Genomic DNA, 57,671 nt, shown 5'->3' with positions numbered 1-57,671 from the left:
ACATGGTCGAGCCCGACTTGGTTAAAGGCATTTTCTAGTGCGATGCAGCCTTGAATTTCATGCGCTTTAATTAATGCAGTCAAAACATCTCTAATAACTAGCGGTGGCTTGCCTTTCGCAATGTTTTCACGAGAAAGCCAATCCGCAGTGGCTAAAATACCACCAAGGTTATCCGACGGGTGGCCCCATTCGGCAGCCAGCCAAGTGTCATTAAAGTCGAGCCAACGGCACATTGTGCCAAGATTAAATGCGCCTTGCACTGGGTCTAATTGAAATTGGGTGCCTGGGATTTTTGTGCCATTTGGCACAATCGTACCCGGAACGATAGGCCCTAATAATTTTTTACATGCAGGGTATTCAAGGGATTCCATACCGCAACCAAGGGTATCGAGCAGGCAATGATAAGCCGTATCATAGGCGAGGTCAGAAATAATTGGGTAATCCATTACATAATCAACAATATCGCTGATCACTTTATCAAATTCAATTTGTTGCGAACGCACGGTTTGTGTTGTCATTAGGTTACCTTTTAACGCTGTTCTATAGGAGTAAATAATTGATTTTCAGGACCAATATAGTTGGCTGAAGGACGAATAATTTTATTATCTTGTCGTTGCTCAATAATATGTGCTGACCAGCCAGCGGTACGTGCCATAACAAATAATGGGGTAAACATGGCGGTGGGAATGCCCATAAGGTGATAGGCCACAGCAGAAAACCAATCTAAATTTGGAAACATGTTTTTTTCACGTTTCATTACGGATTCAATTCGATCCGCAACGGTATAAAGATGTCGATTTAGGCTCTGTTCTGATAACTGTAAAGCGACAGACTTGATAATAGGGTGGCGGGGGTCTGCGAGGGTATAAACGGGGTGGCCAAACCCAATGATAACCTCACTATTTTTAACGCGCGCTGTAATATCTTGTTCTGCTTCCTCCATTGAGGCATAACGTTGCTGAATTTCTAATGAAACTTCATTTGCCCCCCCGTGTTTTGGGCCACGCAAAGCGGCAATTGCACCTGTCATCGCAGAGTAAAAATCCGTGCCTGTTCCCGCAATAACCCTTGCTGCGAATGTCGATGCGTTAAATTCATGTTCTGCGTATAAAATTGCCGCAATATGCATAAATTTTTCCCATTGAGCAGGGGGCTTTTTACCGTGCAATAGATGCAAGAAATGCGCGCCAATTGAATCATCATCAGTTTGGGTTTCAATACGTCTTCCATGGTGGCTAAAGTGATACCAATACAACAACATCGAACCCAGTGACGCTAATAAGCGATCAGCAATATCCCTAGCACCGGAAAAAGGGTGAGATTCTTTTTCGGGTAACACGCAGCCCATCATTGATACGCCTGTGCGCATGACGTCCATTGGGTGCGCGTTCGCGGGTATGGATTCTAACGTTTGTTTAACACTTGCCGGTAACCCCCGAAGAGATTGCAGCTTTTCTTTATATGCAACGAGTTCGGTTGCTGTCGGCAGCCTTTCATGGATGAGCAAATGCGCGATTTCTTCAAATTCACATTGTGTGGCTAAGTCGTGAATGTCAAACCCGCGATAATGCAGGTCATTACCATTACGCCCAACGGTACAAAGTGCGGTATTTCCGGCAGTAATACCTGAAAGTGCAACGGATTTTTTAGGTTTAAATTGAGGTGTTTCAGTACGACTAAGTTGTTCATTCATCATTTATTCCTTGTAGGGGACAGAGGCGATGCAACTTTTAGTAATGATAAGTGCTTAAAAATTAGGATTTATTCTTGGAAAATAATGCATCCAGTTTTTGTTCATAATTGTAATAATGAATACTTTGATACAGCTCTTCTCGAGTCTGCATAAGTGGAATGACACTTTTTTGAGTGCCCTCTTTGCGTAATGTTGTATAAACCTGTTCAGCGGCTTTATTCATGGCTCGAAACGCAGACAGTGGATATAGCGCAATGGCAATGTCAACACTGCGTAGTTCATCAAGAGTAAATAAAGGGGTTTGACCAAATTCAGTTAAATTGGCCAGTACGGGAGCGGAGGTATTACTTGTAAACTGTTGATACATAGAAAGCTCAGTAATTGCCTCTGGAAAAAGCATGTCCGCACCGGCTTCTAAGTAGGCTTGTGCACGTTCCAGTGCGGCATCAATGCCTTCGACCGCTAATGCATCGGTTCGAGCCATAATGACAAAGCTGTCATCGGTTCGTGCATCAACAGCCGCCTTGATGCGGTCGACCATCTCTTGTGTCGAAACAATTTCTTTATTAGGGCGATGGCCACAACGTTTTGCACCCACTTGGTCTTCAATATGCAACCCTGCCGCACCGGCTTTACAAAAGGATTTCACCGTGCGGGCGACATTAAAAGCAGAAGGACCAAAGCCAATATCGGCATCGACCATAAGTGGTAAGTCACATACATCAGTAATGCGTCGAATATCAATTAAAACATCATCTAACGTTGAAATACCTAAGTCCGGCATGCCCAGTGACCCCGCAGCGACGCCACCTCCAGATAAGTAAATAGCTTTATAGCCAGCTTGTTTTGCAAGGAGCGCGTGGTTGGCATTGATAGTTCCAACGAGCTGCAATGGAGATTCTTGCTTGATAGCCTCACGAAATTTTTGTCCTGCACTAAATGACGACATAATAGCCTCATATGATGTTAATTAATTGTAATGAAATTGAGATAACTATAGTCATATAGCAATTGACGTGCCAATCTGGCTCTAAATTACATGGGTATGCAAATGTGTTTAAAATCAAACTGATATTGCTTTTTTTGATTTGTGACGGGAAAAACAATTTTAAAATAATCGGTTGGTGTGTTTCGTTGAAACAAGATATTGTCAATTGAAACATAAATGAAACATGGTAAGAAGGTATGGCGATGATGGAAAAACCGATTATTTGGACTGTTTCAGTGTCTCGGTTATTTACACTATTTCGAGATATCAGCCCTGAATTTAGTGAACAAGCGGAAATCACCCCACTAAACCTTGGTTTTGAGCAGGCGGTAGAGGCCGTGCATCAACGATTACAGGGTGGACATTGTGATGCCATCATTAGTGCAGGTTCAAATGGTGCTTATTTAAAAAGCCATGTTTCAGTTCCTGTTATTATCGTGAAAATTAGCGGGTTCGATGTCATGCAAGCATTGGCCAAAGCCCGAGAGATTAGCGATAAAGTCGGGATCATTAATTATAAAAAAACACTTTCCTCATTAGATGAATTTCAGCAACGTTTTGGTTTGCAAATTGAACAGCGTAGTTATGTCACCGCAGAAGATGCAAGATCTCAGCTTAAAGCATTAAAAGCAATGGGAATTTCCGTTGTTGTAGGGGCTGGGCTCATCATGGATTTAGCTGATGAAATGGGGATGACAGGGGTTTTTGTCTATTCCACACAAACCATACGACAAGCATTCTCAGACGCTATCGAATTAAGCCGAATGTCGAGGCGTGAAAACCATTCGCAAGACAAATATCTCCTTCCTAATCCCGCAAAAGTCCGTTATACCATTAATGACCTGATTGGTTCGTCATTACCGATGGAACGTGTTAGGCAAACTATTATGTTGTACGCACGTTCTGATGCAACAGTATTGATTCAAGGTGCGAGTGGAACTGGGAAAGAGATGGTGGCACAAGCGATTCATCACGAATATACCTTATTTAATCAACATAAGCGCAGTAAACAGCAAATGCCTTTTGTGGCCGTGAATTGCGGGGCGATCCCTGAAACATTATTAGAAGCCGAATTATTTGGCTATGAAGAAGGTGCCTTTACTGGCTCTCGCCGGGGTGGCCGAGCAGGGCTATTTGAACTGGCGAATGGGGGAACACTGTTCTTAGATGAAATTGGTGAAATGCCGATTGCATTACAAACAAAATTATTACGAGTGCTCGAAGAGCGTTCTGTCGTGCGTGTTGGGGGGTATAAACCGTTAAAAGTCAATGTACGAGTCATTTGTGCGACTCATTGCGATTTAGACCGTTGGGTAAGAGAAGGGCATTTTCGTGCCGATCTATTTTATCGGCTCGGGGTATTGAGAATGCGAGTTCCAGCACTCAATGAACGTGGCGATGATATTTTTGTATTAGCGGAGCGGTTACTTAAGTTAGCCTTTGCAGGCTTAATGCTGCCGTTGCCTTCTTTTCGTGTACAGCAGTTAATTGCGTGTAAACGCTTTTTTGTTGAGTATTCATGGCCCGGTAATGTGCGAGAACTCAGAAACTTAATGGAGCGAGTTGCACTTTATTGTAGCGCATACCCCGAAAAGGCCATTAGTGAGGAAATGTTGGCGAGTCTATCTCCTGAGCGCAAATGGGATGCAACAAGCCATGAGGTTGTTATCGATAAAAGTAAGGAACCGCTTACTGACGTGATGAATAGGTTTGGTGGTGATCGTAAAGCCGTAGCTCAGTACTTAGGTATTAGCAGAACAACCCTGTGGCGGCGTCTTTCTTTATTAGAGAAAGCAAATCAGGTAAATCACGATACTAAATAATAATTAATTTGTATTCATTCAGGAGGGGGTTGATTAAAAGGTAATGGATTAGTGAGAGTGCCATAAAGGAGATAATTAGGTTGTTTTTATTCATAGAATCATTGAATACTACTTGTTGAATTAAATTCATTCAGTCGTGTTCAGTGACAAATAAATTATTTTGTTATTAAGTGCTTTTAGGATTTTTTCCATATGACTTAAGTTGTATCAAATCGTAACAAAAAACAGTGATGTTAATATTTACCTATTATTTTGATTTTTAAGTATTACTTTTGTTTTTCTTGTTGTTCTTTCACTAAATTCACCATCGTAAAAAACGTGATTTTTCTCACATAAATTATTTTGCTAGTCACCATTAGATTTTCTCATTTTAACTTCATGATTGAACGTTCTATATTGCGCTCAAATTAGTCCTATCTTTGTTTTTTTACTACTGCACTAATCGCCGAAATGTGTTCTTTCTTGGGAGCACAATGCTGTCGTATTCAACGATGTAGTTGCAGCGCATATTATTTATTTTGTTAGTTGGAGAGTGGGGCGTGAATCAGTCCACTACTATCATGCGCAAACGCGACAATGCATTCGTTCCTGTTGCAGGGTTAACGATTTTTGCTATTGCATCGGGTTATTTAATGAGCTTAATCCCATTATCGATGGGAAGTTTTGGTATTGATACGCAATATGCGGGTTGGTTAGCGAGTGCGTATTATATTGGTTTATTAATTGGCTCAATGTTAATTGAACCAATTATTGCCAAAATAGGCCATCGTCTTGCCTTTATTGGCTTTTTATTGATGCTTGCCGCGACAGTTATTGTACTGCCGTGGACCCCGACCATTGAAGCTTGGTTGCCAAACCGCTTAGTTGCAGGGGTTGCAGTGGCGGGGATTTTTGTGGTTGTCGAATCTTGGTTATTGATTGGCGATAATCCGAAAGAGCGTGCTAAACGTTTAAGTTTTTATATGACGTCATTGTATGGCGGAACCACTCTTGGCCAGCTTGCTATTGGTGTTATTGGAACCCATGGTGCTTATCCGTTTATGGTGGTATTAGGGTTATTATTATTAGCGGTAATGCCACCGTTATTAGTACGTCAAGGCCAGCCAGAAAGTGGTTCGCATCAAAAACTGTCATTGAAAAAAATTGCTCGTTTAAGTAAACCTGCAATTATCGGTTGTATGGTTTCTGGTATTACCATGGGGACTATCTATGGGTTAATGCCGTTATCATTGAAAAAAGACCAATTCACCACCGACCAAGTCGGTGTGTTGATGGCTTCAATTATTCTTGGTGGGATGTTAATACAGCCAGTTGTTAGCAAATTATCTGTCTTAATGAGTAAAACCTTATTACTTGCGATGGTTTCATTATTAGGTGTTTTTGCTATGGGTGTTATTTATATTTCGAGTGACTACTTAGTTATGATTGTCGCTTTAGCGCTACTCGGTATGTCAACTTTTGCCCTATATCCTGTGGCGATAACGTTGGCGTGTGATAACTTAGATTCCTCCTATATCGTCGCAGCAACACAAGTGATGCTGTTTAGTTACAGTATAGGTTCAGCAATGGGGCCTATCGCAGCAGGGACGTTTTTAGGCCAACATAATGGTTTAGTGAATTTCTTCTTTATTGTGCTGTTAGTGACTGCGATTTATATGTTAATTGCGAGCTTACGTCGTAAAGCCAGTGTGTTAGCAAATTAATTTTATCGACAAATAAAACTGCTAAATAAAAGGCTCTGTGAATTACTTACAGGGCCTTTTTGTCGTTCTAATTATTTCTTTTTATTGACGGTTGAAGGTGACAGTTGTGCTTCAATGGGTGAATGCTTTGTATTACGTACAATGCGTTGCTCCCAAAGCTCCCCTAATTTGAAATCCCATGATAGCGGTGATATTTCTGTTCTACCTGCATTTGGGGCAAATGTAAGTTCGCTGAAATACAAGGTATTTTCATCAGACATCAAAAAATCCGCACGGCAATAATCAAAAGGTGTGACGAGTATTTCCGCTAACCGTAACATTTCTTTGAATAGTGGTGGCTCAGATACGGGTTCCAACATGTTCGGATAACCAAAAGTCACGGGTTGTAACTGCCAGTTGATATCATAAATATTAATAAATTCATTGCCAAATTCGTCTGAGTAATCAATCTCTGCATAGGCAGGCTTACCAGAGAAGCAATGGATCCTGCATGTTTCTGGTACTAACTTCCGGTTTTTATTAGCGAATAAATCAATATATTCTTCACACATAATTTGTGCGGGAATAGTTTTATAATGACGTTCTCGAGTAATATAGTAAAGGTTTTTAGTTAAATGAAAATCTAATTTATTTTTAGCTTTTAGCCAGTCAAAGTGTGCTTTATCGCGACAAATAATGCTACTACCACTGTCGTGATTGCATTTTAAAACGAAACGCTCTGGCAGTTTGTTTAGATCAATTTCATCGACACTTTTATAAGTGGCGATGATAGGTACTAAATATTCATTTCCTATTGTTCGTGAGATATATTCCCTTACCGCGAGTTTATCTGCAAATTGTGAATATAATGGATTTTTATCTCGCAACATTCTGAAATTTACTTTCTCATTAAAACTTTTTGGGGCTTTAAAATCAGGGCGGTAATTGAGTTTTTTAGTAAATTTATTAGTGAGATATGTTTTGTCACTCACTATGAGTGTACGTAATTTTTTTATAAAATACTCTGCTTTTTTCATGCGAGCACCAACCATTCTAAAATTGTAGTGTGTAATTAAAATCTAATTTTTATTTGATTATATTTTTTATAACTTAAATAAAGCATCAATGAATGTAACGGTCAATTTAATAATTTCTTAATAAATAAATATTAAACAAAAGATAAATAATGTTCATTATTGTTAATAATAGCCGGATATCCGTACACTTTTATATCAATAATTCAATCGATCGTTTTAATTATTCGTCATTAATAATAAGGGTATTGTTTATTTAAAGTGTAACAAAAGTAAAGAAGATAGACCTTAAGGATTTATTTAGATAATGTCCCTCCTAAAATAAGGGAATAGAGGGGACATTTGAGAGAATTGTTATTTATAACTTACTAAGATAACTATTTTAATGGCGGCTGCCCCATCTTTTTTAGGAATCGTATTTGAGCCGCAACGAGTTGTTTGTAATCAATACAACGATATGGCATATCATATTGCTGCGCCAATTGGGCTAAGATGTGAGCTAAAGCAGGGTAATGGCGGTGATGCCAATGAGGAAAAATATGATGTGTAAGGTGGTAGTTTAGTCCCCCAGTTAAACGCCATAAATAATGGGGGGTCGGTAGCCAGTCACAAGCCGTGACAAAATTATGATGGTACCAACCATGCTTGATCTGTTTATCTTCAGGAGCAGTGAAAAACTGCGTCTCTGCCCAATGTGTACCGAGTAATAAATAAATGACAAAAATGGATGCAATCATTTGGCTCAATAAGTAAGTGATAAGTATTGTTGTTAAGCTGATCCCATGGCTGTGAGCCACTAGCAGTGGGGTGCCAATCATTAATATTAAGTGACATACTTTGCTACCTAAAAATAGCGTCCAACCCAGTTTACCCTGTAAAACTTTCTGTGTTTTTAAGCGTGTTTTCCCAGTTCTGTCCGACCAATCAAAAACCAGTGCAATCCATGTGAGTGATAATGATGCAACGAAAGGCCAATAAATATGTTGATATTTCATGAAAGGTCGCCAGCGTTGAAATGGCGTTTGGCGGAATATACCATTTTCTTCAGTATCTAAATCATAATGCTCAATGTTGGCATAGTGATGGTGATAATGAACATGGCGTGTACGCCAAAACTCTGGCTCTAAACCTAAAGGTAATGTCACTAAACGGCCAAATAACCGATTTTTCCAGCTTGATTTAAATAAGGTATTATGACAGGCATCGTGCTGGCCAATCACATTCAATAGCATGATGAGTAAAACAAATACAAAATAGGATAATATGTAAATTGAGGTAGATGTTGTTATGAGTGTTGGCAGGTAACTCAGAAGAGCAAAAATAAACAAGATAGCAATTGCAGTAAGATCATATCGGCTGGCAAATACGTGATCTTGCTTAGTTTGCAGATATTCTTGACTAGCTTGTTTTAATGCAGCATGAAATTGTTGTTCGTTAGCATTTGCGAACGTGAGTTCGAAGTCAGTGTGATGCATGCTACTCTCATTTGAGGTTATCTTCTTTTAATTAAAGAGTATATCTTCACTAAGTAAAGCGTCGCAAAATAAATATGAAGGGGGAGAAATATTTCGACTTATTCTGAATCAATTTTTATCAAGAATAATAATTTTTGGTATTTTGGATGAATATTTTTGAGAAATATCGATATAAATTGAGGATTTGTGCAAAGTAAACAATTAAATACGAGTTAACCATTAATTAAACTGATATATATTCTATAAAGTATTTGGTCAAAACACGTACTTATTAATTTTCTGAAATATAAAAACTAGCTACATCCTTGTAGAGTGATCCTTTAATATTAAGGTATCAGGGAAAAATGTGTCTGTCTGTAATAAATTATGTGAAAAGAATACTCAATCTAATTTAAGTTGTTAATAATAAAATATAGTTATCATTTTAGATGGGTTTGTTTTAATTATCCATTATATTTGTTTTACCTAAGCTAAATTAGGAGCTTGCCTATATGAATAATGCGTCAACATGATGAAATAGCCACAGATAAATTATTTTTCGAATAAGGAATGTTATATGAAAAAAATACTGTTAATAATTTTATCAACACTGATTATTCCTGTGTCCGCTCAAGCAGGTTATCAATATTATGGTTGTGATAAAAAAATCTATCAACTAGAGAAACAGCTAAAATACGCCAAAATGCATGGTAACCGAAATAGAGTTGCGGGGTTAGAGCGTGCTATTTCAAATGTACAAAATAACTGTTACGACCATTATTCGGGGGCAACTGGGCCAACAAAATTAAATCATCGTTATAGCTTTACTGAAGCAGATCGTTTAGAGCAGCAGATAGAAGCATTACAAGATGAAATAGAACGCTTAAAAGCGGCTAAAAATTAACTCAATACGTAATATTAAAATCAAATATTATTTATAAGCTAAAAACCGTGTTGGATGAATTTAGCGCTATAGCTGCTTGTCGTAATTATTGTCATATTCACTTTAATTTTTGTCTAGCTATAGCACATTGAATTAATCAGTGAAATAATAAGTTAACGTCGTTTTTTAATATTGTATACTTTTTATTATGGTTATTCGTCCTCATCAACACTGGTTTTTTCGGTTATTCGACTGGCATGGCTCTGTACTGTCAAAAATAACATTTCGGCTTTCTCTAAATATAATGATATCAATCGTAGCAGTACTAAGTTTCCAATGGTATGAGCGATTAGGTATACACTTAACAATAGCCCCCTTTAGCTTACTAGGGATTGCCATCGCAATATTCCTAGGTTTTCGCAATAATGCATGTTACAGCCGCTTGATTGAGGCTCGCACACTCTGGGCTTCGTTATTAATTAACCAAAGAAATATTCTAAGAAATATTAAAGGGTTATTACCTAATGATCAGGCAGCCCAAAAGGAATTTGCTAATTTGCTGATTGCTTTTGGTTGGAGCCTTAAACATGAATTAAGGAAAACCAGCCCAATCATTGATATGTATAGGTTATTACCCCGTACTATTTTTGATGAGGTTATCCGAAGTCCGTTTCCCACTAGCCGAATATTATTGCAGATTGGCCTAAAGGTGGGGGAATTACGCGATAAAAAAGTCATCAGTGATGTACTCTTTCAAGCTATTAATAAAGATATTAATGCGCTATCGGAAGTTCTTGGCGGCTGCGAACGTATTGCGAACACGCCGATCCCGTTTGCTTATACACTAATTTTGCAGCGAACTGTTTACTTATTTTGTTCGTTACTTCCATTTGCATTGGTTGTTGACCTACATTATATGACGCCATTTGTTTCTGTTTTTATTTCTTACACTTTTTTAGCGTGGGATGCACTAGCCGAGGAACTTGAAGATCCTTTTGGGACTGCTGCAAATGATTTACCGCTGAATGCCATTTGTAATAGTATTGAACGCAATGCATTGGATATGTTAGATATTCAACCACTTCCCCCTCAGTACCAGCCAGATAAATATTTTAACTTGTTGTAGTGCTAATCTATTCATTCTTGAAGACAGTAAAGCGTGATATTCACGTTTTACTGTTTCTCCTTATTTCTCTTTCCTCTTTTTTCTTTTCTATCGAATATTATTTTGTCTTTTTGGGTCATACAAATCAGGAATTCTGTACAGATAATCTTATCAATACTATACTCCCCCTATGTATACTAAAGGGGCTTAAATATGCCACATTCCCCAAAAGAAAAAAAAGCAGTTCTTACGCGGGTCAGAAAGTTGAAAGGGCAATTGCTTGCCTTAGAGTCAGCCTTGGAAGATGAGGTTGAATGCGCCGCCATTTTACAACAAATTGCTGCTATTCGTGGGGCAGTTAATGGTTTGATGGCCGGGGTATTAGAGAGTCATTTGCGGGAAGGGCTTCAAGAGTCAGCAACAACACAGTTGCAAAAAGACTCAGTAGACGATGCCATCTCATTAATTCGTACCTATTTGCGGTAAATAAAGAAGGAATAACGATGAAATCACGTGCAGCAGTTGCATTTGGCCCCGGTGAGCCATTAAAAATTGTCGAAATTGATGTCATGCCACCAAAGGCTGGGGAAGTGTTAGTCAAAATTAGCCATACGGGTGTTTGCCATACTGATGCATTTACATTGTCAGGTGATGACCCTGAAGGGTTATTTCCTGTGGTATTAGGGCATGAAGGCGCGGGCGTTGTTGTTGAAGTCGGTGAAGGTGTAACTAGCGTTAGCGTCGGTGACCATGTCATCCCACTTTATACGGCAGAATGTGGAAAATGTGTTTTTTGTGAGTCAGGCAAAACAAACTTATGTGTCTCTGTTAGGGAAACACAAGGTAAAGGTGTGATGCCTGATGGGACCACACGTTTTTCTTACAATGGCCAGCCTGTTTACCATTATATGGGCTGTTCAACATTCAGTGAATATACTGTTGTTGCCGAAGTCTCTTTGGCTAAAATTAACCCTCAAGCCAACCATGAAGAAGTGTGTTTATTAGGTTGTGGCGTGACCACGGGTATTGGTGCTGTACATAATACGGCTAAAGTACAAGAAGGTGACTCAGTTGCAGTTTTTGGCCTCGGTGGGATTGGTCTTGCGGTTATTCAAGGGGCAAGGCAAGCAAAGGCTGGCCGTATTATTGCCATTGATACTAACCCGTCTAAGTTTGAACTAGCGCGCCAATTTGGTGCGACAGAATGTTTGAATCCTAATGATTTTGATAAGCCGATTCAGCAAGTGTTGATTGAGAAAACCCAGTGGGGAGTTGATCATACCTTTGAATGTATTGGTAATGTTAATGTTATGCGTGCAGCACTTGAAAGTGCACACCGAGGATGGGGCCAATCAATTATCATTGGTGTCGCAGGGGCAGGGCAAGAAATTTCAACTCGTCCATTCCAATTAGTAACAGGGCGGTCATGGCGTGGTACGGCTTTTGGTGGTGTGAAAGGCCGTAGCCAGTTGCCAAAAATGGTTGAAGATGCCATGAAGGGTGATATTGAGCTGTCTCCATTTGTGACGCACACATTGCCATTAGAGCGTATTAATGACGCATTTGATTTAATGCATGAAGGCAAATCAATCCGCACCGTTATTCACTATGATTAAGGAGTCTTTGATGGAGAGAATTGAACGCCATGCGTGTTTTGGGGGCTGGCAGGATGTTTATCAACATCAATCCACCGTGCTCGGCTGTGAAATGAAGTTTGCAGCTTTTCTACCACCACAAGCGAGAACAACCGTCTGCCCAGTGATTTATTGGTTATCAGGGTTAACCTGTAATGAACAAAATTTTATTACTAAGGCGGGAGCCCAACAATTTGCGGCAGAACATGGCGTGGTTATAATCGCACCAGATACTAGCCCTCGCGGTGCTGAGGTTGCTGATGACGAGGCTTATGATTTAGGGCAAGGCGCAGGTTTTTATGTGAATGCTCTGCAAGCTCCGTGGAGTCATCATTACAGAATGTATGATTATATTGTGTCTGAACTACCTGATTTAATCGAAACACATTTGCCTGTATCTGATAAACGTTCTATTTTTGGCCATTCTATGGGTGGACACGGGGCTTTAATGATTGGCTTACGAAATGCAGGCCGATATTCTAGTTTATCTGCATTTTCTCCTATTGTTGCTCCAACCCAAGTTCCTTGGGGGCGCAAAGCCTTTATGGCTTATCTGGGGGAAGAAACAGCTAGCTGGTCTCAATATGACACTGTTGAATTAATCGGAAAAGCGGAGGCTATTCCACCTATTTTAGTGGATGCAGGCACTGCGGATCCTTTCTATCAAGAACAATTAAAACCCGAGTTATTTGTAGATATTTGTGACAAAAAGCAATTTGAATATCGTTTGAATTTACGTGATGGATATGACCACAGTTACTATTTTATTAGTAGCTTTATTGGTGAACATATTGCATTTCATGCACGCTATTTAAACGATAATAGCTGAGTATGGTAGTGTTAGGTATATTGTAGTGTTAGATATATTGTAGGGTGAGGCCAATAGTTGGTTTCACCTTGCTATTCCTTAACGTTTTAATCATGCCTAAATCGCTACTCTAACCCTCCATGGGAGAGCTTGCTGATTGCTTTAATCGCACTGATTGCGACATCTTTATTTGGGTCATTACATAATTCAAGTAGTCGATTAATCGTATTATGTTGTTTCAGTCGTATTTTACAATCACCTAAAGCGGATATGGCAGCTATTTTTACATCATCATTTTTTCTTTTCGTTAAATCAAGTAATGTATTTATGACTTTGTTATCCATCTTTTATCCTAATCAGGGTATTAAGAAATAAAGTTAATTAAAATTCATTTGTTTCAAAATATTAATTTCAATGTAGAGATGCTACTAAATGAAAGAATTTGTTAATATCAAAAAACACAACTAATATGGATATAGTATGATTAGGTTTTTGTATGAATAGGTAGCAAAAATCATACCTATTCATATATAGGGATTAGAAAGATTAAATAAGATTAATTAAAAAACCTGTGCTTTAACGGATTGATAAAAAAATATTATTTGTATACTAAAAATGGTGGGAGAGTTTACTCAGTGCCTTTATTGCAGACACCGCAACATCCTTATTGGGATCTCTACAGAGTTCAATTAAACGGTTGATCGCATTTTGTTGTTCAACGGTCGCTTTATAATCACCTAATGCGGAAATAGCTGCAATTTTAACATCATCATTTCCACGATGTGTTAATTCAATTAATGTTTCAATAATGTTATTTTCCATGTAAACCCTTTGAAATACCTATGCGATACCAAGGTATTCTAAGTGAATTTACTTGAGATTTATTTTTGAAATTTAATGCTTTATTAATACATTATATAGATTTTACGCATTTTCAGGCTATTAACTATCTTATTAACTAGGGCGCATTAAGAGAGTAAGGATTATTGATATAAAAAATTTAAAATATTAAAAGACATTAGTTATCTATTAAAATAGATATGACTAAATAATTCTTTATTAAGGTAAAAATAATAAAGCACTTTACCTTTAAAATGAGTTAAATAAAGTGCTTATTAAGCCTGAGTTAGTGACGTAAATAAACGTGAGGCGTGTTATTTTCAGGGTGTTGAGTAACACCTAAGTCAGCTTTATACCAACGAGTTAAGTTTTCAGTCGTTAAAACATCGGTAGGGGAACCTTGAGCGACAAGCTTTCCATTATGAATTAATAACACTTTATCTGCATATAATGCGGTTAGATTAAGGTCATGTAATACACAGCAAACACCTAACGGTCGTTGACGTGTAAGTTGATGTAGTAACCGTAAGCTATGCTGTTGATGATATAGATCAAGCGCAGAAGTGGGTTCATCGAGAAACAAGCATGCGGGTTGAGCTGTCGGTTGCCATAATTGTGCTAATACTCGAGCTAATTGAACGCGTTGCTGCTCACCCCCTGAAAGTTGGCGGTAATCCCGCTGCCGCAATGATTGGCAACTGGTTTGTGCTAACGCTTCATTGATGGCGGTTTGTTTATATTCTGAACCATAGGGGGTTCTGCCCATTGCAACCACATCTTCAACAGTAAAAGCAAATTGCAAATGGCTATGCTGTTTCATCACAGCACGTTTTCGGGCTAACGCATTATGGTCCCAGTCAGTCATTGCTCGGCCTTCAATAAAGCATGTGCCATGAGTCGGGGTATTATAGCCTGTTAGTAATTTTAATAGACTGGATTTCCCTGCGCCATTTGGCCCAATGATCACCACAAATTCCCCTTGATCAATCGATAAACTCACATTATCTATAAGCGTCTTTTCACTGATTTTATATGATAAATTTTGTGCTTCTAACAAGAGCGATTTTGTTTGCATTTTTAGATCCTCCCCGAAGGCTGCCGTAAAATTAGCCATAAGAAGTAGGGGCCACCAATTAACCCTGTCAGTAAACCAACAGGAATTTCAGCAGGTGCAACCGCAGTCCTTGCTACAGTATCGGCAATAAGTAATAAGCCCGCACCTACGATAGCGGAACCAGGAATTAACCAACGATGGTCTGGCCCGAGAGTCATGCGAATGAGATGGGGAACAACGAGACCGACAAAACCAATAACACCGCTCATGGCAACCGCACAACCAACTAACATGGCGCTGAGGAATAATAAAATAAACTTGGTACGCTCAACATTGAGCCCAAGGTAATGGGCGTCTTCGTCCCCTAATTGTAGGATATTAAGCTTACTTCCTTGTGTTAAACAGATAATACAAATAGGAAGAATAACTGAAGCGGCGATGGCCAATGATGCCCAGTCAACATTACCGAGCGTGCCCATCATCCATAAGCTAAATGTTCTGAGTTGTTGGTCATTACTGATATAACTAAGAACACCGATGAATGACATACACAGCGCATTGATAGCGATACCCGCGAGAAGTAGTTTTGCGAGGTTACCATTTGATGAACGATTTAAGCTAAAAATAATAAAAGATACGGCTAGGCTACCAATAAAAGCAGCAGCGACATGGCCATAACCTTGCATCACGGTGGGTAATGAAACAGAGAAAACAATAAATGCGGCAACGGATAAAGCCGCGCCACTACTGATACCGAGTAAGCTAGGATCAGCGAGGGGGTTACGGAATAACCCTTGCATAATGGCGCCAGATACTGCTAAGGCAAGGCCAACTAAGATGGCAATTAACACGCGAGGAAGGCGGATATTCAGCCATATCTGCCAATCCGAGTCTGTGGCAGATGCCTGCCACAGTGCTTTTAATGAGAAGTTCATTGCGCCGGCATTCGACGCGATGAGAACTAAACCGCCAAGTGCTAACAATAATACGATAATCACCAAAAATGGGTTTTTAAAGCGACTCATTGGGATTTTTCTAATGCCTCACGTAGTTGTTGCATGACTTTAGGCGTACCTAAACTGAAAGTGAGCATACCGACGTCATCGACAACCAGAAGCGCTTTATTTTTCCCTGCGGGGGTCATTGACATTCCTTGTAATTTCCACACTTTTTCTATTCCACCTAATGATTTAATACCTTCTTTGGTAAAAATGATTAAGTCAGGTTGGCTTGATAGCAAGCCTTCTTGGGATAGAGGACGATAGCTGTCGAAGCTGCTCATGGCATTTTTTGCCCCAACCGCGTTAATGACACTGTCTGCCGCAGTGTGCCGTCCTGCCGCTAAAGGCATAACACCACCGTGACTCATGATAAATAAGACTTTTTTGTCAATAGGAGCCGTATTTACTTGGCTGAGCTGTTGGTTAAATTGATTAACTAATTGCTTTCCTTGCTCTGTTTTACCGACCACATTAGCGATGGTGGTAATTTTTTCTGGAATGGCTTCTAAACTCGGTTTCCCTGTCACCTTAATAATTTTTACGCCGCTTTTTTCGATTTGCGAAAGAGCCATTGAGGGTTTAGCTAACTCACTCGCAAGTACTAAAGTCGGGCGCATTGACAACACGCCTTCTGCGTTAAGCATACGCATATAGCCCACATCTGGGAGCTTGGTGGCTTGCTCTGGATGAAGGCTGGTGCTGTCACGGGCGACGAGCTGTTCCTGTGCTCCAAGTTCATACACAATTTCAGTCACATCACCCCCTAAGGTGACGATGCGTTCTGTTGCATAAGAACAAAAAGAGATAAACAGCGTTGATAAGATTAGAAGCCATTGTTTCATAATAAGTTACCTAATTTTAAATGCGTGGTAATGCGGTGACTTGTTGGCGCCATTGCTCTTGCTCTGGAGTCCCTTCCGTACGCTGCCCATACATTTGTGCGATTTGATTTCCTTGGTTATCGAAGACTTCAAGGCTAGTCACATGGCCATCTTGTGTTGGCTTGCGTGTGACCCAGCATTCGGCAATACCATTTTCAATCATGTGCAAGGTGAAATCAGGATTGAAAATATTTAGCCACTTTAAGTCTGAACCTTCACTTTGATATGGCATGATTTTTTTGATTTCACCAGTAAAAATTTGCACACATCCGCGGTTGCCCACAAAAATCATAATTTCGTTTTGATCTTTGAACGCAGTGTTAATCAGCTGATTGAAGGAATCATTAGGCACTTTCCAAGCCAAATCATCGCTAACCGCAGCGAAAACTTGCTGGCGGCTGAGGTTGTTTTTCTTGAGTAGAACAAAAAATTGGTGAACGTCTGTCATGTTGCGCCATTCTTGTTCTAATTGTTGTTTTAGCTCTTCACTAACGGGCTGATTGGTAAATGCAGTTGCTGTTTCATGGATGAGCTCCGGGTTATCTTGGGTAGCATATTTTTCAATCAATGCCTGCCATGCCGCCATATCCGTTTCATCGGTGGTGTAAACTTTATGTAGTGCGTCACCTTGTTTATCAAAAAATTGGATACTATGACGCTCACCGTGTTTGCTGTCTTCCGTCAAAGCAAAGATAGCGTCCCAATGGCTGAAAAACATCCGTAAATCAAGGGCGCGAGGGTTTAAAATTAACCCACCGTGTGGGCTAAAGGTTGCATTGTCATAACGACCAACTTGCTCATGAACCACATATTCGTTACGGGTAATCGCTTTCACTTTCCCAACAGTGGCTAATTCTGTCAACAAAGTGGGGGCATCGACATTTAAACGAACAGCTTTGTCGTGACCAACACGACTATGCAGTAGCTGAGCTTCAGATACATTTAAATAGGCGGCGAGATCGCGAGCGTATTTGGCTTTGTTATCTGTTTTTGCTTGTTGGTAACGCTCGTAAAGTGCTGAATTCACGTTTATCTCCTTAATATTGTGTGAATTACCATTGGAAGCTGACAAGCAGCTTGGCATTACGTCCATCTTGAGGAATACCTTGTGATGAGTAGTATTCTTTATCAAATGCATTGCCTAACACGACACTGGTTCCTAACCCTTTGAGTTGTCCTTCACCTTGATAACTCACATAGAAGTCATGTACGGCATAGCCGGCTTGTTGTTCTGCTTTAGAGGCTTTATTGAATTCTGTATGGCGCGTAAACTCCCCTAGCCAGCCCACTGAAAAACCGCTGTCTGCAATAGGTACGGCCAGATTACTGGTGACAGAATCAGGTTTAATTGATGTTATTGATTTTCCATTAGATTCATCTTTTCCTTCAGTATGGTTATAAGCCAAACTCCAATTGAAATAGTCTGTTTTATAATCCATTGAGGCATCCCATCCCCAAATTTTGGCACGTTTAGTATTGATTGATGTGGTGTAGTTATTTTGCAAAATATATCTATCAACATTCACATATGTGTTGATGTAATCTTTCGCTTTGGTATCAAAATAACTGGCTTTAAATTGTAGGTTGTCACGATCCATCAATAGGTCATCGAAACGCAGACCAAAACCATATTCTGCGGTACGGGTTGATTCAGGTTTCAGATTAGGGTTTGGTTTCCATCTATTAACGATTGGCCCCATTTGGAAGTGGACCTCGTCGTTATACATTTCCATCATAGAAGGGGCTCGGAAGGCTTCTGAATATGACGCAAATAGCATTGACCACTCTGTTGGTGTGATGCTAACGGCACCTTTAGATGACCATTTACCTTTTTTCACATCTTCATTGCCATCAGATGTCGCTTTATAGTGGTCATAGCGCGTACCGACAATAAAGGAAACAGGCAAATCTTTTAGGCTAATTTCATCTTGTAAAAAGCCGGATGCAAAGGTGATGTCCGCATCGGGGAATTGGGTGGTGTTTGCATAAGGAGTTTGTTTTTGCTTATAAGCTTCACTGCCGTAAGTCAGGTTATGTGATGCTAATGGCAAGTCATAAAAGTTAGAGCGGTTATCAGCTTTTATGCCATAAGTTTTTTGTGTACGACCTTCATAGGGGGTTCCTTGGCCTTTTGCCGTGATATTAATATCGGAGTAATAAGGCGTGACTTTAAAATTTAGCCATTCCTGTGAGCCCGGTTTAATTTGATAAGTTATCTGTGCATCACGTTGGCGAGTGGTACGGTTAACTTTTAGATTGTCACTCCCTACATTAATTTCTTGCGGGTTTTTCGGCTCATTGGCATCATTATTATAATAACGCACTTGGCCAGAAAGCTTTTGTGTATCATCGATTTGCCATGTTCCTTTTGCCAGCAGGTTACCAATGGTTTCCTTGTTTTTCATGTCATCGCCATTACTCATGCGGACATTACCGGTTTCTTTCGTGACAAAGCTGAATAGCCCATCAAGGTTATCACTACGGCCAAACGCAGTGCCGCCGAAACCGAAGCTATGATCGCCAGTAGCGGCTTCGGTAAAGACACGGAAACCGTGGTCTTGGCCTTCACGTAATAAGTCTTTGGCATCAACGGTTTCCCAAGCAATCACACCGCCCATGGCACCACTGCCGTAGAGTAGGGCAGAAGGGCCACGGATAATTTCAACTTGCTTAATCAGAGCAGGGTCGATAAAGGTGCCATTGACATGTCCTGTATCTGTGCCTTGGCGAATACCATCCACTAAGGTCAAAATGCCGCGTCGATCAAACCCGCGCATATAAATATCTTGCCCATTTGCACGGCTAGTACCGGTGACACCAATCCCAGGAACTTTACGTAAAATGTCATTGACGGTGCTGGCCGTTTGCGTTTCAGGTGAATTATTTTTGATCACCGTGACCATCATCGGGGTTTCGAAGCTGTCACGTTCGCTACCTGTCGCATAGACAGTCATCACATCATGATGATTTTTTTTTGGTGTTGGTTCTGTTGTTTGTGCTTGAGCACTTGCTATCACGCCTAAGATGGCACTGGTTAGGACTGACATTCGCAAAACAGGGGACATAATTGTGATACTCCATATAGTTTTTATCTGTATTAAGCAGAGTGAATTCGTATTAATTGATAGCGATGTATTGGTCTGGAGGACCTGAATTCGGTATGACACAGGAAAAATTGCATGTAAGCGGTGTCTGAACATAGCAAGAGGAGTAAACAACTAATGAAGGTATAAAGCTGAGGTAATAGTCAGTAACTGGTTGGTGTTCAGCAGGACTATTTGGGATGTGGCACATTAACGCTACCGCTGCGCGATAGTCAGGTATCGAGTGGCTATCCTTGCTGATTCGATATTTAGCGGCACAAATGTGAAATACAGACGTCAGTTTAAACTCCATAAGAAACCTTTTCCTATGTTTAGATTAAGCTGGCTGCCTGGATAATTAACCTAGGTGGCTTGCGAATTAAGTTTTGGTACGACTTACTTTGGGTATGGCTTACTTAGTTAAGATCAACTTACCTGTACGTGTTTGTCTCAATTGATAAAGCTCGCCATTATGTTGAATTGAGACCTTACCGGCAGGGCCCAATAATTGTTGGCTTTCTATCACGTCAGTTTTAACGGGTTGTTTCGCCGTTTCGACGGTATTTTCTGCAACTGGGGCTGTCATATTATTTACCATACTAAGTTTGTTGATAATCGAAATGATATTGAGAATGATTATCTTTAGAATGATTGTCAATATCAAGTAATTTTCACAATCAAACAACAAAAGAGCCACAAAAAACTAAGTTCGTACGAAAAAACAGCATTAATCTAGTGGTTCCCCACTTACAAGGCTATAATTGAGTTTCTCTATTCATTGCATGGGTGAATAAAATGAAAATATTACTGTTAGGAGCGACAGGGCTTGTGGGAAGTCATGTTTTATCATTGGCACTTGCAGACTCTCGTGTGACTCAGGTGATAGCGCCAACACGACATGCATTAGCAGAACATGAGAAATTACAAGCACCTATTGTTGATTTTAACCATTTACCTGACGAGGCTGCGTTATGGGAAGTCGATGCTGTGATTTGCGCGCTCGGCTCAACCCTCAAAGCCGCTGGTTCAAAGGCGGCATTTCGTCAAGTGGACTACACCTATCCTTTAACCTGTGCAAAGCTAGCCAAAAAATGGGGCTGCCCGACATTTGTATTGACTTCTGCTTTGGGGTCAAACGCTAAGTCACCTTTTTTTTATAGCCGAGTAAAAGGGCAGCTTGAACAAGATTTAAGATCACTGGGTTTTGATTCTTTAACTTTAGTTCGCCCGAATGTGATTCGTGGTGACCGCCAAAAAGTGCGTTTGGGTGAAGTTGCTGTGATTCGTATTATTTCCTGTCTATCATCTATATTGCCCGCGAGCTGCCAAGTTAGCCCCGCAACAAATATTGCGAAGGCATTATTTGAGGCTGCAATAAATCCCACGAAAGGGGTTCGTGTTATTTCATCTAAACAGCTTATATAACACTGGCTAGTTCATTTTTGTTGGTTATGTTGTTTTTTTGTTTCACACACAAAAGCTTCAATTTTATGATGCCTGAAATGCTAACCGATTTAGGAATTACAAAAGTTAATATAGGGTTGGTAAACATACTGATTGATGACAAACATATTATGTTTGTCATCAACCTAAAGCCCACAAATGTGGGCTTTTACTCTTCGAAGGTTACCCCTGAATCTGTGCTAATGAACCGTATAAATCATAAAGTGTTTCATATTCATCTTGCTGATAAAATCGAATTTTATCCCAACAAAATTGCTTAGCGACTTCCACGGTAAAGCGTGTTGCATCGATTAACTCACTTTCATAACTTGCACCTGTTTCACTACCGGGGACAATCGATTTAGCCGTAATGGCAAGGCCAACAACAGGTGCCTGTGTTGCAATATGCGGTTGCATTATAGAATTAAAGTGATAAACACCGTTATCATAAGGAGAAATGTCTTGTGTGGTGATAGGAAACGTCTTTGCCACATCTCCTGTTGCATACTCCAGTAAGCGAACTAAATCAGGTGCGACACGTAAAATATAGCCTTGCATAGCCGTAGGAGAAATCGCAATCCCTCGTTGCTTAATGATGCTGTTTCCCTTTGATGTATCGATGGATAAAATAGCATCCATCTGTTTATCGACTTCATATTGGTTCATGGTATTAGATGAAACTGGCATCCCCATAAAATCGACAGGGTCATGAGGAGTAATCGAAACATGCGTGGCGATATGAGAGCTAATTATTACGTCCCCTTTGAGGCTCTGTCCCTTTGCCGCCATATCCAACAACTTCATCGCGCTGGCAAAAGCGACAATTGACCCATCAGCATCAGAAACTATTCCAATACGATTCGGTTGTGCCTGTTGTGCACCTAAACGACCGATAATGCCTAAAGTCGGGTAAGTGCCTCCACGGTGTTTGCCCTCAGAGCCTGGGATTAATACTTTTATAAAATGGCATAACTGACTTGTATCCTCTGGGGATTCATAAGGAATAGAAGTAACAGTGATGATGGCATCATTTGAGCCAACAGAATGAAGTAGCGCTGCCATTTTTTCGCCATCAACATCAGGGGTGTCTAATAAGTCATAAACTTGGCTTAGATAATTCAAAGACATTATTGCACTCCTTTAATAATATTTAATTTGAATGGCTTGTTGGTAGCAATTTCTTCAATCTTATTAGGTCCTCGTAACCATAGGGCATTTTGCTCACCTAAAATGGTGCCATGGTCGTTTTCAATAAATAATGCAGTTCCTTCATATAGTGCGATCAATTCTTCCATGGGGTTAATCGTTAAAAACTCATTTAATCTCTCTTCACGACTTTCCCCATTATGGCCAATTGGTTTACCAGAAATAAAATGCGGGTTAATTTGAAATGGGCAAATATTCAGCGCACTAAATGTAGGGGGTTGGACAATTGGCATATCATTGGTGGTGCGAATACTCGGTGTTGCAACATTACTGCCTGCACTCCATCCCATATAGGGAATGCTTTCATATTTAACTCGTTGTGAAATCAGCTCCACTATGTTGGCATCATATAGGCGTTTTAATAAGGCAAAGGTATTTCCGCCGCCAATAGCAATCGCTTGTGCTTGTTTAACTGCCGCAACAGGGTCGCTAAAGTGATGAATTGATGTTAATTCATAACCTAAAGCATTAAATACCGGTTTTACAATTGCTTCAAAATCATCAAAACTGAATGTAACTGCGGCATAAGGAATAAATAGAATATTTTGTTTTTTATGTTGTAATAAACGATGGATTTGTTCGCCCGCATGTTGTAAATAATTCATATTCCCCATACGTGAACTACTCATTAATAACGCATTAGTCATTGCTATATTCCTTTTTGATTTTTTTTATTGAATTAATTAATAAATCGATTTCTTTTTCACTATTAAAATAATGAAGTGATAAGCGGGCCATTTTTTCTATTTGATAGAACTTTAAAATAGCGGTTGCCATAAAGTGACCTGATTCAATAATGATATTTTTAGCTTCTAATTTTTGCATTAATACATCAGAGGGGATTCCGTTAATATTAAATGGAATTATTCCTATTCGCTGGTGGCTATTATTAGGGCCATAAATTTCGACACCAGAAAGTTGAGATAATTGCTGCATCGCATATTGAGTGAGTGTTTGGTTGCGATTCTCAATTTGTTCAATACCGATATTTACAGCATAGTCTAAAGCCGAATCTAAACTAATAATGGCCGGAACATTTGGGCAGCCCGCTTCAAAGCGTTTTGCTGTTTGAGGCAGAATAACGTCTCCTGTTTGTGGGTCAATTGAGCTATTCCACCAACCGACCAGTGTGGGGGTTAATGATGGTACCAATGATTCACGAACAAACAGAATGCCACTGCCTTCTATCGCTCTTAACCCTTTTCGGCCACATGATGACATAAAGTCACATTGCCATTTTTGAACATTAACGTTATACATTCCAATGGCTTGTGAAGCACTAATATGGCTAAGTACACCATGCTTTCTGGCTATCTCACAAATAGCCTGCACAGGTTGAATTACCCCAGTTATGTTAGATAGCGCAACGAAACTGATGAGCTTTGTCTTGGAGGTTATCGCTTGCTCGATAGATTCAGGTGAAAGGACACCATAGCTATCCGCACTCACCTTAATAATTTTTATTCCTTTTTCATGCGCTAACAGTTGCCAAATTGCAATATTGCTGAGCATCTCAGTATCCGGAATTATCACTTCATCGCCAGCTTGCCAAGAAATACCTCTAGCAATCAAGCTGATAGATTCTGTGCCATTTTTGGTAAATGCAATTTCACTGGGCTTTGCACCGATAAATGCGGCCAATTTTTGTCGACAAATTTCAACTTGCTCATAGGTTTGCTTGCGGAAGCTCGGTAAATAAGTCCCTTGCTCTGCGGTTTTATCAAGATAGCGCTTTACTGCGTCTATTACCGGTTTTGGCGGTGGCGCAGCGGCTCCCGTATCAAAATAAGCGTAATGTTGTAAAACTAGAGTGTCTTTTTGCACTTGCGACCAGATATTCGTCATTATTATTCCCTATAAAGTTATTTAGCCCAGAAGGAAAGCAGTTTCGCTTTGAGGGTTGGCAGGAATGCTTTAGCCGTGGAGTAAAGAGCATCGCCAGCAATAAGCCCACCAGCGAAAGTTGAAATTTTATCGGAACTGATATTGAAGAAACGCTCAATGATAATTCGAACCGCGAGTGCAGTAAGAACCGTCCAACCTGCAATAGGGTAGTTAATCATCAAGCCAGTTGAGAAGAGTACGCCAATCTGGTTTTTAGCACCGCCAATTAACTGAATGATGGCACCCGGTATGGCCCACAATAACAACATCATTGCCACATTTGAGGAGCTTCCTGCTTGGATCGTAGCGGCATAAAGCCTTGATGCAGGAACGATTTTGTCTTGTTCGAAATAAAAATCGTAGGTAAGTGCAACCACCACCAAGGCGCAGCAAAAACCGATAATAGCGGCGAAATATTGTTGTTTTCTCCCATAATGTTCTGCAGATTGGTTTTTACCATAACCGCGGATCATAAACCCCGTTTTTAGGTCAAAACCCATATCGGCAAAAGCAGGGCCTGTCGCGGCACAAAACCCAACTAAAACGGCCAATGCTTCGGGGGGAAACCCTAGTAAAATACCAATCATCAATGAGATAGGAGCTGCTGCAGTTGCAGGAAACCAGCCAGAATGCATCGCAGCCATACCCACAATCATCTCTTGGATTAAAGCGGCTAAGGTCGCAAAAATGAGGAATCCAATAAGTTGTGGCAATGTCATGGTGACAAATATTTGACTAATAAATGTGAGTGCTAATGCGGTTAAAAAGTAGAACATTGCCCCTTTGATTAAGGTTGACTTGATACGTTTGCTACTTTGGCGTAATTCATCACTATCTTCGCTTTGTTGCTGACTATCTTTCTTGTTGCGAAATACAATGGCTCCGATTTGGATTAATGCGACGATACCTGCACCAATCATCACACCATGTGGGACATAGTTTTCATATAAATTATAAGTAATTAGCCCTGACTCAGAAAAACCGCGAATGAGAAGTCCAACAGCAAACATGAATAACGCGAAAATACTGCCAATCAACGCGATCCCTGCGGATGCCATTGGGATACCAAAACCTGCACCGATGGCTCCAGCAGCAAAGCCTGTCAGCAATGCGCCAAGCCGCTTTCCACCTTTATTTCCTGCCCACAAAGTTTCTGCGGTGGCAACACCGGCAGGCCAAGATGCACTGGCAGGATAGGCGCGGGTATTAAACAAGCCATATAAAATCGTGCCATCAATGATAATCGCAACGAAAGCTCCAGCCATCATCGGATAAATTAATTCAGGCATACCCAATACCCAAGGCACACCAATGGCTACTATTAAACCATTTGCTGCAGCAAAGGTTGCTGCAGAGATGCTAGTTTGAATTAAATTTTGCGCATCGATAAATTTAAATGATGCGAATATAGAAAGTGGGACACGAGATAATAAAATGGCGAGAACAGCACCGATAATTGATGTGTTTGCGGAGATACCTAGTGTGACAATAATCTGAATACCAATAATAGCACCAACAAAAGATAATATAATTATTGCGATGAGTAGTGCTGGAGAAAAAATAGATACACGTACCTCAGTATCATTTTTATCATGAGATATATTCATAGAGTTACCTATTTTATTTTAATAATTAACAACTGCTTTTTATCTTATTATTTCACCATGGATTTAAAATATGGTAGATAATTTACTGGCTGTGGATTTTAATAATGGATAATACTCGGTTAAATTTTTACTTTGGCTTGATGCTGCAATGCATAACGAGCCTAATACCCCTTTTTCAAAAGAAAATATAGGAACGGATAACCCTTGTGTTCCTGCTAAATAAGCTTCTTTTGAATATGCATATCCTTCTTCAGCATAGAGACTTAATTGCTTTTTTAATAAGGTGTTATTTTGCAAATTATGTTTAGAAAGATATTCATCAATATATGAAATATCCATTGAGCTTAAAATGATTTGTGTAAATGGGGCTTCATGCAAGCTCAACGCTTCTCCTTCTTTAGATGTAAAGCGGATAAGATGGTCACTTTCTAAAATGAAATTACAAATAGCGATATCATTGTAACGGCGATAAATAAATATGGTTTCATGTGTTTTATCAGCGAGAGGGCGTAAGTAGTCACTCGCTAATTGTGAAAACTGGCGTGTGTTATTGGCTAAATGACCGATTTCAATACACCGCAAGCCTAATAAATATTCTTTATTTTTATTTTTTTGTAAGAAACCTTGCTCTTCTAGAATATTAAAACCCCGCTGTACGACGGAAGGGCTCTTATCAAGATGACGAGCTAACTCACGTATTCCCCATATGGGCTTGTTGATTGAAAAGTAATCTAACAAGGTTAATACGAAACCAGCAGATTGTAGTCGGTTATTCATAGCTTCCCCTGTTTATAATTAATTGAATTAGCACTATTGTTATATTTTTGTTCCTTATACGGGAACAGTGTGCCGTTTGGTAATACAAACATATTTAGATGAAACAATATGCAAAGTAAATGGTTTGTTGCATCTGTGTTAAGTAGGTCACTAAAACAGTTCTTATCATTTATCTTTTTTTTCTTGCTTTCTCCATAACTATTTGAAATTAATCTATTTTTTTTATTCTTTAGCTGTTCCTACTAGCGAAACAATCAAAAAGACGCAAATGGATAAATGAGTTATTGGTGAAAACAGGAGAATTTGTTTACCTTGAATGATCTTTTCCTGATGCGATTTATTTATGTGAGAAATAGATTATTTTATATTTTTGTGTAAACGTTTACACTAAGTCGAGATTGATCACAGAATCTTATATAAACTCGTTGTTATACTCGGTAGCAATGACAAGTTGGAAGACAGAATGCAATTTAAGCAGTATTGGGGGAAGAGAGATGCAACAGGTTGAAATTCTCGTTACAGGCGGGCTCGGGTATATCGGTAGTCATACTTGTGTTCAATTGATAAAGGCTGGGCTATCACCAGTTATTATTGATAATTTGTGTAATGCAAAGCTAGAAGTGCTTAATCGTATTGAAAGATTAACCGGTGTGCGCCCAGTATTTTATCAGTGTGATGTTCGAAATGAGCAACAGCTAGCCCACATTTTTTCTTCTCATCAATTTCATTCAGTTATTCATTTTGCAGGGCTAAAAGCGGTTGGTGAATCAGTAGAAAACCCCCTTAAATACTATGATGTTAATTTCAATGGGACATTGGTATTAATGCGCTGTATGCAGGAAGCGAACGTGAAAAGTTTGATTTTTAGTTCGTCAGCAACGGTATATGGCGAGCCCAGTAGTTTACCTATCACCGAAGAGTTCCCAACGGGTAATACGCAAAGCCCTTATGGCACCAGCAAGTATATGGTTGAGCGTTGTTTATCTGATTTATTTCACTCAGACCCGTCATGGTCATTAACATTATTACGTTATTTCAACCCTGTAGGTGCTCATCCATCGGGTTTGATGGGAGAAGACCCACAAGGGATCCCAAATAATTTAACACCTTATATTACCCAAGTTGCAGTAGGGAAAAGAGAAAAATTGGTGATTTATGGAAACGATTACCCTACGGTGGATGGGACGGGGGTTCGGGATTATATTCATGTCATGGATTTAGCTGATGGCCATGTTGCTGCTCTACAAAAGGTTGGTAATCAAGCAGGGTTACATTGCTACAATTTGGGTACGGGGAACGGCACCAGTGTTTTGCAAATGTTACATGCATTTGAAAAAGCAGTTGGAAAAGCCATTCCTTATGTGATTGAACCACGTCGTGCTGGGGATATTGCGGAATACTGGTCAACACCAGAAAAAGCGCACCATGAACTAGGATGGCAAGCGGAGCGAACTCTTGAGGATATGGCGACTGACAGTTGGCGTTGGCAATCAAATAATCCCAATGGTTATGAAGTTTAGGAGATGCATGAGATGAATATTTTGCCTTTTAACCCTTCGGATTGCCCTCATCGTCGCTATAACCCATTAACAGGCCAGTGGGTGTTAGTGTCCCCTCATCGAGCAAAACGCCCGTGGAGCGGCAAAGATGAAAAACCATCAATAGAAAATTTACCTCAATATGATGAGCATTGCTTCTTGTGCCCTGGTAATACAAGGGTTTCCGGGGAAGTGAATCCTAACTACCAAGGGACTTATGTATTCCAGAATGACCATGGTGCGCTATTAGCACAACCCTGCGCTCAACCTGATAATCAATCTGAATTGTTTCAATCACAATCGGTGAGTGGGGTTAGTCGAGTGATTTGCTTTTCGCCTGATCACAGTAAAACACTGCCAGAGTTGTCTGTGCCTGAAATTGAAGGTGTTATCGAAACATGGCAGCAACAAGTTGCTGAGTTAAGTGAACGTTATGCTTGGGTTCAGGTTTTTGAAAATAAAGGGGAAATAATGGGGTGCTCTCAGCCTCATCCTCATGGACAAATTTGGGCAAGTGATTTTTTACCTAATGAAATTGCACGTAAGGACCATTTTCTCACGCAATATTATCAACGTCATGGCAGCAACTTATTAATTGACTATATTAAAGCTGAGCAACAAGATGGCTCACGAATTGTTGTTGAAACTGAAGAATGGATTGCACTTGTTCCTTATTGGGCTGCTTGGCCATTTGAAACCCTGTTATTGCCAAAACAGCATATTCGCCGTATGGATGAAATGAATGAAGCCATTCGCGCAGACCTTGCTATTGCTCTAAAAAAACTCACAAGCCGTTACGATAATCTATTTCATTGCTCTTTCCCATATTCAATGGGATGGCACTTTGCACCTTTTATTAATGAAAGCCAAAGTATCGATCACTGGCAACTACATGCCTTATTTTATCCGCCATTACTGCGCTCAGCGACGGTAAAAAAATTCATGGTGGGGTATGAAATGTTAGCTGAAACTCAGCGAGACCTGACACCAGAACAGGCCGCACAACGTTTACGTGATGTGAGTGACTGCCATTATAAACAAAGTCAAACTACTAAATAATTCATCAAATTATAATTAACTTAGCTGTTTGCTGGGTTAACCAAATTACGCATTAAGGATAATTAAAAATGGAAACGTTAAAGCAAACTGTCGCCTCGTCGTTTGAAAAAACCTTTGGTTATCAACCTGAAATTTATGTTCAAGCGCCGGGGCGAGTGAATATTATCGGTGAACATACGGATTATAATGATGGCTTTGTTTTGCCTTGTGCGATTGATTACCAAACGATGACCGCAGCGGCTAAACGTGATGATCGTATCATCCGAGTCGTTGCGGCTGACTACCATAATGAATGTGACGAATTCAGTTTGGATAGCGAAATTGCATTTTTGCCTGAAAAAATGTGGGCAAACTATATTCGCGGTGTCGTGAAGTTTCTCTTACAAAGAGGGCTTTTATTCAATGGTTGCGATATTGCAGTCAGTGGTAATGTGCCGCAAGGCGCGGGGTTAAGTTCTTCAGCCTCACTCGAAGTTGTGATTGGACAAACACTTAAGGCTTTGTATCAATTAGATATTAGCCAGCAAGATATCGCGCTTAATGGCCAACAAGCTGAGAACCAATTTGTTGGTTGTAACTGCGGTATTATGGACCAACTGATTTCAGCGTGTGGTGATGAAGGCCATGCTCTATTGATTGATTGCCGCAGTTTGGCGCTATTTCCTATTTCCATACCTGATGATCTGGTTGTGATGATAATCAACTCAAATAAGCAACGGGGTTTGGTTGGAAGTGAATACAATACACGCCGCCAACAATGTGAAGAAGCTGCTAATTTGTTTGGGGTGAAAGCGTTACGTGACATCACATTTGATGAGTTTTTACAGAAGCAACATCTATTATCGCCTATCGTTGCTAAGCGAGCCAAACACGTGATCAGTGAAAACGAACGTACTTTAGCGGCAGCAAAAGCATTAACACAAAATGATTTATTGCAGTTAAGTGAGTTAATGGCGCAATCCCATATTTCTATGCGTGATGATTTCGAAATCACCGTCAAAGAAATTGATACCTTAGTGGATATCGTTAAGTCCGTTTTAGGTGTTCAGGGTGGGGTACGAATGACAGGAGGAGGCTTTGGTGGCTGTGTGGTTGCACTGATGCAGCAGCAATGTGTTCAACCGGTGATTGACGCGGTAGAAGCGCAATACCAGAAAATGACAGGCCTACAAGCCGATATTTATGTTTGCCAGCCAAGCTCAGGTGCAAGTGTGGTAAGTTAAAACCAAATTAATAAATTGAAAAAAGTTGATATAACATGCTGTTTAATCAAGAAAAAAATCAGACGCCCAAAGTCGTAGAGTTAACCAATAAAAATGACATGAAAATTGTCCTGACAAGTTTAGGGGCAAGCTGGGTAAGTTGCATTTTGCCGCTAATACATGGGAAACGAGATGTGGTTCTAGGTTCACCAAATATGGATAAACAAAAGGAACAAGACGTGTATTTGGGCGCGACAGTCGGGCGCGTAGCTAACCGTATAGCGAATGCACGTTTTTCTATTCATGGTGAAAATTATTCAGTATCAGCCAATCAAGAGCCGCATTGTTTACATGGTGGGCAGGACAATTTTAGTTATCGGATTTGGGCCATATCACAACCTAGTACTCAACAGGCTATTTTTTCACTCATTTCACCCGACGGTGACCAAGGTTTTCCCGGGGAATTGAAAGTTGAGGTAAGTTATGAATTAACGGATGAAAATCAAGTAATTATCCGTTATAAGCACCAAGCTACAAAGGCCTGTCCTGTAAACCTAACCAACCATACTTATTTTAATTTGGCGGGTGAAGGTAGTGAAAAGACAGCGCTAGATCATGCTCTTACGATTTACAGTGACTGTTATTTACCCACAGATAAAGCAGGGATCCCTAGCGGAGAGTGGCGTAATGTCACTGGTAGTTATTTTGATTTTCGCCAAAGCAAACTCATTGGCCGTGACTTTCTACAAGATCACGACCAAATTTCTGCTGGGGGATATGACCACACTTTTATGCTAGATGCAGCCCGTATTGATGGGCGGCAAACGGTGGCATCGTTGAGTGCTCCTGAGGGAGACGTAAAGATGAATATTTCTACAACGATGCCCTCTATGCAGTTGTATACAGGGAATTATTTAGTTTCAGTTGCGGGTAAAACTAAATCTTATACGCCTTTTTCTGGGGTTGCATTTGAAACACAGTTTCCACCTGATGCTGTTAATCACCCTGAATGGGGAGAACGATACAGCCCGATTTCACAGCCTAATCAAATTTATTGTAGTGAAACCTGCTATCAATTTATTTTCTAAATCTATATATGATTAACACCGCATCTAAGCGGTGTTTTCTTTTTTGCACGATAAACCCATTATTTTACTTTAAATAATTTTAATATGCGTTATGCCATTGTTTTTAATTCTAGCTCATTGTTTAATAAGCCATCCTAATTGTAGAGGTGCACAATGGCGACAATCAAAGATGTGGCAAAAGAAGCAGGTGTTTCGGTTGCAACTGTTTCTCGAGTGATTAACCAATCACCGAAGGCAAGCCAAGCTTCTATTGCATCAGTAAAGAGTGCAATGAATAAGCTAGGTTATCGTCCCAATGCCGCTGCGCGAGCTCTTGTGAACCAAAGTTCAAATACCATTGGGGTGTTAGTTAACGATGTTTCCGACCCTTTTTTTGGCGTTATGGTCAAAGCCGTTGATGCCGTAGCGCATAAAAATGGTAAACATATTCTGATTTGTAATGGTTACCATAATGCCAAGGAAGAGCGCCAATCGATTGAGTTGTTGATTAACAACCGCTGTGATGCTTTGGTTATCCACTCTAAAGCCCTGGATGATGCTGAACTGCTTCAATATGCAAAAGAAGTCCCAAGTATGGTACTGATCAACCGCCATATTGATGAAATTGCAACCCGTTGTATTTCTTTAAATAACTACAAGGGCGCATATTTAGCGACAGAACATCTTATTCGACATGGGCATACTAAAATTGCGTACATTTCATCAAATCACCAAATTGAGGATGCGGTACAGCGTTTACAGGGTTATCGAGATGCGTTAAAAAATAATGGTATTCAACTGTCTGATAGTTATATTGAATATGGCGCTCCTTATGGGGAAGGTGGGGAGCAAGCGATGACTAACTTACTGATAAAATCACTCGAAATCACAGCGGTCGTGGGTTACAACGATTTTATGGCCGCGGGAGCCATCGCGGTATTAGATGAAAATGAAATTCACTCACCAGAACAGGTCTCGGTTATTGGTTTTGATGATGTGTTGATTGCCCGCTACATCCATCCACGCTTAACAACAATTCGTTATCCTATCCAAATGATGGCAGAAAAAGCCACACAACTAGCACTTTCTTTAGCGAGAGGGGAAAAAACGACAGGTGAAAGTTTGATTTACTCTCCGACATTGGTTCAACGTAATTCAGTTAGGCCTTTGCACGCCTAAGTATTTTATAGGCCATAGCGTTACGAAAATAAGTGTAAACGTTTTCATTAATATTTGATGAACTTCACGAATTTATTAAAATCTAGATTACTTCCTGGTACCTTCTCTTCTATCACCTATGAAAATTTACATTAATTTCTGCTATTTAGTCCATTAAGTTAATTCTTTAGAGGATATTGTGAAAATATGTGATTCATCTAACGGTGATATTTTGTGGTAACGTTTACACTTGCTTTGTTATCACTTGGCGAAGGAATTTGATTATGCAAACTGAAGGGGTTGGGCTAAGCACATTAGATTACGGAATATTCATTCTGTATGTGCTTGTCATTATTAGTGTTGGTCTTTGGGTTTCTCGAGATAAAAAAGGACAAAAGAAAGGTACAAAAGACTATTTTCTAGCAGGAAAAACATTACCTTGGTGGGCTATTGGTTCTTCACTGATTGCGGCAAATATATCAGCAGAGCAATTTATTGGTATGTCGGGCTCTGGTTTTTCAATAGGTTTGGCTATCGCATCCTATGAATGGATGGCAGCACTAACACTGATCATTGTCGCAAAATACTTCATGCCCGTGTTTATTGATAAAGGTATTTTTACCATTCCAGAGTTTGTTGAAAAACGTTTCAATAAAACGTTAAAAACAATCTTAGCCGTATTTTGGTTGGCATTATTTATCTTTGTTAATTTAACTTCAGTTCTCTATTTAGGGTCGTTAGCATTACAAACAATCCTAGGTATTCCAATGCATTATGCTATTTTCGGCTTAGCATTATTTGCAGTGATTTACTCTCTTTATGGCGGGCTATCTGCGGTTGCGTGGACGGATGTTGTACAAGTTTTCTTCTTAATTTTAGGCGGCTTTTTAACCACGATAATGGCGGTGAGCTATATTGGCGGTGATGCGGGGTTATTCGCAGGTATGAGCCGTATGGCAAGTGAAGCGCCTGCGCATTTTGAAATGATTTTAAGCCAAGACAACCCTCAGTTTAGCAATTTACCCGGTATTGCCGTGTTAATTGGCGGTTTATGGGTTGCCAATTTATATTACTGGGGCTTCAACCAATATATTATTCAACGTGCATTAGCCGCTAAGTCTATTAATGAAGCACAAAAAGGCTTGGTTTTCGCCGCATTTCTCAAACTTATTGTCCCAATCCTTGTTGTCGTACCGGGTATTGCGGCATTTGTGATAGTTTCTGACCCTGCATTACTGGCGGGATTAGGAACGATGGCACAAGAACATATGCCAACATTGGCCCAAGCGGACAAAGCTTACCCATGGTTAACACAATTCTTACCCGTAGGCGCTAAAGGGGTTGTGTTTGCGGCATTAGCTGCGGCTATCGTTTCTTCTTTAGCTTCCATGTTGAACTCAGTGGCAACTATTTTCACCATGGATATCTACAAAGAATACATTGCTCCATCAACCGCGGACCATAAATTAGTGAATGTCGGGCGGATTAGTGCAGTTGTTGCGTTAATCGTCGCATGCTTCATCGCCCCATTACTGGGTAACATTGGACAAGCTTTCCAATATATTCAGGAATATACCGGGTTAGTTAGCCCAGGTATCTTAGCGGTATTCTTATTAGGTCTATTTTGGAAGAAAACCAATGCGAAAGGCGCGATTATCGGTGTGCTGCTCTCAATTCCGTTTGCATTATTCTTAAAACTAATGCCGTTAGGTATGCCATTCCTTGACCAAATGATGTACACCTTCTTCTTTACTGCGGTGGTGATTGGTTTAATTAGCCTGACAACGGCAAAAGAAGATGACTGTGAAGGGGCTATTATCCTAACGTCGGAGACTTTTAAAACATCGACAGGCTTCAATATCGCATCATACGCAATTATGGTTATCTTATGTGTGCTATATGCGCTGTTCTGGTAATCCAAAACTTCTAACAAGCTGATAAGTAAAATGATAGCACGAGGCGGGAAAGGTCATTCCCGCCTTATTTTTTGCGTTTGTTAACTTAAATAATGACCTAATACTCGCATCGAGATCATTTTCGTTATTCTTGACTAATAATCTCCCTTCCTTATGTATGGTTAATTGTGTTTAATCTGATTTTTTTAATAACTATTTGTTATAAGCAAATATGCCAAATTGATTTTAATTTGACTTATTTTTAGGAATAATACTGAGACTTATTATTATTATCATTGGAACTATTTTGTGAAAAATTTAGGTTTATTTCGTTTACATCAGGTTGCCATTTTCACCCTATTAGCGCTGGCTGTTCAAAACCAATCCATGGCAAATGAACAAAATAGCGACAAAAAAGACTCTTTCATTGTCAGTGCACAAGCACTCAAAGTGAATACTGCGCTGCAAGAAACGCCAAAATCTGTTTCAATTATTACGGAACAAGATTTGACCATACATGCTCCGCAAAAAATTGATGAAGCACTTCGCTATACCTCGGGGGTTGTTGCACAACCTTATGGGGCTGATAATGATACGGACTGGTTCAAAGTTCGCGGTTTTGATGCCGCAACTTATTTAGATAATAGCCGGTTATATCGAGATGGCTACTACACTTGGCTACTTGAACCTTATGGATTGGAAAGTATTGAAGTCGTGAAGGGGTCATCAGCCGTTCTCTTTGGCGAATCCACTCCTGGAGGCGCTGTTAATTTAGTAACGAAAAAGCCATCTATTAATGCTAAAAATGAAATATTTTTAGAAGCGGGTAATAACGATCATCAAGCGCTAGGCTTTGATCTTTCTACAGCATCAGCCGATGCAGGTGCCCGCTACCGTTTAGTGGGAACGATGAAAAAATCGGATGGGGAACTCAAAGGCACGGATAATAAACGTATTTATCTGGCGCCAAGTGCGGCATTTGACTTGTCTGATCAGACTGTACTTACGTTAATGGGGACGTATCTGCACGATGATGGTACGCCCACGAATCCTTTTTTCCCAGCGGCGGGAACATTAATTCACTCTAATTACGGTAAAATTAAGCCATCAACCAATTTAGGTGAGCCTGATTACGATAAATACAAGCGGACTCAGTTCTCAGTGGGTTATTTATTAGAACATCAATTTAATGATGAGTGGCGTTTTGCGCAGCGTGTAAATTATGGTTACAACGACCTAACACTCAGAAGTGTTTATGCTTTCTTTAATGCAGACCCTACCGTGCAGGAATTGGGGCAAGGTATTGTTTTTCGCGATGGTAAAAACCAAAGTTTTAGTTTTGATAACAATATCGTCGGTGAATGGGATAGTGAGCGGTTTGAAAATACCTTACTTGCGGGTATTGAATTCCAATATCATCAAACCAAAGGCGATGAACAGGATAATTATGCTTTTGGTAAAATTAACCCGTGGAAGCCAGTTTATGGGCACTATACCCCACTTGACCCATCAAATAACATTCATCGCACTATTGATAAAACACAAGCTAGTATTTATTCACAATACCAAACAAAGCTTGATAGCAAATGGATTGGGGTCGTTGGTGCACGTTATGATTGGGTAAAAACTGAAAATAAAGCACATAAAAAAGCAGAAGATGAGTCTAGAAATGATGGGCAGATGAGTTTAAATGCGGGTTTAATGTATATTGCTGACAATGGTATTTCACCTTATTTAAATTACTCTCAATCTTTTGAAGTTCAATCGACAATCGACCCAACAACCCAAAAACTGTATAAACCACTTAAAGGTGAGCAATTTGAAGCAGGTATCAAATATACACCTTATTTTATGGATGGTTATTGGAATATTGCTTGGTTCGATATCGAACAAAAAAATGCGTTAGTCACAACTCCTGAACACCCTGTTGCAACACAAACAGGTAAAGTCACTTCACAAGGTATAGAAACAGAACTATTTGCAAGTGTTACTGATAATTGGGATATTAAAGCGACATACACTTATACCAATGCGAAAACAGATCAAACAGGTGGTAAGGGACGTAAACAGGCTGGTACGATCCCCAAACATATGGCGACTGTCTGGACTGACTACGAAATTCCAATCGTGAGTAACCAGTCGTTAAAACTCGGAACTGGTATTCGCTATTATGGTCAATCAAAGGATAACCCAGCAAGCAGCAACCTTTCTGTTCCTAGTGCGACGCTCTGGGATATGGCCGCGATATATCAATTATCGAACAATTGGCAGTTCCAGTTCAATATGAATAACATCCTCAATAAAGAGTATGTTTCATCCTGTGATACCTGGTGCTATTACGGCCAATCGCGCTCATTTGTGTTACAAACAAAGTACACTTGGTAATTTTAAAAAAGGCATGCTAATAATGTTGGCATGCCTTGAGTCCTTTCTATGTTTCGATTAGCAAATATTAATATCGTTCGCGATCATCGTTCTATTTTATCTATAGATTCGTTAAATATACCCACAACAGAACTCACAGTGGTTCTTGGTCATAATGGTTCAGGAAAATCTACACTGGTTAATCTCCTTTCTGGGCAGATGGCACCGGATAGCGGGCAAATTGATTTAAATGGCACGAGTCTTTCTCAATATAAAACGAAAGAATTAGCGCAGAAAATCGCATATTTGCCACAAAAACTGCCAGCCTCAGCGGGGCTGTCTGTGAAAGAACTTGTGCGGTTAGGGCGTTTTCCGTGGCGAGGTGCACTTGGTCGCTGGCAAGCTGACGATGAAATTATTATCCAACAAGCGATGGAGAAAGCTGGGGTTGAGGGGTTTTCCGCGAACTTAGCGGACAACTTGTCTGGTGGAGAGCGCCAGCGCGCATGGGTTGCCATGTTACTTGCTCAACAATCACCAGTTTTAATACTGGATGAACCGACTTCTGCATTAGATATTCACCATCAATACCAGTTAATGAATTTATTGAGTGAGCTTAATAAAGTTCATGGGATTGGTGTGATTGTGATCCTTCATGACCTCAACCTTTCTTTACGGTATGCAACACACATCGTGGCATTAAAAAAAGGGAAAATAGAATTTGAGGGAAAAAGCGTTCTTCTCCATGATGAAGCAAGGCTATCGTCACTCTACGATACTCCGATTAAATTAATACCACACCCTAGTTTTCCAGAGTCAGAACATCATAGGGTTGCTATCGTATGCGCTTAAGAATCAATTTGCTTGGCCTTATTTTATTAACAAGTACATTAGTATGCTCATTTTATACACGGGCTTATTCTGTTACGGACAGTCGTGGTATTGTCGAGTTCAATTCGCCGCCTCAGCGCGTTGTGGTTTTAGATTGGGATTTGCTGGAACAGCTATTAACGCTTGAAATTACGCCTGTTGGGGCCACGGAATTAGAGAGTTACAAGCAATGGGTTGTTGACCCAGCTGTTCCTTCTTCGGTCAAAGAGGTGGGTACGCGAGCTGAGCCTAATTTAGAGCAAATTGCCGCATTGAAACCTGATGTTATTATTGCAAGTAGCGCGCAAGAAGATTTACTGCCTTTATTGGAAAAAATAGCGCCAGTCGTTTATTTATCAAATTTTGCACGTCAAGATGATTCAGGGCTTGTAGCCATTGCTCATTTTAAAACGTTGGCTCGCTTATTTGAGAAGACGTCTTTTGCCGATGAATATTTAGTGAAAATGGATAAACGTTTTGCTGAATTAAGATCACAACTTGAACGTGCTTTTACAACGAAACCAAGTGTTGCTGTTATCCGGTTTTCAAGTTTAAGCACTATTTTTCTTTATACTGAGAATTCAACACTCAATTATGTTCTTGAACAGCTTGCATTAAAGCCTGCTATTTTAGTCCCCGCACGTCCTTGGGGAATAGAGCAGAGACGAATAAATTCATTGCAGTTTATAAATGATGGGTACGTGTTATACATCAAACCATTTGTAGAAGAAAAAAAACTGAATGATTCCATATTATGGCAGTCGATGCCTTTTGTTAAACAAGGGCGGATAAATAGTGTTCGTCCCGTTTGGAATTATGGTGGTGTCTTTTCCTTGCAATTAATGGCGGAAGCATTAACAGAAAGCTTATTACAGGTTGCTCCTCATAATGACAACTAAACAGCACTCAATACTATTTTTTGTATTAATGGTGATCGCGCTGATTAACCTTCAGCTCGAACCTGGGGTTACACTCAGTCAGCAATTATTTTTAGTTATTCATCCAGCTTCAGCCGATACATTTGCTGATTATTTTTATTTATATGGCCAATTACCACGCCTTGCTATGGCATTATTAGTGGGAGCAACTTTTGGTTTATTGGGCAGTTTGATGCAGCAATTAACACAAAATAATCTTACTTCACCACTAACGTTAGGTTCATCATCCGGTGCTTGGTTAGCATTAGTGGTAGTCAATATTTGGTTTAGTAACGAGATTGGGTTATATCAAACGCTAGCTGCGATGGTGGGAGCATTACTTGCATTTGGTTTAGTAATATTAATTGCAGGTATTCGTAATATGACAGGCATTCCGTTAGTTGTTTCAGGAATGGTCATAAATATTTTGTTTGGTGCTATAGCGACTGCATTAATTACATTAAATTCGCAATTTGCACAAAATATTTTTATGTGGGGAGCAGGAAATTTAGCGCAAGATGGTTGGCAAAAAGTGGTTGGTTTATTACCTTTATTGTTCCCTGTTATTATTATTATCTGTTTCGCCCCACGTATTTTGACATTATTGAAATTAGGCCATGAGGGGGCTAAAGCTCGAGGCTTATCCGTTTTACCAACTTTTTTACTTTTTATTGTTTTAGCATCTTGGTTAGTAGCGGCGACTATTTCAACTGTAGGGGTTATTAGTTTTATTGGTTTATTAGCTCCAAATATAGTACGGCGAATGGGTAATATGAGTACAAGGCAAGAGTTATTAAATAGTGCAGTTGTAGGGGCTATTTTATTGCTTCTTGCAGACAGCGGGGCAATCGCACTAACAAATTACCTTAATATTGTGGTTCCTACGGGTGTAATGACAGCTGCTATTGGTGCTCCTTTATTGATCTGGTTTAGCCGCCGAACAATGACAGCCCAAGATCAATTATCGATAGGGTTATTACCAACAAAAATAATACTTTCTAAAACCACGGTATCTATTCTTATTTTATTGTTAGTAAGTGGAGTTGTATTTTCCCTTTGCTTACAAACGAATGGTGAACAATATTATTGGCAACTGCCGTCAAGTTTTCAATGGGATATTAAATGGCCTCGTTTATTAGCGGCGACATTTGCTGGATTAGCATTGAGTATTGCGGGGGTTTTATTACAAAGGATTATTTATAACCCGTTGGCCAGCCCAGATATTTTAGGGGTTTCTTCAGGGGCTACAGCGGCACTCGTTCTATTTAGCCTACTATTAGGCACGGCTATTCAAACCTCATTTTGGGGTGTTGCTTTAATCGGGAGCCTGATTGTATTAGGAATATTGTTATACCTAGGTAAACGGCACCAATACGCACCAGCAAGTTTAATTTTGACAGGGATCTGCCTAACGGCAACGTTAGAAGCTTTTGTTCAGTTCTTTTTAGCTCAAGGGACATTGAGTAGCTATCGGATATTATTATGGCTTTCAGGCTCAACTTATCGTGTGGAAGGGCAACAGGCCATTATTTTTTCTATCAGTGTTGTTGTGTTAACGATATTAGCGATCACGTTAAATCGTTGGCTAGTTTTATTATCAATTAGTCGAACATTTGCACAGGGAAGAGGACTAAATTCACAATTAGCGACTATATTGCTATTAATCTTAGTTGCATTATTGTGTGCCTTTGTCACTTCCACTGTTGGCCCCATTGCATTTCTTGGTTTAGTTGCACCCCATATGGCTTTTTTAGTTGGCGCTAAAAAGGCGAAACAACAACTTATTATTAGTGGGTTAATCGGTAGTATATTAATGGTTTGGGCAGATTGGCTAGGCCAAATTATTATTTATCCAACACAGATTGCAGCTGGAATTTTTGTCGCTATTTTAGGTGGTGGATATTTTTTATTGCTGATGGCGATGAATAAAATCAAGTCATAATTTATGGTGTAAATGTGGTTAGTTAAAGCCTTACTCAAGGCGAGTTAACTAACACTAAACAATGAATTTTGGGTAGTGTTGCATTGAAGGTTGTTAACGAAGGTACGACTTCTGTATTGATCAAAATATGGGTTGATACAGGAGACAAAACCGCTTCACTAGAAAAATTATAGCGTCGTTTCTTATCCGTATTATTTCAATATCACAGCCCCAGAATGGAAGTAAAAAAGTGAGTTAAGTTGAACCGCGTTCAATTAATTGCCATTCGAGGATTTCATGGCTGTCATCGAGCTGCGGGTGCTTAATTTTATTGAGTAGCAGTTGAACGCTACGGATGCCAAATTGATGCATCGGTTGCACAATGGTACTTAATGGCGGTGTGGTTACTTCACCGAAGGGCACACCATCAAACCCTAACACAGCAATATCATTCGGAATATGCAATCCCTGCTGATGCAAAACACTCATTGCACCGCCTGCGATGACATCAGAAATCGCGAATACAGCATCGGGTTTGGGCGCATTTTGCAGTAACTTTTCCATGGCCTTCGCCCCCGCGGTGTAATCTAATTCTTCTACATACTCGATTTTACAATATTCAAAGCCAAGTTCAGCGAGTGCTTTTCGATACCCTTGTTCCCGTTGTTGTGAATAGAGGTAACGCATATCACTGTTAATTAATGCAATGCGTTGGCGATTTTTCGCTGCTAAATGATAAACGCCTGCGCTAGCAGCTTGTGAATTATCAATAGTAACCGAAGAAGCACGAAATTCTGGATCCCCTTCACCACACTGTACCCACGGAAAATCCCCAATCATATCAGTAAGCCCCGGCAAACAACTCACAGCATCCATAGTGATGACGCCATCAACAACCTTACCTCTGAGTAAACTCAGATAAGCGGATTCACGCGTTGGATTGGATTCAGAATTACATAACAAAATATGATAGCCGTGGCGTTCCGCTTCTTCTTCAATACCACGTACAACCAATGAACAAAAGGGGTTAGTGATATTAGACACCAGCACCAATAGCATGCGACTACGCGAGGTACGTAGCTGGCGCGCTAATAAATTAGGTTGATAATTACACTGAGCGATGGCGACGAGAACTTTATCTCGAGTTGCGGGTTTTACAATATGTTGATCATTCAATACCCGTGAAACCGTTGCGGCAGAGACTCCTGCAATTTTCGCCACTTTTTCTATCGACATTATTCACTTTTCCTTTTGTCTATTGCCATGCACAGTATGCAACATCGTGATGAAAAGTACGATTGATACAAGCAACTTGTGATGCAGATTACAAATTTATCTTTTAGGTCATTATTGAACCATTCAGCTAGTTGCTGAAAGAAACAATTTGGCTATATTTTATAAATGAAATCGATTTCAGTAAAAATGTAATCGATTTCATTTTTGGATTTAGCTGCCATTTAGTGAAAAGCCTCATTTTATAAACAATAAAACATGAGAGGTAATGAATGGATATACAACTACAGCTTGCGAAATGCACTGATCGGAGTGAAGTCGCGCATTTGATTTATCACTCAACGAATGCCTGGTATCAACAACATGGTTTAGGCGCAATATTTCAGTCTGCGCCTGAAGAGTGCCATTTATTTGTTGATGTATACCAACAACTTGATCCTGACTACCACTGGGTAGCCCGTGATTCACAACTCAATATTCTTGGCTCGTGTTTTTTTCACCCACGAGAAACACATTTGGGCCTTGGGATTATGAATGTCCATCCCGACGCATTTGGACAGGGTATTGCAAAGAAATTACTGTCCAAAGCGGATGAATTAGCCGGAAATTTACCCATTCGCTTAATTTCAAGTGCCCTGAATTTAGACTCTTATTCTCTTTATCGCCGCGGCGGTTTTACACCTTATGCAATTTACCAAGACATGGTGATTTCAGTACCAGAGCAAGGCGTGAATCTCCCTCGCTTGACCGAAGGAATTGTGCGAGATGCTCGAACCGAAGACTTACCGGCTATTTTACAATTGGAAGCGGATTTATTAGGTATTAGTCGTCAGCGGGATATTGAATATTTTTTAAATGACACCAGCGGGTTATGGCGAATTGCAGTCTGGGAACATAACCAGCGCATCGAAGGTTATCTTGCCTCTATCGCACACCCCGCATCGAGGATGTTAGGGCCCGGCTGCAGCTATCGTGATGAGGTAGCGCTGGATTTACTCGGTTGGATGCTAGACAAACATCATCGTGGTGCGATGCCAGTCGTTTTAGTTCCCACAGAGCGAAGCGCACTGTGCCAAGCGCTATTACGATGGGGCGGTAGAATTTGTGAATTGCATCTTGCGCAAGTCAAAGGTGCTGTGCAGAAACCAAGCGGCGTGGTTATGCCGTCCTTTTTACCTGAAAGTGGCTAATAAAAAATAGAAATTATTGGGGGTCTTATGGGTACGAATAGTCTTGCTCAAGGTGGTAAAAATACTGCCCATGTATGGGTAGTACCGCGATTGGCGTTAATGATGTTCCTTCAATTTTTTGTGTGGGGGGCATGGTATGTCACGCTAGGGGTTGTCATGGGGAAATATGGTTTATCAGCAATTATTGGTGATGCCTATTCGACAGGGCCCATCGCCTCTATTTTATCTCCTTTTGTACTAGGGATGGTAGTTGACCGTTTTTTTGCATCACAAAAAGTGCTTGGCGTGCTGCATCTCATCGGTGCCGGTTTGTTATGGATGATCCCAAGTTACTTTACGGGGGATCATAGCGGTCTGTTATGGATAATCTTTGGTTATATGCTTTGCTATATGCCAACTATTGCTCTTAGTAACAACGTTGCCTTTTATAGTTTACCGAACAGTGAGAAAGCGTTCCCAGTTGTGCGTGCATTCGGTACATTTGGTTGGATTGTTGCGGGGCTGATTGTCGGTTCAACAGGGTTATCAGATAGTACAGAAATTTTCACCTTGGCGGCAGTAGCTTCGTTGGTACTAGCGATTTACAGCTTTACATTACCACACACGCCAGCACCAGAGCGTGGTAAACCTGTTGCGATGCGCGACTTGTTATGCGCAGATGCGTTTGCCATGCTCAAGCAACGTCATTTCTTAGTTTTCATCATTTGTGCAATGCTGATCTCTATCCCATTGGCGGCTTACTATGCCTATGCGGCGCCATTTGTTGCGGCGACAGGATTTACTAACGTTGGTGGCGTGATGTCTTTAGGGCAGATGTCAGAACTGTTCTTTATGTTATTGATACCATTCTTCTTTGCTCGTCTTGGTATTAAAGTGATGTTGCTGATTGGGATGCTATCTTGGTGCTTACGTTATGTCATGTTTGCCTTAGGGATTGCTGAAGAACTGCGCTGGATGATTTATATCGGTATTTTCTTACATGGTATGTGTTATGACTTCTTCTTTGTTATTGGTTTTATCTATACAGACAAAGTTGCTGGCGAGAAAGTAAAAGGGCAGGCGCAGAGCTTGCTGGTCTTGTTTACCTATGGCGTGGGGATGTTAATTGGTTCACAAATCAGTGGAATGCTGTTCAATAGCATTGTCACAACGGAAGGCGCAGCGGCTCTGCCACAATGGCAAAGTTTTTGGTGGTACCCAGCGATTGGTGCGTTACTGATTGCCGCATTGTTCTTCTTCACGTTCAACTATAAAGAAAAGCCAGTGGAGGAGAAATAAGATGGCAAATTTACGCGTCTTAGTCGTTGGTTGCGGCAATATGGGAGCCTCTCATGCAGAGGCTTACCACCGAATGGAGGGCGTTGATATATGCGGGCTGGTGGCTCGTGGTCATTCAAAAGATGCTCTCAATGAACATTTAGGTGGTGAATATGCCACGTTTGATAATTACGAACAGGCATTAAAAGCAACGCAACCAGATGCGGTTTGCTTAACGACATACCCTGATACGCATGAAGCTTATGCATTGTTAGCACTCAAGGCTGGCTGTCATGTGTTTATTGAAAAGCCGTTAGCCACTACGGTTGAAGGGGCTAAGCGCGTCATTGCTGCTGCTAAACAAGCCCATCGACAAGTGGTGGTGGGTTATATCTTGCGTCATCACCCATCATGGCAACAATTCATTCATCTAGCGCATGAGCTGGGTAAGCCATTAGTGATGAGAATGAATTTGAATCAACAAAGCCATGGGCAGATGTGGAATGTACACCGTAACCTGATGCAATCACTGTCACCGATAGTTGACTGTGGCGTTCATTATTTAGATGTGATGTGCCAAATGACCCAAGCTCAGCCAGTGAGTGTCAGCGCTATTGGCGCAAGATTGACCGATGAATTACCAGACAATATGTATAACTATGGTCAATTACAGGTTCGTTTTGATGATGGCTCAGTAGGTTGGTATGAGGCGGGTTGGGGACCAATGATCAGCGAAACGGCGTATTTTATCAAAGATGTTATAGGCCCTCGCGGTGCGGTTTCGATAATGGCTCGGCATGGAGAAGGAAATAGCGACAATGTTGATGGGCACACACGCACTGACTCTTTACGTATCCATTATGCAGAGCTTGATAAAAACAATGCTTTTAAACATCCTGACCGTTGGGTTGACTGCCAAGATGAGCCAGACCATTTGGCGCTGTGCCTAAGTGAACAACGTTATTTTATTCAAGCGATTACGGAACAATTTTCATTAGAACAGCATTTACAAGATGCACTCAATAGCTTGCGAATTGTTCTTGCTGCGGATGAAGCTGTGCGTACACAGCGCACTGTGATTTTAGGGAGTGAGTCATGAAAACAATCCAAGGTCCAGGTATCTTTCTAGCACAATTTATTGGCGAGAAAGCCCCTTTTAACTCATTAGAAAGCCTTGCTGAATGGGCATCAAGCCTAGGTTTTACATATATTCAAGTGCCAACGATCGACCCACGTATCTTTGATTTAGACTTGGCAGCCACAAGCCAAACTTATTGCGATGAGTTGGTTGCCATGTTACAGCAATATGGTATTCAGATCAGTGAGTTATCGACTCATATACAAGGCCAATTGATTGCGGTACATCCAGCGTATGACACTGTTTTTGATGGTTTTGCCCCAGTGAGTGTCAGAGGTAATCCTCAAAAGCGCCAGCAGTGGGCGGTGGAGCAACTCATCAAAGCGGCAAAAGCCTCGCAGCGCCTAGGGTTAGTTACGCATGTGACTTTCTCAGGCGCGCTGGCGTGGCCTTATTTTTACCCTTGGCCCCCTCACAATGCGCAACTATTTAACGAAGCATTTGCTGAACTTGCGCTGCGTTGGTTGCCTATTCTGAATGTGTTTGACGAGTGTGGCGTCGATGTATGTTACGAGTTGCATCCAGGGGAGGACTTACACGACGGCGTGACATTTGAGCGTTTTCTTGGGCTTGTCGATAACCACTCGCGTTGCCATATTCTCTACGATCCAAGTCATTTATTGCTCCAGCAAATGGATTATCTTGCGTTTATTGATTGCTATCATCAACGCATTCGCGCATTTCATGTCAAAGATGCGGAATATACACCAAATGGCCGTAGCGGTGTCTATGGCGGTTATCAATCATGGGTTGAGCGTGCAGGGCGTTTTCGCTCGTTAGGGGATGGTCAGATTGATTTTGTATCTATTTTCAGCAAATTAACTCAGTACGGTTTTTCCGGTGTCGCTACAATGGAATGGGAGTGTTGCCTTAAATCCCCAGATGCCGGGGCGAAAGAGGGAGCCGACTTTATCGCCAATCATATTATTCCAGTGGTTGATCATGCCTTTGATGATTTTGCAGTGGTAGATACTAATCTTCAACAAATCAGAGCATTACTTGGGATCGTAAGTGATAAATAAAGGATAAGGCGATGAGACTAAAGCTGGGAATGGTTGGGGGCGGGGAAGGTGCATTTATTGGTGCCGTGCATCGATTAGCGGCTCGTATGGATGATGAGTTTGAGTTAGTTGCAGGCGCATTTTCCTCGAATGAAGAAAACGGTAAACGCACAGGGGAACGGCTGCACCTTGCGCCTGAACGATGCTACGCCAGCTATCAGCAAATGGCGCAAAGTGAAGTCGCACGTGATGATGGCATTGATGTTGTTGCGATTGTCACGCCTAATCACTTGCATGCCCCTATTGCCGTTGAATTTTTGCGCTCAGGTATTGACGTTATCTGTGATAAACCATTGTGTACATCATACTCAGAAGCTTTGCAGCTTGCTGATGTTGTGCGAGAAACGGGTAGGCAACTGATTCTCACGCATAATTACAGTGCTTATCCGTTAATTCGTGAAGCGCGCAGCCGGATATTAGCAGGGGAACTAGGAGAAATTCGTTATATTGAAGTGGAGTATTTGCAGCAGTGGTTAGCAACACGATTAGAGGAAACTGAAAACAAGCAGGCGAATTGGCGTACCGATCCAAAAAAAGCGGGGACGGGCTGTATCGGCGATATCGGTACTCATGCGTGGCAGTTAGCTTCATTCGTCACAGGGATGTTACCAGAGTCCATTCGTGCTGAACTCACATCAATGATCCCAGGAAGAGTGCTAGATGACGATGTGCGTGTGCAAATGCGTTATCACAACGGGGCAAAAGGGCGTCTATGGGCGAGCCAAGTGGCTTGTGGTGAAGAAAATGGGTTGCGACTACGCATATATGGCAGCCAAGGGAGTCTTTCATTTTCCCAAGAAAATCCTAATCAATTATGGTTAAAACCGTTTGATTCGCCCATGTACTGTGTGTCACGGGGATCAATGTCTCAATGGGAGGAAAACCGTGCGATGTCAAGGGTTCCAGCCGGGCATCCCGAAGGATATTTAGAAGGTTTTGCACAGATTTACCGTGAGGCAGCAACACGTTTACGCGAGGGAGGTGGCGCATCACCGCTATTACCGGGTATTGAAATTGGCCTACAGGGGATGGCTTTTATTGATGCTGCAAAACGTAGCGATGATAACTGTGGTCAATGGATTGATTTTACGCAATATCGTTGCTCATCATAATCTCTGTGATGGATGGTATGAGGCTAATGTGAAATTGAGAGTACTATCACCGAGTTAAAAAAGAAACCCAGCCAGAAAATATGAAATTTGCTGACATATTATCATATTAATGAGTTGGTAGAATCCCGTTAATTACAGTTATAACCTCTGTGTAATATATTACCACACAGAGGCTGTAATAAGGATTTTCTCTTTGTAATTGTCGTCATTTAATCCATTCTTGTTGAGTAATTTCGACACTCAATGAGTAATTGATTTAGAGAACAGCTGGATAATAACAATTCCCAGCGCAATGCATGCCAGACCAATTAATGCTGGAAAATCAAGTTTCTGTTTATAAACAAAAAACGATAATGCTGAAACAAGAAATATTCCTGCTCCAGCCCATATCGCATAGGCGATACCAATATTCATACTTTTTACAACTTGGGATAAGCCATAAAAAGAAATGGCATAACCAATAACGACAATAATACTGGGCACCAACTTGGTAAACCCATCAGACGCCTTCATCATGGTTGTCGCGGTTGTTTCAGCTATGATAGACACCATTAAGATTGCGTACACTTTCAGCATAAAAACCTCTTTAACTTATTTAGCAAACATTCCAAAATGACAATTCTAAACTATGTTTGAGATAAAAATGTCATCATAGCTATGAAACTCAACGCCTAAGTAAGCGTTTATACCAAGGAACAGGAACAGGGTGTACAATAGCCCGCAAAGCACGTGCATAATCCATAATTAATCCTGGGGTCCATGCCATCATCAGCGCACGCCGACGAATTTGAGCCGCAATCCATAACTCTGGCATACAAAGTACATTTAAAATCCCGATAAAATCACTTCTCTTTTGCATAGACAAAACACCATCCAACGCAGCTTCCAAACCATATGCAACACTGCTGGAACAGTTTTGATATGTTAGGTTATAAATAGGATATTGGCGATATTTTTCCCAAAAACTCAATAAAGAAGCATAGTTATAAACATTGAAAACAATCTGTCTGTCAGATTCACACCATTCGGATGCTTCAGCTTGATAATTAGGCAAGAAACGCCCCGTAACGTTATTATCAGCGGTTGCTTTTAGTAGCCTGAAAAATTCTGAAGGAGAGCGATCAATATCTTCTTCAGGGTATAAGCTGATATAGAGGTGCGGATAGAGTTCTAGAGATGCATGCCCCGTAGAGATTACCCCCTCAGAATCAACAGCCGCAATATAACGATTAATAATTGGCCGTGGTACAGGACGTTGGTTTGCGGAGCCTTCGGGGGTCCAGATATGAACAGTCAAAATAGTACCTTGTTCAGTTTCTCTATTTAAAGTAGGGGACTGTAGGTTTTCCGTTATTGGTCGCGTAGCCCCTTTTTTCTTAAACGATACAGGTAAAGGACGCATCAGTTCAAATATGGATGTTCCTCGTTGGATATGACGGGCTCGAAATGCTAACTTCAGGCATCCAAATCCACTTCCTATCATCAAAAAGCCGATGAAAAAAGAAATTGTTGCTTGGTGATGGGTAAACAGAAAAAAGGCAAACAGCATTTCAATTACGCCCCATAACAGGATTAATTGCCATCCAGGAAAACGTACGATCCAAGCTGATGCAACAACAAATAATCCGGTAATAAAAAAAACAAAACCGAACATCGCTGACAGTAATACATTGCTATATGTTTGATTAATTAAGATAACCAATGCACAGAATAAAAACAAACCACCTTTAAAGAAGAGTATCGTTTTTTGTGTCCCAATTCCACTTGAAGCGACACTTAATGTGATCAGACTTTCAAGTAACAATAGAAAACCAAACAAATGTATTGGAAAAAAAAGAATACCATCAATACCATCAATAAAAATAAAGATACCAATAAAACACCAAAGGAGCCCAATCCCCCAGAGGTAATGTGCTTTTCCTCTGATAAATTCGGCACCGAAAAGTAATAATGCAATTTGTAGCATCACTTATCCTTTGTTATTACATCAATTTTAGGATACTTCACCCAAAATAAACCAATTCCCAACAATCATTACTGGCTTGTTATGACTAAAAATAACACTTCCACGATCTTCTATATTCCACCAACGACCTTCTTTATCTTTCAAACAAAAGGTTATTATTGGAAGAGTGGTCTGAGCTTGCTCTTGTTCCCAATGTCGAGCGAGTTTTTCTCGGTCGTCAGGGTGAATAGATTCCATAATTTGTCTTAGAGCGGAAAGGGTTATTAAATCAGCCTTCGGATATGAACAATCTGTATTTCCCCATTCTATAGCACCATTATCTAGATTAAGTTGATATACTAGGTGCTGCGGTTTATAAGCCCCTTGTGTGTCATCAATTCTATGAGTACTTCGAGCGACAACCCGCAAAAAAACCATTAATAATGATATTACGGTCAAATATCCCTGTATTAACCACAGTGATTCATGGCGAAATAGGCCATGAAGGTAAAAAGGTCCTTGCTGATTACGAGTGTAATAGATTGTAATAGTGGCAAGTATTAATAGTGCGATTGATCCTCCTCTGTTTCCCCATAGCATAGACAGGGTAACAGCAAGCAAAATAGGGATGCAGAGTAGTGATAATTTAGCAGTATTACGATGCTGATGAAAATAGGAATAGTACATCTGTATCGCAGTATCATTGAATATTAATATTGTGCTAATAATAAGAAGAATAAAAACAATACTTCCCCAAATTATATTAATTTTGAAAGAAGGCACCACCCTTTTGAAATGGGTATTAATTAGCCCCATAATCACTGTTGTCGCAAATATGTTGCCAGTAATATCAGCAATAAAACCATCCCAGAAAATATCATTAAGTGATGTATTATCAAACCAATACAAACTGATAGAAAATAAAACTGCATCTGCAAAACTGACAATTATTACTGCCGATAGCCATAACAATATTAGTTGCAGATCATCTCCTCTATGAGCATACCTACGGACAATCCAAGCAATAGCAATACAAGAAAGTACAGCTAGAGCGGCGTATATAAGTGAAAGGGTGATTTGCTCATTATCGAAGCCATTCAGAATCAAGTTTAATACAACGAAGCCAATCAGTAATGGTAACCATTGGCGCTTGTGCATACATAAAAAAGCGGTTGTTGCGACACCCGCAGGAAACCAGACAACAGAAATATCTGAATTCTCTGGTGTAAGTATTTCGGAGATTTCACCTGTTACGTAATAAAGTAATAGCCATCCTATTATTACGATTAGTGTGGTCTTATTTGATAGCAAGGATGTTTTCATAGTTTATTTCAGGTTATACATCATAAAGTTATGTTTGGCCTTATCTTAACGCAAAAAGGTCTACATCATTTCTCTTTTCAAAAAATATCAAAATGATATCTTGAGGTATAGCTATTATTATATTTTCTCCTGTATTTTTAGGCACTTTTTATTTCTTATTTTAGTATGAGTTCGGCTCTGTAGGTACTTCAATGAACATTACGCTCCCAGTCAAAGCCAATAGCACCCCAAATCTGAATTTTTTAAAATATAAAACATGGCTTGTTGTTTTCATAGACAGCTATTCGTGAAAGATACCCAACGTCATATAAAGCAATACTCGAGCAATAATGGCAAAAATTGAATGTATTCACCACAATTAAAAATAGCTAACAAGAGTTAGCTATTTTTGAGACATTACCAATGAGATAACACTATAAAAATACTAAAATAAGTATCTGACACCAAATATAACTTCTTGAGATTTAAGGTGTGCTTTCATTTGCTCGTCTTGTAAGCCTCGAGCATTAGCAAATCGGTTCATGCCACTTTCAATTTTACCTAGATCCACATAACGGTAGCCTACGTCAAAATTGAGTTTATTAATAGGTTCATAGCTGACGCCAGCACCGAGAGAATATACCAAGTTTGTATCAGTGTTACTTGCGTATTGACGTGAAACATTTCCTTGCCATCCAGACGATTTAACTTTTGCGATACCAACACCAGCGGTTCCATAAATAGAAACTCCCTGATAAATTTCATAATCACGATAAGCATTTAGCATTAATCGTTGGGACTCTGTTTTATGGTGATTCAAGCTGGTCGGGAAAGTTGTTGATCCACTAGTATACTCTGCTTTTTTATTAAAAGTATATTCCGCTTCTGTACGCCAACCATTACCAAATTGATAGCCAGCAGCTAAAGAGCCATTATAAAAATCATCTTTATCATCACCCGAGACAAATTGACCAATGCCTGGTCTACTACTGGTGTCCATATTATCTGCTTTTTGCCATACCTTAGAGAGCCGTGCAGCAGCATAATAGCCTTCATTATTCGTAGAGGCTAAGGCATTTCCACCTGCACTTCCAAACACAGCAATTACTAATAATAAGTGTAATTTAGTCATGTTATAATTTCCTTTGTTTACTATATCGAGGTGGGATTATTGCAGGTCATGGTTATTAGTAAAGGAGGGTTATTTGATTGAAATGTTCAATTTATTTCAACAAGATAATATAGATGTTACTTGGATTATCGCATTCAGCATGAAATTAGCATTTCATCTTCTAATTAATGCTTCATATTGCTAAGATTTTTATCCTTAAAAGATATAAAACTTACCGTTCTTTTTTGCTGACGGGGTTGAACCCGTGTCCGTAATTTTTTAATTGGTTGATTATTAAAAGGTATCTTTACTAAGCTTCAATCATGTGCACTTGGCGTGCACATGGAGGTCATTGTGTAAGTACTTTGGAGGTATTTTACATTCAGTTTATACGGCTTGATTTATAGAGAAAATATTCATAAATTCTTTTTTTAGCTGAATAGCTATTTCTCTATAATCAATTTCATTATTTTTACTATTCTTATGCATAGATAAACGTTTATCTCTCATTATATCTGAAAAGTAGAAATCTATTTTTTCTCTAATAAGAAGCTCACATAAATATGTTTTTGATGTATCTAAAACTTGGACTGGTTCAACTTCGAGCAATAATGTGCATACTTATACCTATTCAGGGAATACGGAAACTTAGGTTTAGGAACAGCTTTGGTAGTAACAAACGCCTATATCATGCTGATGGGGTGGTATCGATTAAGTTAAGTGATATTAATAAATAAAAGTGTGGCGTGCATTGTAATATGCACACCACACTTAAATTAAAAGATCACTTGTTGTTCAATTGTTTTTTTGTTATCCATATCTACAATGAAATTAATGGATTTTATATTTTTAGGTGAAACTGGAATAGTGAAACCAACTAAATTCATACCATAAATAGAGTCTATCTTGTTATTCTCTTCAGTATGTATTTTGTTTTTGTCATCCATTACTATTATTCTATAGCTTTCATTTGACATTAACTTTTTGTTATCAACAAGTTGTAAGGCTATAGTTGTTCCTTTCAAAAATCTATCTTTACCTAAGAATAGATTTGAAACATTTGTATTTGTTACATTAGGTAGTGGCAGTTTTATCCCATCTAAAATGACTGCGTAGTTATAGTCTATTTTATAGGTTTCAATCGGATGGCTAATGTTAAAGTATTCAGCCATTGCATTAGGATTATGATATAAATCCATTTCGTCACCACCTCTGAAAGAGCGTGGATAGTAATACTCGGGTATCTTATCGGTTTTAGAATCACCAATTATTTCTTCGTTTATTGCATAAATTCTTATTTTCTCTTGAGTCGTTATTGCATTATATGAATAGACCATTTGAATATATGAAAAAATGAAACCACAAAGAGTTAGAATACCAATAAAATATGTAATTGCGATTCCTCTTTTATTTTTCATACTAAATGCGTATCCAATAGAAAAGGAGCATGAAATAACATAAAAAAGGTGAGCGCCACTCAAAGACCTAGTAGGAAATGTTGGGGATGCAACCATGGAAAATATACTTAAAAAGCCTAATACGATAAACAATAATGAAAGATAAAAGCTTTTTGACTTCTTTTCACCTACATAAGTTAGCAGTAAAAGTAATGAAGCAACTAGTACTCCCCACGTTTTAGTAAATGAATGTGAAAGTTTATCCGATAAAAAATATGTGATTTTTTCTATCGTACTGAGGGAGTAAAAGTCAGTGAAAAGAGCGGCTCGATGAAAATTACCAGGGCTCGAAATCAAAGTTATAAACCCAAGTATAACAAGTACAGATGAAAAGATAATAAGTCTGTTTTTATGTTTAAAAAAAACATAACAGGAGGTAATTACTGAAATGGCAACTATAATCCAACTCGTATTTTCATTACTGCATCCAGCAAAAAAAGAACTGATTATGAGAGGGATTAGACACTTTTTATCATCAAGATAACGAAATAAAAAATAAAGATAAATAACAATAAATAAATTTGTGACAAGATAATTTGCTGCACCAACAACCCAAAAAACAATTTGACCAAGAGCTGGATTTGTAACCCAGTAAATTGAAAATAAAACAATAAACTGTAAAAAAAATGTTTTTTTACTTGTGTCAGAGTTACTACTTATTTTAGTAATTAAAAAGATCATCATTGTTAATACAAATGCAATCATACTATTTTTTAGTATGTTAGAGCCTGATGTAAGAACTAGAGTGCTAAAATAGTCTGATACAAATCTTCCACTCCATGAAAGGTAGTGAGATACATGAGCAGATAATGAATTTCCTTTAATATAATACACATAGTCATCAGAATGCATAGGTGTATAGTATTCGACTAAAAAAATAAGCGAAAAGACAATTAGGACACTTATGTAGCCTAAATTAATACGTTTTAAGTAGTTAGTCATTTTTGTTCTCAATATAATCTGTCTTTTTTAGCAAGTATCTAGGCCTTGCTTTGCTTTCAGTATAAATACGACCAATATACTCACCGAGTACACCAATACCAATAAGCTGAACTCCACCTAAAAATAGAATAGAAACAAGTAATGAAGGATAACCAGGAACAGGATTACCCCAAATTAATTTATCTACCATCATCCAACCACCATAGATAAAAGATGCAAAAGCAACAAATAAACCAATGTAAGTCCAAACGCGTAATGGAAAAGTAGAAAAACTCGTTATACCTTCTAAGGCTAAGTTCCATAATTTCCAGCCATTGAATTTACTTTCTCCAGCAGATCTTTCTGCTCTGTTGTATTCAACAACATCAATTTTTCCACCCACCCATGAAAGGATACCTTTCATGAATAAATTACGCTCAGGTAATAATTTTATATATTCGACACTCTGACGAGATATCAACCTAAAATCGCCAACATTTTCTTCAATTTCAGGCGCGCTAATTTTATTATGGAGCTTGTAAAACCATTCAGCTGTTTTGCGTTTTAACCATGTATCACTACTACGATTAGCTCTTTTTGCGAGAACAATATCTGCGCCTTGTTGCCATTTATCTATGAGCTGTGGAATAACATCAATAGGATCTTGAAGGTCTACATCAATAGGTATTACAGCTTCTCCAGTTGCGTATTCAAGGCCCGCAAACAAAGCCGGTTCCTTACCAAAATTTCGCGTGAAGTTTAAAGGGAGCACTAAAGGGTCAGCAATAGCTAATGCATTGATAATATTTTCAGTGCTGTCTTTACTTCCATCATTTATGAAGACTATTTCGATATCATATTGATTAAGAATTGGGTGTTCTCTTACTGACTTATAAAATATAGGGATAGCTTCTTCTTCGTTATAAACGGGCACTACTAATGATATTTTCATTGTGAAGTATCTCTGAAAACAAAGATTTTGGAGTAAAGGAAACCTAATACTAGGCTAATCGAAGAAAAAATTATTAAAGTTGCTATAGGGGGGAATCGTAGTTGGTCTGAAACATAACCAGTCAAGTAACTTAATAGCCCCATAAATAAGGTAAATGATAAGTATCGTGCTGTAGTCGCTTTAGCTTTGAACGTGAATTTTGCATTAGCAAAAAAGGAAAAACTGACAGCAGCTATGAAGCCTATTAAGTTAGCTATAGCTTGAGAGGTTGAAAGGAACACTGTCAGTAGCCCAAAAATGGACCAATGTATAAGAGTGTTTAAAATTCCAACCGAAAAGTATTTAGTGAATAACTTAATCATTTCAATCATTCGTATTGAGAAGAGAATAAGTAATTTAGTATACCTGAATATACCTACTGATGCAGCAAACTGATAAGGAAAGTTTATGTGAAATGTCGTGTTAGTCTTACTTTATTCTCCACCAAATTGTGAGACAGAAAAGCAAGCCTATATTATAAAATAGGGGAAATGGGATTTTACTACAGTACCACTACGAACTATTTATATTTTGGTATAAGTGTGAATGGTAGGTGTACTCAGAAAGCAATAAAAAAGCCCACTGAAGTGGGCTTTTAGTAACTTTCAAATGCGCGTGCATTTCACGTGCACTTTCTAGTCTTAATGTTGCCAGTGTCTAGTCCAACTGATTTTGCTAACTTCCTGTTTTTAAACCTGTTGTCCTATCACTGATCTGGCGGAGTCCGAATCAGGCTTGTATGGCATTGATTTTAAATCAATAAAACCCAATTCAACTTTTAGTTTGGGCCTATTGTTGGGCCTAAAGTTTATTTTACTGTTTTTGTGATGTGGGCTTAAAAAGTAATTTGCTATTCTAACATGGTTGATTAGTGAAACGACCAATAAAATTTGGTGATCAGCTCTGTGCCAAAAGTGAACTTCCTTTGCAACACAACTCAACAAAATTTAATGTGAATCAGTGCAATTGTCATGATGAATGATTCAAGTTATAAATATATTTGTTTCGTCAGCTTCTTAAAGCTTAGTTACTTCCATTTATTATTAAAAGTTTAGGGTATAAGGGATAATCCATAATTAAGATATGGGAGCCCTTTCTGCTTGATATGTAATGAAAATGAATAAGGAGTTATGCAAGTGAGTTTCCCTTTAGAATTAACAGCACAAATTGATGGTTACAGTAAAAACATCAATCGCAAGGTTACATTAAACAAAGGTCTTACAGTTCTACTAGGCCCAAATGGTTCGGGAAAAACACATCTTTTGAGAGGACTCAAACAAAGTCTAAGTGAACATACGAATGGAAAGTATGTGCGCTTTCTCTCTGCTGGACGAATGGGGATGTTGGAGCAATATAGATCAGACTATGATGGATATTCTGGAGGATTACCACAGTACGACAACGCAAATTATGGCAGCAGAAGTGATGCAGCTCGCAGACATCAGATGGAAACTATAAATGGTGATTTCCAAACCCTTGCTCAACGGGCTGATATTCTAATTAAAATTCAGGAGAGGCTTAGAAAATTATTTAAGCGTGACATTCTTATTGAATGGGATGGCGGGTCATTAAAAATATTATTTTCAAGATTAGATATAAATGCTAAACCTTACTCTTCCGGCCGAGAAGCATCAGGACTGATGCATTTAGTTGGCATCTTAGCCGCTCTTTATGATGATGATGTAGGGGCGCTTCTTTTAGATGAACCTGAAGTTTCCTTGCATCCTCAGTTACAGGCATTTCTTCTTCATGAAATCCTTAGCGTCTCGGGGCATCCTTCTGATGGAGGTAATAAAAAGATTGTTATCATCGCCACTCATTCAACTGAAATGCTCCAAATTCATAAACCAGAAGACTTGTTGTCTCTCGTCTTCTGCTATGACGTGATGAGTGAACCAGTGCAAATTCAAGCTGACGCCGGTGAACTAAAGAACAAAAAAGTACAAAACTTAATCGCTCGTCTTGGACAAGAACATAAGTTATCGCTGTTTTCTAAGCAGCCTTTATTAGTTGAAGGACCATCAGACGTAATTATCTGCAGTGCGCTTGCAAACAAGCTTGATATACATCTTGAAGCCGCTG

51 protein-coding genes (2 of these 51 only partly in view) are annotated in these 57,671 nt (G+C 39.7%); 24 read left to right on the top strand and 27 right to left on the bottom strand.

The features are described 5' to 3' along the window. The 3 genes from PSF31_RS04600 to prpB all read right to left on the bottom strand — a co-directional run. Window positions 1-518, bottom strand: the 5' portion of a protein-coding gene (locus PSF31_RS04600) for a bifunctional 2-methylcitrate dehydratase/aconitate hydratase (RefSeq protein ID WP_096863323.1). 937 nt of this gene lie to the left of the window's left edge; only the first 518 of its 1,455 coding nucleotides appear in the window; it begins with the start codon at window positions 516-518; its stop codon lies off the left edge, out of view. A gap of 11 nt (window positions 519-529) precedes the next feature. Then, window positions 530-1,693, bottom strand: a complete 1,164-nt coding sequence (gene prpC, locus PSF31_RS04595; RefSeq protein WP_094962084.1) for a bifunctional 2-methylcitrate synthase/citrate synthase — start codon at window positions 1,691-1,693, stop codon at window positions 530-532. A 61-nt stretch (window positions 1,694-1,754) separates the two neighbouring features. Then, window positions 1,755-2,642 (bottom strand): methylisocitrate lyase, encoded by an 888-nt coding sequence (gene prpB / locus PSF31_RS04590; protein ID WP_096863324.1) that lies wholly within the window; start codon window positions 2,640-2,642, stop codon window positions 1,755-1,757. A gap of 245 nt (window positions 2,643-2,887) precedes the next feature. Between prpB and prpR the strand changes: the two genes are divergently transcribed. Beyond that, window positions 2,888-4,504: a propionate catabolism operon regulatory protein PrpR gene (prpR, locus tag PSF31_RS04585; RefSeq protein WP_096863459.1), complete on the top strand. Its 1,617-nt coding sequence runs from the start codon at window positions 2,888-2,890 to the stop codon at window positions 4,502-4,504. A gap of 560 nt (window positions 4,505-5,064) precedes the next feature. Beyond that, on the top strand, window positions 5,065-6,207 hold the full coding sequence (locus tag PSF31_RS04580; RefSeq protein WP_004261743.1) for an MFS transporter: 1,143 nt from the start codon (window positions 5,065-5,067) through the stop codon (window positions 6,205-6,207). Window positions 6,208-6,278: 71 nt separating this feature from the next. Here PSF31_RS04580 and PSF31_RS04575 read toward each other — a convergent pair whose 3' ends face one another. Continuing rightward, on the bottom strand, window positions 6,279-7,223 hold the full coding sequence (locus PSF31_RS04575; RefSeq protein WP_036958454.1) for an ATP-grasp fold amidoligase family protein: 945 nt from the start codon (window positions 7,221-7,223) through the stop codon (window positions 6,279-6,281). A gap of 374 nt (window positions 7,224-7,597) precedes the next feature. Continuing rightward, window positions 7,598-8,695, bottom strand: a complete 1,098-nt coding sequence (locus PSF31_RS04570) for a fatty acid desaturase family protein (protein ID WP_096863325.1) — start codon at window positions 8,693-8,695, stop codon at window positions 7,598-7,600. A gap of 556 nt (window positions 8,696-9,251) precedes the next feature. On the opposite strand from PSF31_RS04570, the gene PSF31_RS04565 reads away from it, so the two are divergent. The 5 genes from PSF31_RS04565 (at window position 9,252) to fghA (ending at window position 13,125) form a co-directional block, all read left to right on the top strand. After that, window positions 9,252-9,578: a DUF1090 family protein gene (locus PSF31_RS04565; protein ID WP_004261735.1), complete on the top strand. Its 327-nt coding sequence runs from the start codon at window positions 9,252-9,254 to the stop codon at window positions 9,576-9,578. 187 nt (window positions 9,579-9,765) lie between these two features. After that, entirely contained in the window at window positions 9,766-10,683 is a 918-nt protein-coding gene (locus PSF31_RS04560) for a bestrophin family protein (RefSeq protein WP_036958452.1), read from the top strand. Between the two features lie 192 nt (window positions 10,684-10,875). Next, on the top strand, window positions 10,876-11,148 hold the full coding sequence (gene frmR / locus PSF31_RS04555; RefSeq protein WP_004261729.1) for a formaldehyde-responsive transcriptional repressor FrmR: 273 nt from the start codon (window positions 10,876-10,878) through the stop codon (window positions 11,146-11,148). A gap of 17 nt (window positions 11,149-11,165) precedes the next feature. After that, entirely contained in the window at window positions 11,166-12,278 is a 1,113-nt protein-coding gene (locus PSF31_RS04550) for an S-(hydroxymethyl)glutathione dehydrogenase/class III alcohol dehydrogenase (protein WP_004261726.1), read from the top strand. Between the two features lie 10 nt (window positions 12,279-12,288). Beyond that, entirely contained in the window at window positions 12,289-13,125 is an 837-nt protein-coding gene (gene fghA, locus PSF31_RS04545) for an S-formylglutathione hydrolase (protein ID WP_096863326.1), read from the top strand. A gap of 104 nt (window positions 13,126-13,229) precedes the next feature. Here the strand turns inward: fghA and PSF31_RS04540 are convergent, their stop codons facing one another. The 9 genes from PSF31_RS04540 to hemP all read right to left on the bottom strand — a co-directional run bounded on the left by PSF31_RS04540 (window position 13,230) and on the right by hemP (window position 20,549). Then, on the bottom strand, window positions 13,230-13,448 hold the full coding sequence (locus tag PSF31_RS04540) for a HEAT repeat domain-containing protein (RefSeq protein WP_004261720.1): 219 nt from the start codon (window positions 13,446-13,448) through the stop codon (window positions 13,230-13,232). A gap of 265 nt (window positions 13,449-13,713) precedes the next feature. Beyond that, window positions 13,714-13,926 (bottom strand): HEAT repeat domain-containing protein, encoded by a 213-nt coding sequence (locus tag PSF31_RS04535; RefSeq protein WP_004261718.1) that lies wholly within the window; start codon window positions 13,924-13,926, stop codon window positions 13,714-13,716. A 304-nt stretch (window positions 13,927-14,230) separates the two neighbouring features. Further along, the gene (locus tag PSF31_RS04530) at window positions 14,231-15,019 is read right to left on the bottom strand and encodes a heme ABC transporter ATP-binding protein (protein WP_096863327.1); all 789 of its coding nucleotides are present in this window, start codon (window positions 15,017-15,019) and stop codon (window positions 14,231-14,233) included. A 2-nt stretch (window positions 15,020-15,021) separates the two neighbouring features. Beyond that, on the bottom strand, window positions 15,022-16,023 hold the full coding sequence (locus PSF31_RS04525; protein WP_094962090.1) for a FecCD family ABC transporter permease: 1,002 nt from the start codon (window positions 16,021-16,023) through the stop codon (window positions 15,022-15,024). Then, window positions 16,020-16,841, bottom strand: coding sequence for a heme/hemin ABC transporter substrate-binding protein (locus PSF31_RS04520; RefSeq protein WP_094962091.1), 822 nt, complete (start codon window positions 16,839-16,841; stop codon window positions 16,020-16,022). Before PSF31_RS04520 ends, PSF31_RS04525 begins: the two co-directional genes overlap by 4 nt. Window positions 16,842-16,857: 16 nt before the next feature. Further along, window positions 16,858-17,907, bottom strand: coding sequence for a hemin-degrading factor (locus PSF31_RS04515; RefSeq protein WP_096863328.1), 1,050 nt, complete (start codon window positions 17,905-17,907; stop codon window positions 16,858-16,860). A gap of 25 nt (window positions 17,908-17,932) precedes the next feature. After that, complete coding sequence (locus PSF31_RS04510; RefSeq protein ID WP_096863329.1) at window positions 17,933-19,945, bottom strand: TonB-dependent hemoglobin/transferrin/lactoferrin family receptor; 2,013 nt, start codon at window positions 19,943-19,945, stop codon at window positions 17,933-17,935. A 52-nt stretch (window positions 19,946-19,997) separates the two neighbouring features. Continuing rightward, a complete protein-coding gene (locus tag PSF31_RS04505; RefSeq protein ID WP_141395890.1) occupies window positions 19,998-20,276 on the bottom strand; it encodes a hypothetical protein in 279 nt (92 codons plus the stop codon). 99 nt (window positions 20,277-20,375) lie between these two features. Next, a complete protein-coding gene (gene hemP, locus PSF31_RS21085; protein WP_226617232.1) occupies window positions 20,376-20,549 on the bottom strand; it encodes a hemin uptake protein HemP in 174 nt (57 codons plus the stop codon). Between the two features lie 209 nt (window positions 20,550-20,758). On the opposite strand from hemP, the gene PSF31_RS04495 reads away from it, so the two are divergent. Beyond that, window positions 20,759-21,388, top strand: a complete 630-nt coding sequence (locus PSF31_RS04495) for an NAD(P)H-binding protein (protein ID WP_096863330.1) — start codon at window positions 20,759-20,761, stop codon at window positions 21,386-21,388. A gap of 201 nt (window positions 21,389-21,589) precedes the next feature. Here the strand turns inward: PSF31_RS04495 and PSF31_RS04490 are convergent, their stop codons facing one another. From PSF31_RS04490 to PSF31_RS04470, 5 genes are all read right to left on the bottom strand, one after another. Then, window positions 21,590-22,534 (bottom strand): DUF1177 domain-containing protein, encoded by a 945-nt coding sequence (locus tag PSF31_RS04490; protein ID WP_096863331.1) that lies wholly within the window; start codon window positions 22,532-22,534, stop codon window positions 21,590-21,592. Then, a complete protein-coding gene (gene pepE, locus PSF31_RS04485; protein WP_096863460.1) occupies window positions 22,534-23,259 on the bottom strand; it encodes a dipeptidase PepE in 726 nt (241 codons plus the stop codon). The genes PSF31_RS04490 and pepE overlap by 1 nt, the downstream gene beginning before the upstream one ends. Next, window positions 23,252-24,457 (bottom strand): aminotransferase class V-fold PLP-dependent enzyme, encoded by a 1,206-nt coding sequence (locus tag PSF31_RS04480; protein ID WP_164561166.1) that lies wholly within the window; start codon window positions 24,455-24,457, stop codon window positions 23,252-23,254. Before PSF31_RS04480 ends, pepE begins: the two co-directional genes overlap by 8 nt. A 17-nt stretch (window positions 24,458-24,474) precedes the next feature. Next, window positions 24,475-26,103 carry an OPT/YSL family transporter gene (locus tag PSF31_RS04475; RefSeq protein WP_096863332.1) on the bottom strand — a complete coding sequence of 543 codons (1,629 nt, stop codon included), beginning with the start codon at window positions 26,101-26,103 and terminating at the stop codon, window positions 24,475-24,477. Window positions 26,104-26,166: 63 nt separating this feature from the next. Beyond that, window positions 26,167-26,880: an IclR family transcriptional regulator gene (locus tag PSF31_RS04470; protein WP_096863333.1), complete on the bottom strand. Its 714-nt coding sequence runs from the start codon at window positions 26,878-26,880 to the stop codon at window positions 26,167-26,169. 494 nt (window positions 26,881-27,374) lie between these two features. On the opposite strand from PSF31_RS04470, the gene galE reads away from it, so the two are divergent. From galE to fhuB, 10 genes are all read left to right on the top strand, one after another. Continuing rightward, entirely contained in the window at window positions 27,375-28,400 is a 1,026-nt protein-coding gene (gene galE / locus PSF31_RS04465) for a UDP-glucose 4-epimerase GalE (protein WP_096863334.1), read from the top strand. 12 nt (window positions 28,401-28,412) lie between these two features. Then, window positions 28,413-29,477, top strand: coding sequence for a UDP-glucose--hexose-1-phosphate uridylyltransferase (locus PSF31_RS04460; RefSeq protein ID WP_096863335.1), 1,065 nt, complete (start codon window positions 28,413-28,415; stop codon window positions 29,475-29,477). A 68-nt stretch (window positions 29,478-29,545) separates the two neighbouring features. Further along, on the top strand, window positions 29,546-30,700 hold the full coding sequence (gene galK / locus PSF31_RS04455; RefSeq protein WP_004261683.1) for a galactokinase: 1,155 nt from the start codon (window positions 29,546-29,548) through the stop codon (window positions 30,698-30,700). A gap of 35 nt (window positions 30,701-30,735) precedes the next feature. Then, window positions 30,736-31,767 carry a galactose-1-epimerase gene (gene galM / locus PSF31_RS04450; RefSeq protein ID WP_096863336.1) on the top strand — a complete coding sequence of 344 codons (1,032 nt, stop codon included), beginning with the start codon at window positions 30,736-30,738 and terminating at the stop codon, window positions 31,765-31,767. A gap of 153 nt (window positions 31,768-31,920) precedes the next feature. Next, entirely contained in the window at window positions 31,921-32,925 is a 1,005-nt protein-coding gene (locus tag PSF31_RS04445; RefSeq protein WP_004261677.1) for a substrate-binding domain-containing protein, read from the top strand. A gap of 263 nt (window positions 32,926-33,188) precedes the next feature. Next, window positions 33,189-34,820 carry a sodium/sugar symporter gene (locus PSF31_RS04440; RefSeq protein WP_094962103.1) on the top strand — a complete coding sequence of 544 codons (1,632 nt, stop codon included), beginning with the start codon at window positions 33,189-33,191 and terminating at the stop codon, window positions 34,818-34,820. A gap of 288 nt (window positions 34,821-35,108) precedes the next feature. Then, window positions 35,109-37,184, top strand: coding sequence for a TonB-dependent siderophore receptor (locus tag PSF31_RS04435; RefSeq protein ID WP_096863337.1), 2,076 nt, complete (start codon window positions 35,109-35,111; stop codon window positions 37,182-37,184). A 48-nt stretch (window positions 37,185-37,232) separates the two neighbouring features. Continuing rightward, window positions 37,233-38,015 (top strand): ABC transporter ATP-binding protein, encoded by a 783-nt coding sequence (locus tag PSF31_RS04430; protein ID WP_004261670.1) that lies wholly within the window; start codon window positions 37,233-37,235, stop codon window positions 38,013-38,015. Beyond that, window positions 38,006-38,932, top strand: a complete 927-nt coding sequence (locus PSF31_RS04425; RefSeq protein ID WP_004261668.1) for an ABC transporter substrate-binding protein — start codon at window positions 38,006-38,008, stop codon at window positions 38,930-38,932. The genes PSF31_RS04430 and PSF31_RS04425 overlap by 10 nt, the downstream gene beginning before the upstream one ends. Next, window positions 38,922-40,892 carry a Fe(3+)-hydroxamate ABC transporter permease FhuB gene (gene fhuB, locus PSF31_RS04420; protein ID WP_096863338.1) on the top strand — a complete coding sequence of 657 codons (1,971 nt, stop codon included), beginning with the start codon at window positions 38,922-38,924 and terminating at the stop codon, window positions 40,890-40,892. Before PSF31_RS04425 ends, fhuB begins: the two co-directional genes overlap by 11 nt. A gap of 234 nt (window positions 40,893-41,126) precedes the next feature. Here fhuB and PSF31_RS04415 read toward each other — a convergent pair whose 3' ends face one another. Beyond that, a complete protein-coding gene (locus tag PSF31_RS04415; RefSeq protein WP_096863339.1) occupies window positions 41,127-42,107 on the bottom strand; it encodes a LacI family DNA-binding transcriptional regulator in 981 nt (326 codons plus the stop codon). Window positions 42,108-42,376: 269 nt separating this feature from the next. Between PSF31_RS04415 and PSF31_RS04410 the strand changes: the two genes are divergently transcribed. Genes PSF31_RS04410 through PSF31_RS04390 form a run of 5 tightly spaced genes read left to right on the top strand, consistent with a single transcriptional unit; the run spans window position 42,377 to window position 47,862 of the window. After that, window positions 42,377-43,294, top strand: coding sequence for a GNAT family N-acetyltransferase (locus PSF31_RS04410; protein WP_096863340.1), 918 nt, complete (start codon window positions 42,377-42,379; stop codon window positions 43,292-43,294). A gap of 27 nt (window positions 43,295-43,321) precedes the next feature. Continuing rightward, complete coding sequence (locus PSF31_RS04405; protein WP_004261658.1) at window positions 43,322-44,572, top strand: MFS transporter; 1,251 nt, start codon at window positions 43,322-43,324, stop codon at window positions 44,570-44,572. A gap of 1 nt (window position 44,573) precedes the next feature. Beyond that, entirely contained in the window at window positions 44,574-45,650 is a 1,077-nt protein-coding gene (locus PSF31_RS04400; RefSeq protein ID WP_096863341.1) for a Gfo/Idh/MocA family protein, read from the top strand. Next, complete coding sequence (locus PSF31_RS04395; protein ID WP_096863342.1) at window positions 45,647-46,711, top strand: sugar phosphate isomerase/epimerase family protein; 1,065 nt, start codon at window positions 45,647-45,649, stop codon at window positions 46,709-46,711. Before PSF31_RS04400 ends, PSF31_RS04395 begins: the two co-directional genes overlap by 4 nt. Window positions 46,712-46,722: 11 nt before the next feature. Next, window positions 46,723-47,862, top strand: a complete 1,140-nt coding sequence (locus PSF31_RS04390) for a Gfo/Idh/MocA family protein (RefSeq protein ID WP_096863343.1) — start codon at window positions 46,723-46,725, stop codon at window positions 47,860-47,862. Between the two features lie 240 nt (window positions 47,863-48,102). Here the strand turns inward: PSF31_RS04390 and PSF31_RS04385 are convergent, their stop codons facing one another. The 7 genes from PSF31_RS04385 to PSF31_RS04355 form a co-directional block, all read right to left on the bottom strand. After that, the gene (locus PSF31_RS04385) at window positions 48,103-48,435 is read right to left on the bottom strand and encodes a DMT family transporter (RefSeq protein ID WP_371021498.1); all 333 of its coding nucleotides are present in this window, start codon (window positions 48,433-48,435) and stop codon (window positions 48,103-48,105) included. A gap of 91 nt (window positions 48,436-48,526) precedes the next feature. Further along, window positions 48,527-49,828 carry an HdeD family acid-resistance protein gene (locus PSF31_RS04380; RefSeq protein ID WP_164561165.1) on the bottom strand — a complete coding sequence of 434 codons (1,302 nt, stop codon included), beginning with the start codon at window positions 49,826-49,828 and terminating at the stop codon, window positions 48,527-48,529. A 27-nt stretch (window positions 49,829-49,855) separates the two neighbouring features. After that, entirely contained in the window at window positions 49,856-51,130 is a 1,275-nt protein-coding gene (locus tag PSF31_RS04375; RefSeq protein ID WP_096863344.1) for an MASE1 domain-containing protein, read from the bottom strand. Between the two features lie 424 nt (window positions 51,131-51,554). Further along, window positions 51,555-52,241 carry an outer membrane protein gene (locus tag PSF31_RS04370; protein WP_096863345.1) on the bottom strand — a complete coding sequence of 229 codons (687 nt, stop codon included), beginning with the start codon at window positions 52,239-52,241 and terminating at the stop codon, window positions 51,555-51,557. A 755-nt stretch (window positions 52,242-52,996) separates the two neighbouring features. Beyond that, window positions 52,997-54,619: a DUF6056 family protein gene (locus PSF31_RS04365; protein WP_164561164.1), complete on the bottom strand. Its 1,623-nt coding sequence runs from the start codon at window positions 54,617-54,619 to the stop codon at window positions 52,997-52,999. Next, window positions 54,612-55,550 (bottom strand): glycosyltransferase family 2 protein, encoded by a 939-nt coding sequence (locus PSF31_RS04360; RefSeq protein ID WP_096863347.1) that lies wholly within the window; start codon window positions 55,548-55,550, stop codon window positions 54,612-54,614. The genes PSF31_RS04365 and PSF31_RS04360 overlap by 8 nt, the downstream gene beginning before the upstream one ends. Then, on the bottom strand, window positions 55,547-55,912 hold the full coding sequence (locus PSF31_RS04355; RefSeq protein WP_096863461.1) for a GtrA family protein: 366 nt from the start codon (window positions 55,910-55,912) through the stop codon (window positions 55,547-55,549). Before PSF31_RS04355 ends, PSF31_RS04360 begins: the two co-directional genes overlap by 4 nt. Before the next feature lie 807 nt (window positions 55,913-56,719). Between PSF31_RS04355 and PSF31_RS04350 the strand changes: the two genes are divergently transcribed. Then, window positions 56,720-57,671: the 5' portion of an ATP-dependent nuclease gene (locus PSF31_RS04350; protein ID WP_255254441.1), read on the top strand. 917 nt of this gene lie beyond the right edge of the window; the window shows 952 of its 1,869 coding nt (coding positions 1-952); the start codon lies at window positions 56,720-56,722; its stop codon lies beyond the right edge, outside the window.

It is taken from the genome of Providencia sp. PROV156, from assembly GCF_028480905.1.
Classification (GTDB): Bacteria; Pseudomonadota; Gammaproteobacteria; order Enterobacterales; family Enterobacteriaceae; genus Providencia; species Providencia hangzhouensis.
This window is presented reverse-complemented; position numbering and strand designations above follow the sequence as displayed.

Coding starts and splice junctions, on each gene's coding strand:
- PSF31_RS04375 (WP_096863344.1), bottom strand. CDS start 51,130: ATGAAAACATCCTTGCTATCAAATAAGACCACACTAATCGTAATAATA.
- prpC (WP_094962084.1), bottom strand. CDS start 1,693: ATGAATGAACAACTTAGTCGTACTGAAACACCTCAATTTAAACCTAAA.
- PSF31_RS04520 (WP_094962091.1), bottom strand. CDS start 16,841: ATGAAACAATGGCTTCTAATCTTATCAACGCTGTTTATCTCTTTTTGT.
- PSF31_RS04410 (WP_096863340.1), top strand. CDS start 42,377: ATGGATATACAACTACAGCTTGCGAAATGCACTGATCGGAGTGAAGTC.
- PSF31_RS04550 (WP_004261726.1), top strand. CDS start 11,166: ATGAAATCACGTGCAGCAGTTGCATTTGGCCCCGGTGAGCCATTAAAA.
- PSF31_RS04540 (WP_004261720.1), bottom strand. CDS start 13,448: ATGGATAACAAAGTCATAAATACATTACTTGATTTAACGAAAAGAAAA.
- PSF31_RS04575 (WP_036958454.1), bottom strand. CDS start 7,223: ATGAAAAAAGCAGAGTATTTTATAAAAAAATTACGTACACTCATAGTG.
- PSF31_RS04525 (WP_094962090.1), bottom strand. CDS start 16,023: ATGAGTCGCTTTAAAAACCCATTTTTGGTGATTATCGTATTATTGTTA.
- PSF31_RS04430 (WP_004261670.1), top strand. CDS start 37,233: ATGTTTCGATTAGCAAATATTAATATCGTTCGCGATCATCGTTCTATT.
- PSF31_RS04535 (WP_004261718.1), bottom strand. CDS start 13,926: ATGGAAAATAACATTATTGAAACATTAATTGAATTAACACATCGTGGA.
- PSF31_RS04570 (WP_096863325.1), bottom strand. CDS start 8,695: ATGCATCACACTGACTTCGAACTCACGTTCGCAAATGCTAACGAACAA.
- PSF31_RS04395 (WP_096863342.1), top strand. CDS start 45,647: ATGAAAACAATCCAAGGTCCAGGTATCTTTCTAGCACAATTTATTGGC.
- PSF31_RS04425 (WP_004261668.1), top strand. CDS start 38,006: ATGCGCTTAAGAATCAATTTGCTTGGCCTTATTTTATTAACAAGTACA.
- PSF31_RS04390 (WP_096863343.1), top strand. CDS start 46,723: ATGAGACTAAAGCTGGGAATGGTTGGGGGCGGGGAAGGTGCATTTATT.
- galM (WP_096863336.1), top strand. CDS start 30,736: ATGCTGTTTAATCAAGAAAAAAATCAGACGCCCAAAGTCGTAGAGTTA.
- PSF31_RS04460 (WP_096863335.1), top strand. CDS start 28,413: ATGAATATTTTGCCTTTTAACCCTTCGGATTGCCCTCATCGTCGCTAT.
- frmR (WP_004261729.1), top strand. CDS start 10,876: ATGCCACATTCCCCAAAAGAAAAAAAAGCAGTTCTTACGCGGGTCAGA.
- PSF31_RS04445 (WP_004261677.1), top strand. CDS start 31,921: ATGGCGACAATCAAAGATGTGGCAAAAGAAGCAGGTGTTTCGGTTGCA.
- PSF31_RS04495 (WP_096863330.1), top strand. CDS start 20,759: ATGAAAATATTACTGTTAGGAGCGACAGGGCTTGTGGGAAGTCATGTT.
- prpB (WP_096863324.1), bottom strand. CDS start 2,642: ATGTCGTCATTTAGTGCAGGACAAAAATTTCGTGAGGCTATCAAGCAA.
- PSF31_RS04580 (WP_004261743.1), top strand. CDS start 5,065: ATGCGCAAACGCGACAATGCATTCGTTCCTGTTGCAGGGTTAACGATT.
- PSF31_RS04560 (WP_036958452.1), top strand. CDS start 9,766: ATGGTTATTCGTCCTCATCAACACTGGTTTTTTCGGTTATTCGACTGG.
- PSF31_RS04530 (WP_096863327.1), bottom strand. CDS start 15,019: ATGCAAACAAAATCGCTCTTGTTAGAAGCACAAAATTTATCATATAAA.
- PSF31_RS04505 (WP_141395890.1), bottom strand. CDS start 20,276: ATGGAGTTTAAACTGACGTCTGTATTTCACATTTGTGCCGCTAAATAT.
- PSF31_RS04370 (WP_096863345.1), bottom strand. CDS start 52,241: ATGACTAAATTACACTTATTATTAGTAATTGCTGTGTTTGGAAGTGCA.
- PSF31_RS04470 (WP_096863333.1), bottom strand. CDS start 26,880: ATGAATAACCGACTACAATCTGCTGGTTTCGTATTAACCTTGTTAGAT.
- hemP (WP_226617232.1), bottom strand. CDS start 20,549: ATGACAGCCCCAGTTGCAGAAAATACCGTCGAAACGGCGAAACAACCC.
- PSF31_RS04565 (WP_004261735.1), top strand. CDS start 9,252: ATGAAAAAAATACTGTTAATAATTTTATCAACACTGATTATTCCTGTG.
- fhuB (WP_096863338.1), top strand. CDS start 38,922: ATGACAACTAAACAGCACTCAATACTATTTTTTGTATTAATGGTGATC.
- fghA (WP_096863326.1), top strand. CDS start 12,289: ATGGAGAGAATTGAACGCCATGCGTGTTTTGGGGGCTGGCAGGATGTT.
- pepE (WP_096863460.1), bottom strand. CDS start 23,259: ATGACTAATGCGTTATTAATGAGTAGTTCACGTATGGGGAATATGAAT.
- PSF31_RS04490 (WP_096863331.1), bottom strand. CDS start 22,534: ATGTCTTTGAATTATCTAAGCCAAGTTTATGACTTATTAGACACCCCT.
- PSF31_RS04380 (WP_164561165.1), bottom strand. CDS start 49,828: ATGCTACAAATTGCATTATTACTTTTCGGTGCCGAATTTATCAGAGGA.
- galE (WP_096863334.1), top strand. CDS start 27,375: ATGCAACAGGTTGAAATTCTCGTTACAGGCGGGCTCGGGTATATCGGT.
- PSF31_RS04400 (WP_096863341.1), top strand. CDS start 44,574: ATGGCAAATTTACGCGTCTTAGTCGTTGGTTGCGGCAATATGGGAGCC.
- PSF31_RS04510 (WP_096863329.1), bottom strand. CDS start 19,945: ATGTCCCCTGTTTTGCGAATGTCAGTCCTAACCAGTGCCATCTTAGGC.
- PSF31_RS04480 (WP_164561166.1), bottom strand. CDS start 24,457: ATGACGAATATCTGGTCGCAAGTGCAAAAAGACACTCTAGTTTTACAA.
- PSF31_RS04355 (WP_096863461.1), bottom strand. CDS start 55,912: ATGATTAAGTTATTCACTAAATACTTTTCGGTTGGAATTTTAAACACT.
- PSF31_RS04475 (WP_096863332.1), bottom strand. CDS start 26,103: ATGAATATATCTCATGATAAAAATGATACTGAGGTACGTGTATCTATT.
- PSF31_RS04440 (WP_094962103.1), top strand. CDS start 33,189: ATGCAAACTGAAGGGGTTGGGCTAAGCACATTAGATTACGGAATATTC.
- PSF31_RS04360 (WP_096863347.1), bottom strand. CDS start 55,550: ATGAAAATATCATTAGTAGTGCCCGTTTATAACGAAGAAGAAGCTATC.
- prpR (WP_096863459.1), top strand. CDS start 2,888: ATGGAAAAACCGATTATTTGGACTGTTTCAGTGTCTCGGTTATTTACA.
- galK (WP_004261683.1), top strand. CDS start 29,546: ATGGAAACGTTAAAGCAAACTGTCGCCTCGTCGTTTGAAAAAACCTTT.
- PSF31_RS04415 (WP_096863339.1), bottom strand. CDS start 42,107: ATGTCGATAGAAAAAGTGGCGAAAATTGCAGGAGTCTCTGCCGCAACG.
- PSF31_RS04365 (WP_164561164.1), bottom strand. CDS start 54,619: ATGACTAACTACTTAAAACGTATTAATTTAGGCTACATAAGTGTCCTA.
- PSF31_RS04405 (WP_004261658.1), top strand. CDS start 43,322: ATGGGTACGAATAGTCTTGCTCAAGGTGGTAAAAATACTGCCCATGTA.